The organism is Burkholderia sp. MSMB1835, assembly GCF_001526365.1.
Classification (GTDB): Bacteria; Pseudomonadota; Gammaproteobacteria; order Burkholderiales; family Burkholderiaceae; genus Burkholderia.
In genome coordinates this window covers 1-57,342 of sequence record NZ_LOYP01000049.1, presented here as the reverse complement: position 1 = coordinate 57,342, position 57,342 = coordinate 1, and the positions used below count along the sequence as shown (strand labels likewise).

The window sequence follows — 57,342 nt, the reverse complement described above, 5'->3', positions numbered from 1 at the left end:
GACGTTCACACCCGAACAGGTCGCGAAATTCGGCTCGAATGTGCCGCTCAAGCGGCCGGGGCAGCCGGACGAACTGATCGACTGCTATGTGCTGCTCGCGTCGGACGGCGCGAGCTACATGACCGGGCAGACGCTGCATCCGAACGGCGGCTCGATCGTCGGCGGCTGACGGCCGCACTCACGCAATGCCAAGGAGAAAGCAGATGAGACAACCCAACTGGACGATCGCCGCGCTCGCCGCCGGCGTGCTCGCCGTGTCGGGCCTCGCCCGCGCGCAGATGCCGAGCGAGCCGCCCGCGTCGAATTCGCATGTGCCGGGCGGCGTGATCAATCCGTCGTCGGGCGCGGGCGCCGCGGGCGATCCCGGCATCGCGAAAGCGCCGAAGGGCGCGGACGCGGAGTTCGTCGACAAGGCCGCGATGGCCGGCAAGGCGGAAGTGCAGGCCAGCCAGCTCGCGCTGAAGCAGGCGCAGTCGGCGGACGTGCGCGCGTTCGCGAAACGGATGGTCGCGGATCACGGCAAGGCGAACGCGAAGCTCGAGGCACTCGCCGCGCGCAAGGGCATGAAGCCGCAGGTCGATCAGATCTCGGATCCCGACGTGGAGGCGCTGCGCGGCAAGAGCGGGCGCGATTTCGACACCGCGTATCTGGCGGCGGCCGGCCCCGATGCACACAAGAAGGCGGTCGCGTTGTTCGAAGACGAAGCGCGCGACGGTCAGGACGCGCAACTGCGCGCGTTCGCCAAGTCCACGCTGCCGACGCTCAAGCATCACCTGAGCATGGCAGAGACGGTTGCACGCAAGGTGGGCGCGCAATAACGCGCGCCCGGTTCCACCCTCGGGCCGCACGGGCGGCCCGCTTTTTCGGAGAAGCAGTCATGGCCCAACGGCAATCGAAGCACGAAGGCATCCTCGAACTGCTCTGCCAGGCATACGAGACCGAGCTTGGCGGTGCGCAGATCTACGAGGCCGCGCTCCAGTGCGCGACCGACGAGGATCTGCACAAGGAATGGGAGAAGTACCACCGCGAGACGCTGCATCACCAGGAGGTGCTGCGCAAGGTATTCGAAACGCTCGGCCTCGATCCCGATGCGCAATCGCCGGGACGCGCCGCGGTGGCCGCCACCGGAAAGTCGCTGGTGCAGGTGATCGAGCAGGCGAAGAAGCAGGCCGACCCGGCCGTCGCGCAGGTGGTGGCAGCCGAGTGCGTGGTGCTGGCCGAAACCAAGGATCACCTGAACTGGGAGCTGATCGGCTACGCGGCCGACCAGTTGCCCGACAGTGACGCCGCGAAGGCGCTGAAGGCCGCGCACGACGAGGTGGAGGCCGACGAGGATCATCACCTGTATCACACGCGTGGCTGGGCGCGCGAGATGTGGATCGAGTCGATGGGTTTCAAGGCGGTGCTGCCGCCGCCGGAGGAAGTGAAGAAGGTGGAATCCGCCGCCGATGCGGCACGTGCCGAGCGCTCGCGCGGCAAGATGATGTAACGCCCGGGCGGGCGGCGTCGCGCGTGGCGCGGCGCCCGTCTGCCCGTCTTCCATGAAGGTTGCGTGAACAACCGGTTTCGCCGCCCGGCTCGATCCTTCACGTCAGCACGTCGACGAGCATCGTCACCACCGACGCCGCCATCAGCGCGACCGCCACCCAGCCGAACAGTTTCGATACCGGGCCGCTTCCGGGCTGGCCGGCCGCATCGCGCTTGCCCGACAGCAGCATCACGAGCACGAGCATCGGCACCGCCGCGACGCCGTTGAGCACGGCGCTCCAGTACAACGCCCGGATCGGGTCGATCGGGCTGAAGCAGATCGCGATGCCGACGATCACGCACAGCGCCAGCACCGTGTAGAACGCGGGCGCGCGCCGCACGGGCTCGTTCAGCCCTTCGCGGAACCGCCAGGCTTCCGCGCAACCGTAGGCGGCGCTGCCCGCGAACGCGGGAATCGCGAGCAGCCCGCAGCCGACGATGCCGAACGCGAACACCAGGAACGCGGCTTCGCCGGCGATCGGCCGCAGCGCCTCGGCGGCCTGCGCGGTGCTGCCGATGTCGTGCCGGCCGTGCGCGAAGAAGACGGCCGCGCCGATCACCATGATGCAGAACGACACCGCGTTGGTGACGATCATGCCGGTCCACGTATCGACCGTGACGCGCTGCTCGGTCTCGCGGCGCGTGTCGCGTTCGCCGTCCCGTTGCTCGGCCGTGGTTTGCTCGACTTCGAGCGCGGCCTGCCACACGAACAGGTACGGGCTGAGCGTCGTGCCGAGCACGGCGACCGCGGTGGTCGCATACGCATGCGTGAACGCGATCTGCGGCAGCACGATCGCATGCAGCACGCCGCCCCAGTCGACGTGCACGAAGCCGAGTTCGAGCACGTACGCGATCAGGCCGAGCGTCATCCATTTCAGCCAGCGCGCGTAGCGTTCGTATGACAGCATCACCTGCAATGCCAGCGATGCGATCCCGTAGAGCGGCGCATACCAGTAGCTGCGGCCGCCGACGACGAGCGCCGTCGCGTCGCCCATCGCCGCGAGGTCGGCGCCGACGTTCACGACGTTGACGATCACGACCATCACGATCAGCGTCTTCGCGACGCGATCGGAAAACTGTTCGCGGATGCCGGCCACCAGGCCTTCGCGATTGCGTCGCCCGACGAACGTCGCCGCGAGCTGCACGGCGACCATCATCGGCAGCGTGACGACGATCATCCACAGCATGTTGAAGCCGAACTGGCTGCCTGCCTGCGCGTAGACGGCGACGTTGCTCGGATCGGCGTCCGACGCGCCCGCGAGCAGGCCGGGGCCGAGCCGCCGATACCACGGTTTCGCGGCGGGCGGCGGCGTCTCGGCCGCCGCCCGCGCGTCTTCGCCCAGTCCGCTCATCCGGCGTCCCCGTGCGATGGGCTAGCGCCGCCGCCGCGTCGCTCGCGCGCGAGGCGCGACGCGGTGCGCAACGCGTCGACCAGCGTGCGGTACGCGTGTTCGCGGGAATCGGCGCCGCGCGTGCGCAGCACGTACGACGGATGATAGGTGGCGACGACGAGCCGGCCGTCGTCGGTGCGCACCGGCGCGCGCGTGCGCTCGAGCGTCGCGTCGTTGTCCTGCAGGACCGCGCGCAACGCCGTCGCGCCGAGCGCGACCACCACGCGCGGCTGGACGGCTGCCAGCTCGCGCTCGAGCCAGTAGCGGCACGCGGCCACTTCGCGCTGCGCGGGCGTCTTGTGCAGCCGCCGCTTGCCGCGCGGTTCCCATTTGAAGTGCTTGACCGCGTTCGTCAGGTAGACGTGCGAGCGTTCGATTCCGGCTTCGTCGAGCGCGCGGTCCAGCATGCGGCCGGCCGCGCCGACGAACGGCATGCCCGCGCGGTCCTCCTGGTCGCCCGGCTGCTCGCCCACCAGCATGATCGTCGCATCGAGCGGCCCGGCGCCCGGCACCGGCTGCGTCGCGTGTTCCCACAGCGCGCAGCGGCGGCATGCGTCGAGCGTGCGCGGGGCATCGTCGTCGGGCGGCGGAGTCGGCGCGTCGGGCGCGTTGCGGGTCATGCGGCGCCTCCGGTGCGGGCCGGCGCAGCGGCGCGCGCCGATCGGGCGGAACACTTCGGCAATCGCAGGGTCGCACGCGCAGAGGGACGCAAACGGGACGATTGATGCCGCATCGCACGCATGAAGGACTCCCGGGTCGACGATGCGAACCACGCAGCAACCGGCATGCCGCATGCAGTCGGTATGGGCGCGCGCCTTGCGTGACAGGTCCGTCCAACGACAGGAGAAGCAGATGCTACCCGACCCCGGCGACGACCCGGCCGCCGACGACGTGCTGCTGTGGCGCGCCCCCGACAGCGTGCCGCGCCGCCCGCGCCGCGTGCTGGTCGTCGACGACTATCGCGATGCGGCGGATGCGCTGCGCCTGCTGCTCGAGGCGCGCGGCTTCGAGTGCCGGGTCGCCGACGATCCGTTCGCCGTGTGCGACGTCGCACGCGACTGGCAGCCGTTCGCGGTCGTGCTCGATATCGCGATGCCGGGCCTCGACGGACTGGAACTGGCGACGCGGCTGCGCGGCGATCCGCAAACGGCCGACATGCTGCTGATCGCGTGCAGCGGACTGGCGTCGCGGCGGGATCGCGAACAGGCGAAGGAGGCCGGCTTCGATGCGCATTGCGCGAAGCCGCTGACGCCGCACCGGCTGCTGGGCTACCTCGAATCGGCGAGCGGCGGCGCGGTGGCGCCGGACGAGGGCGTTACACGACCCTTGTAAAAAGGCTGGCGGCGCGCCGCGGCGCGGGCAAAAAAACGCCCCGCGCGGGCGGGGCGTGTCGAACGGATGCGCCGGCGAACCGGCGCCGCGTCGCGGAGCGGTCAGTGGCGGCCGCGCGTGCGCGGATCGTCGAGGTCTTCGGTCGGGTCGGTCAGCCCGAGCTCGTCGCCGGCACTCCAGTACGGGGTGCTGCCGTAGAACTCGTGCAGCGGCTCGGCCCATTGCGGATCGGCCATCGCCGGCCAGTGGTCCTTGTCGAACCCCGGCGCGTTGCGGATCCGCTCGGACGATACCGATAGCAGGAAGCACTTGCGCTCGGTATCGAGCGTCAGCGCGCTCCACGGAATCGCATGGAGCTTGTCGCCGATGCCGAGGATGCCGCCGCTCGACAGCACCGCGTACGCGATGCGGCCGGAACGCACGTCGAGCATGATGTCCTTGATCTTGCCGACATCGTCGCCGTCGGTCGTATAGACCTTGTCGCCTTCGAGCGTATCGGCCGCCATCACGTCGGGGCCGGGGCCGGCCGCCGTCGCGGCGCCCTTGCCGATGATGCGGGTCTGACCTTGATCGGGAGTCTGCATGGTTTCCTCCAGGCTGCGTGGGGCGCGACCGTGCCCGGGGGCGGGCCCTGCGGGTCGCGCGGGTTGTCGGGGCGGGGCGAAAATCGCTCCGTCACGTCTGCTTCGGTTGCGACACGCCTTCCAGCGTGTTCGCCACGTCGTCGCGCTCCGGGCTGGCCGTGCGCGTCGCGATGTCGGCAAGCGACAGCATGCCGACCAGGCGCTTGTCGTGATCGACGACGGGCAGCCGGCGCAGTTGCGCATCGGCCATGTAATGCTGGATCTCGTCCAGCGAATCGTCGTCGAAGCACCATTCGATCGGGCCGGACGCGACCTCGTGGATGCGCGTCTCCGGCGGCTTGCCGGCCGAGATCGCACGCACCGCGAGATCGCGGTCCGTCACCATCCCGATCAGCCGGTTGTTGTCGCACACGGGCAGCGCGCCGATGTCGTAGCGCTCCATCAGTTGCGCGGCGTGACGGATCGAGTCGGTCGGCGAGATCCGCACGACGTCCTGCGACATGATTTCGTTGACGCGATGCATGAAATTCTCCTTGCGGTGGGTGAAGCACTGTGCCGATGCGGCCGCTGCGGTCCAGCAAACCGCATGCCGTGCGCGGGGCGTCGCGTCATTCGTCGTCGCGTTCCCGCTTGTCCTGCCACGGCCCGTCGTCGTGCGTGCCGGGCGGCGTGTCGGGCTCGATGCGCGTGACGCCGCCGGTTGCGGGCGGGTCGCTCGCCGGAAACGTGTCCTCGAGCTGCTTGTCGATATGACGCTCCGAGTGGCGCGTGTGCGTGCGGTCCTGGTCCTTCAGCGGCGGGTGCGGGTCGGGCTGCCGCTCGTGCGCCGGTGCGTCGTGGCCGTGCCGGGTCGAATCCTTCATGGCGGTGCTCCGTATCGGGGACGATGAGCCGCCTCCGGCGCAACCCGCGTTCCCGGTCCGCGCGCACGGCACGTGATTTGCCGCTCCCACGCCGACCACGACGACGACCATGACGACACGGCGCAACAGCAGGCCTGCTGCGCGCATATCGAGCGGGAGGTACGACGATGATTCCGAAACGACGACCAGGGGTGCGCTACGAGGTGAACGTATGCGGCGGCGGATTCGATTCCGTGAAGAGCCATTTCGATACGTGGAAGCACGAACCGCTGATCTACCGGCCCGAGCGCCGGATGTTCGAAGGCAAGGCCGACGTGCGGCCGCTCGGCGACGAGACGTTCGGAGCGACCGAGCCGGCGCGCTTCGCGCTGCAGTGCGCGTGCGAGCCGTCGGATCCGTACGCGCTCGCGGCGCGCGTGCGGGACGACGGCCGCGAGCTGTGGCTGGTCATGGCCGCGTACGACGCGTAGCGGCGTGCTTGCAAGTTTTGCAGCGAACGGTGTAGCGAAGGCATGGCGCGTCGCGTCGAGCCGCGCCGCGGCGCGTCGACGCCCGTGCAGGGGCGTCGGAGCGGACGGCACGCGGTTTGCGAAGCTTCGGTTTGCGAATCGTCGATACGCGGCCGTCGCGCCGGTATCGATCCGAACTCCGCCACGACAGGAAATGCCGATGACACCCGAACTCGCACGGTGGCTGCAACGGCCCGAGCCACCGATCCCCGACATCGAGCCGGACCCCGAGCCGCCCGATCCCGACGACGTGCCGCCGGACATGCCCGAACCGTACCGGGAACCCGAGGGCGACCCGCCCGGGCATGCGCCGCCGGAACGCGATCCGCCGTCCCCCGAACCGCCGGTGCGCGCGATGCCGTTCGCGCGCAGGGAGGGCCTGCGATGAGCATTCGCGTGAAACCCGGCCTGCTGCGCGACATCGCGGAGACGCTCGGCCGCCATTTCGAGGCGCGCGAGATGCCGTTCCACGTCGAGGAGCAGCCGGCCGGTGCGTTGCACGTCGGCTTTCACGTCGACGGCCATCCGGCGTCGCTGACCGTCACGTTCGACCCCGACGCCTTCGCCGCGCTCGAACGGGCCGACGTCGAGCGGCAACGCGGCGCGCTCACGCGCGTCGCGGCCGAATTCGACACGATGATGGCGCGCCGCACGCCGACCGCGTACGCGGGCGATTTCCATTTCAACCGGCTCTGAGCGGCGCCGCCGCGGCGTTGCGCCGAGCCGCCGACTCCCGGGAGGAATCGATGAACACGATCCAGACGATACGGGTGAGCGCCTGCGCGTTCGCCGCCGCGTGCGCGCTGGGCGCATGCACGCAACCGACCAGCGGCCCGTACGGCGCGCATGCGGCGCCGCCCGCACCGCCCGACGGCCGCGGCGGCCAGTCGACCACGACGATGCCGGACGCGAATACGCGCTACGACACGCGTCCGTCGCCGGGCAACACGATGCCGCAGGGCGCGACCGTCGGCGAACCGGCCGACGTGCCGCCGCCCGGCCCGAACGGCACGCAGGGCGACCCGCCGCTGCCGGGCACGCCGCCGCCGATGCAGTACTGACAGGACGCGTTGCGGCGACGCGTCACGACGCCGCGTCACGGCATGCCGCATCGCGATGCGGCCGGAGGAATGCGATGGCGAATCAGCACGAGCACCTGGAGGACTGGCTGCGCGATGCATACGCGATGGAGCGCCAGGCCGAGACGATGATCGACGCGCAGATGAAGCGGGTCGGCCACTATCCGCAATTGCAGGATCGGCTTCGGCTGCATCTCGACGAGACGCTCGGCCAGCAGGCGCTCGTCGAAGCGTGCCTGATGCGGCTCGGTACGTCGCCGTCGGCGACCAAGGATCTGTCCGCGCGCGTCGCCGCCTACGGGCAGATCGCGAGCGGCATGCTGGCCGACGACGAAGTCGTGAAGACGGCGTTGGCCGGCTATGCGTTCGAGCAACTCGAAATCGCCGCGTACACGGCGCTCGTCGCGGCGGCGCAGGCGGCCGGCGAGGAAGAGATCCGCGCGTGTTGCGAGCGGATCCTGCAGCAGGAGCGCGACATGGCCGCATGGTTGCTGCGTCATCTGCCCGAGTTGACGACCGCGTTTCTCGATCGTTCGGCGGTTGACCGCATCGATGCGAAGCGGTGACGACGCGCGTTTTTTCCCCGAGCGAAATGCGTGCCCCAAACTTCCCCCGGCTTGTAAAAAAGCTTTCTCGGCATGGGTCGAGATGGGGTTCGAACCCGCGAGAGCCGCGACGTACCGCGCTTCGCGCGATTGGCACGGAAGCTGCATGACGTCCGGTAGAAGACATACCGCGAACCGAACCGTCAGGAGGCTTTCGATGCCCGTCTCGCTTGCGCTGCAGATGCGACAGCATCTGGCACTTACGCCGAGGCTTCAGCAGTCGCTGCGGCTGCTGCAGTTGTCCTCGCTCGAATTTCAACAGGAATTGCGTCAGGCGCTCGACATGAATCCGTTTCTCGAAGACGGTCTGGGCGACGAGGAAACGGCTGCCGGGACGCCCGAGCAGCCGACCGAAGCGGCCGCGCCCGAAGCGGCGCCCGAGCACGACGAAATCCGTCCGCCGGATGGCGAGGTGCCGTTTACCGCCGCGCCCGCGCCGCGCGGCACGAGCCGCCAGGGCGAGGACGGCGACGGCCTGTCGCCCGGCGAATGGATGGCCGCCGAGCCGTCGCTGCATCAGCAACTGCACGATGCGCTCCGGCTCTATCCGCTCAACAAGCGCGATCGCGAAGCCGCGCGCCTCGTGATCGATGCGCTGGACGACGACGGCTACCTGCGTCAGGCGCTTCCCGAACTGCTGGTCGCCGCCGATCCGGCGTGGCTGCTGTCGGAGCAGGATCTCGCGGTCGCGCTGCGGCTCGTGCAGATGCTCGACCGGCCGGGGATCGCCGCCCGTTCGTTGTCCGAATGCCTGGTGTTGCAGCTCGATGCGATTCCGGCCGGCACGCCGGCGCTCGCGGAAGCGAAAGCGATCGCGCGCGAGCATCTGGAGCGGCTCGCCCGCCGCGAGACGGCCGAGATCCAGCGGCGCCTCGGCTGCAACGCGCAGACGCTGCACGCGGCCTGCGCGCTGGTGCGCGGGCTCGACCCGCGCCCCGGCAATCACTACGGCGGCACGCGCGGCGATTACGTGGTGCCCGACGTGATCGTGCGCCAGGTGCGCGACGAATGGATCGTCACGATCAATCCGGCCGTGCTGCCGCGGGCGCGCCTGCACGAGCGCTACGCGACGCTGTTCGCGCAGTCCAGCGGCGAGCGCGATTCGCCGCTCGGCCAGCAGCTGCAGGAGGCGCGCTGGTTGATCCGCAACGTGCAGAAGCGCTTCGACACGATTCAGCGCGTGGGCGAATGCATCGTCGCGCGACAGCGCGATTTCTTCCGCTACGGCGAGATCGCGATGAAGCCGCTCGTGTTGCGCGACATCGCGGAAGAACTCGACCTGCACGAATCGACCGTCTCCCGCGCCACCGGCAACAAGTACATGGCCACGCCGCACGGGACGTTCGAGTTCAAGCATTTCTTCCCGCGCAAGCTCGAGGCGGCGGGCAAGGGCGTGTGTTCGGCATCGGCCGCGAAGGTGCTGATCCGCGACATGATCGCGGCCGAGCGGCAGACCGATCCGCTGTCCGACGTCGCGCTCGCCGAGAACCTCGCGGGCCGCGGCATTCTTCTTGCGCGTCGCACGGTGACGAAGTATCGCCAGGCGATGAAGATTCCGCCGGCCGACCTGCGGCGTCGCGACGCCGCGTGACGGCCCGATTGTTCCAACCCGCGCGTGCCGCGCGTCGCGTCGGCTCGCGCGCCAACGAGAGGAGCGCAACCATGCCAGCCAAATCCCAGGCCCAGCAGCGTGCCGCGGGGGCCGCGCTGTCGGCCAAGCGCGGCGACGCGAAAATGAAGGATCTCAAGCCGCCGGCGAAATCGATGGCCAAGTCGATGAGCGAGAAAGAGCTCGAGAAAATGGCGTCCACGTCCACGCACGGCAAACCGAAACACAAGCACGATGCGTGACCGACGCCGACGTTTAGTGACGACTGCTGTCATCCAGGAGGGTTCCATGCTTCGATACGCCATCATTTTCTTCGTCATCGCGATCATCGCGGCCGTGTTCGGCTTCGGCGGCATCGCCGCCGGCGCGGCCGAGATCGCGAAGATCCTGTTCTACATCTTCGTCGTGATCTTCCTGGTCACGCTGCTCCTGGGCGTCGTGCGACGATGAGCATGACGCCCGACCGGTCGCAGCGCGTCAGGGAACTCGAGCACGCGTTCGCGATCGGCTTTCCGTCGCAGTCGACCGTCGTCGTGCATGCGGACGACGCATCGGGACGACTGACGATCCACGTGTCGTGGGTGCGCGTGCCGTCCGCCGAGGACGCGCGCGAATGGCGCTGCGCGGTCGACATGCGCTTCGATGCGGACGTGGTCGAACGCTATGCGTCGCTCGAAGCGGCCGACCGGCTGCGCGTGCGCACGCAGCTGTGCGACCGCGCGCGGCGCGCGGTGGACGAGCACAAGCCGCGCATCGAGGATGCCGCGATCGAATGCAACGTGGCGCTCGACGTGACGCGCGCCGAATTCGACGCGGCGCTACGCGCGCCCTGACGCCACGGCCGGCCCGCGGTCGTTCGCGGCCGTTCGAGACCGTTTCGCGGCATCGGGGCCGGCTTTCCCTGCCGTCCGCACGCGCGCGCCGCGGGGCGACGTCGTGCGGCGGTTCCCTAGCGAATCCCACGAGGACTCCTGACGATGACGAATCCCCCATCCGCCGGCCAGACCCAGTCGACGCAACCGCCCGACAGCGCGAAGTCGCGCCAGCTCGAAGAGAACCGTGCGCGGCCCGACGGCGAGGCGTTGCGCACCAACCAGGGCGTGCGGATCGCCGACAACCAGAACACGCTGCGAGGCGGCGCGCGCGGCCCGTCGCTGCTCGAAGACTTCATCATGCGCGAGAAGATCACGCACTTCGATCACGAGCGCATTCCGGAGCGGGTGGTGCATGCGCGCGGTTCGGCCGCCCACGGCGTGTTCCGCGTATACGAGCCGATGGCCGACTACACGAAGGCCGCGTTTCTGCAGGACCCGGCCGCCGAAACGCCGGTATTCGTGCGTTTCTCGACCGTGCAGGGGCCGCGCGGGTCGTCCGACACCGTGCGCGACGTGCGCGGCTTCGCGGTGAAGTTCTATACCGACGAAGGCAACTACGACCTCGTCGGCAACAACATGCCGGTGTTCTTCATCCAGGACGCGATCAAGTTCCCCGACTTCGTGCACGCGGTGAAGCCGGAAGCGCCGAACGAGATGCCGACCGGCGCGTCGGCGCACGACACGTTCTGGGATTTCGTGTCGCTGGTGCCGGAAACCACGCACATGGTGCTGTGGCTGATGTCGGACCGCGCGTTGCCGGCGAGCTATCGCGCGATGGACGGCTTCGGCGTGCACACGTTCCGTTTCGTGAACGCGGCCGGCGTCGAGCGTTTCGTGAAATTCCACTGGCGGCCCGTGAGCGGCGCGTATTCGCTGCTGTGGGACGAGGCGCAGCGCATCGCCGGCCACGACCCGGATTTCAATCGGCGCGACCTGTGGACGGCGATCGAGCGCGGCGACTATCCGGAGTTCGAGCTCGGCGTGCAGATGATCGATCCGGCCGACGCGGACACATTCGACTTCGACCTGCTGGACCCGACCAAGCTCGTACCGGAAGAAATCGTACCGGTGCGGCCGATCGGCCGGATGACGCTGAACCGCAACCCCGACAACTTCTTCGCGGAAACCGAGCAGGTCGCGTTTCACCCGGGCCACGTGGTGCCGGGCATCGACTTCACGAACGACCCGCTGTTGCAGGGGCGGCTGTTCTCGTACACCGATACGCAACTGAGCCGGCTCGGCGGCCCGAATTTCCACGAGATCCCGATCAACCGGCCGGTGTGTCCGTTCGGGAACAACCAGCGCGACGCGATGCACCGGCAGACGATCAACGTCGGGCAGGCGTCGTACGAGCCGAACTCGACGAGCGGCGGCTGGCCGCGCGAGACGCCGCCGGCGCCGTCCGGCGGCGGTTTCGAGACCGTGCCGGAGCCGCTCGAAGGTCACAAGGTGCGCGTGCGCAGCGAATCGTTCGCCGACCATTTCTCGCAAGCCGCGCTGTTCTACCAGAGCATGACCGAGATCGAGCAGCGGCATATCCGCGACGCGTACTGCTTCGAGCTCGGCAAGGTGACGCAGCCGAAGATTCGCGAACGGGTGGTCAACGACATCATCGCGCGCTTCGACGCGGGGCTCGCCGCGCAGGTCGCCGAACGGCTCGGGCTGCCCGCGCCGCAGGCGGCGGCCACGCCGGCCGTCGCGCAACGCTCGCCCGCGCTGAGCCTGATCGGCCGCGCGAAGCCCGGCATCCGCTCGCGCAAGATCGCGCTGATCGCGACGCCCGGCGTGAATCAGGTGCTCGTCGAGCAGGTGCGCGACGCGCTGCAGGCCGCGCACGCGGTGCCGACGATCGTCGCGCCGACGCTCGCGCCGATCGGCGGCATCGTACCGGAGGCGACGCTGGCCGGCATGCCGTCGGTGATGTTCGACGCGGTGTTCGTCTGCGGCGGCGACGGCGATGGGCGCGACCTCGCGCACAGCGCCGAAGCCCGCCACTTCGTGCGCGAGGCGTTCAAGCACCTGAAGCCGATCGCGGCCGTCGGGTCGGGGCGGCAACTGCTCAGCGCTGCCCACCTGCCGGATCCCGCCGAAGGCGTGTGCGTCGGGCAGGCGGTCGATCTCGACAAGGTGCTGAACGCGTTGTCGGATCACCTCGGCCAGCATCGCGTGTGGGCGCGCGAACAGCAGGCGGCGGAACTGCCGGCATAGGGCCGGCGGCGGCTTGCGCCGTACGGCGCGCCCGCTCCCGGGCGGGCGCGAATCCGGCAAGGAGGAACCACGCATGGCACCGCGGATGATATGGAAAGGCGCGATCAGCTTCGGGCTCGTGCACGTGCCCGTGCAGCTATTTCCGGCGACGCGCACCGTGAAACCGTCGTTCCGGATGCTCGACAAGCGCTCGATGGACCCGATCGGCTATCGGCAGATCAACAAGCGCACCGGCAAGGAGGTCACGCGCGAGGACATCGTGCGCGGCTACGAGTACGAGAAGGAGCGCTACGTCGTGCTCAGCGACGACGAAATCCGCGCGGCGAACCCGGAATCGACGCAGACCGTCGACATCCTGACCTTCGTCGACGAGGACGCCGTGTCGTTTCTCTATCTCGACACGCCGTACTACCTGGTGCCCGACCGCAAGGGCGAGAAGGTCTACGCGCTGCTGCGCGACGCGCTGAAGGACAGCGGCAAGATCGGCATCGCGCTCGTGGTGATGCGCGACCGCCAGCATCTGGGCGCGCTGATCCCGGTCGGGCCGATGCTCGCGCTCGATACGCTGCGCTGGCAGGAGGAACTGCGGCCGCTCGACGAATTGTCGGTGCCGGCCGACGACGCGAAGGGCGCGGGCGTCACCGCGCGCGAACTCGGCATGGCGAAGAAGCTGATCGACGACATGTCCGGCAAATGGACGCCCGACGAATATCACGACACGTTCCGCGACGACATCCTCGAACTGGTCGAGCGCAAGGTGCGCGCGGGCAAGATCGAGGAGATCGAGGACCGGCCCGCGCAGACCGGCCGCGCGGCGAGCAACGTGGTCGATCTCACCGAGCTGCTGAAGCGCAGCCTGAAGGGCGGCGCCGGCGCGCGCGCGGTGGATCTGCGCGACGAGCGCGACGAAGCGGAGCGCGACGCGTCGTCGTCGCGAAGCGGCGCGCGCCGCAAGCCGGCGGCGAAATCCGCGGCGAAATCCGCATCGAAAGGCGCGGCGACGAAAACCGCGGCGAAGCGAACCGCCGCGAAGCGCGGCGCGGCGAGCGACTCCGCGGCGAAGAAGCCCGCCGCGCGCCGCAAGCACGCGGCGTGATGCCGATGTCGCCGATTCCGATTCCGATTCCGACGAGGTGACGCGATGGCCGGCAAGCTCGATCCGTATCGCCGCAAGCGCCATTTCGGCGCGACGCCCGAGCCCGAAGGGGCGCACGGAAAGCGTCGCGCGAAAGCGCGGACGAAAGCGGACACGAAGCCTGCCGCGCGCGCACGCCATCCGCTGCGCTTCGTGATCCAGGAGCACCACGCGCGACGGCTACACTACGACTTCCGCCTCGAACTCGACGGCACGCTGAAGTCGTGGGCCGTGCCGAAGGGGCCGAGCTTCGATCCGCGGGTGAAGCGGCTCGCCGTGCACGTCGAGGACCATCCGCTCGAATACGCGTCGTTCGAAGGCGAGATTCCGGCCGGGCATTACGGTGCGGGGTCGGTCGTCGTCTGGGACGAAGGCACGTGGACGCCCGATGGCGGCATCGCGCACGCGCGCGAAGGCTATCGGGCCGGCAAGCTGACGTTCCGGCTGGACGGCCGCAAGCTGCACGGCGGTTGGGCGCTCGTGCGCAGCGGCCGGCAGGAAGGGCGCCAGGAGCAGTGGCTGCTGATCAAGGAGCGCGACGACGACGCACGCGGCGCGGATGAATTCGACGTCGTCGGCGAGCGGCCGGGAAGCGTGCACGACGGTGCGTCCAACGGCGCGGCGCGGCCCCGCGGATCGACCGGCGCGGACGGCGCCGCACGCGACGCGCGACCCGACAGCCGGCGCCCTGTCGAACCGTCGCAAGTCGAAGGCGCGGTGCGTGCGCCGCTGCCCGAGCGCGTCGCGCCGCAACTCGCGACGCTCGTCGACGCACCGCCGACCCAGGCCGGGTGGGGTTACGAACTGAAGTTCGACGGCTATCGGATCCTGGCGCGTGTCGCAGGGAAGGGCGCGCGCCGGCGCGTCACGTTGATGACGCGCGAAGGCCGGGACTGGACCGCGAAGCTGCGCGCGCAGCGCGACGCGCTCGCGGCGCTCGACGTCGACGACGCATGGCTCGACGGCGAGGCCGTCGTGCTCGGCGAAAACGGCCTGCCCGATTTCCAGGCGTTGCAGAACGCGTTCGGCACCGGACGGGCGGACGCGATCGTTTTCTTCGTGTTCGATCTGCCTTATCTCGACGGATACGACCTGCGCGACGCGCCGCTCGCGGCCCGTCGCGCGCTCCTCGAACCGCTGCTCGCGAACGCCGATCCGGCGCGCGTGCGTTTTTCGCCCGATCTCGGCGAGGACGTCGCGTCGCTGATCGCGAGCGCCTGCGACACCGGCCTCGAAGGGCTGATCGGCAAGCGCGCGGACTCGCGCTATCGCGCCGGCCGTTCGCCCGCGTGGATCAAGCTCAAATGTCGGCGCCGGCAGGAGTTCGTGATCGGCGGCTTCACGGAGCCGTCGGGCAGCCGGCACGGCTTCGGCGCGCTGCTGCTCGGCGTGCACGAACCGGCGCCGGCCGGCAAACGGCGGCGCGGGGCCGGGCCGCTGCGCTACGTCGGCCGCGTCGGCACCGGCTTCGACGCACGGATGCTCGATCGTCTCGCCGCGATCCTGCGCCGGCACGAACGCGACACGATGCCGTTCGATGCGCCGCCGCGCGAATGCACGCGCACGCGCGTGCACTGGGTCGAGCCGATCCTCGTCGCCGAATGCGAATTCGCCGAATGGACCGGCGACGGCATCGTGCGACAGGCCGCGTTCATCGCGCTACGCGAGGACAAGCCGGCGCAGCAGATCGTCCGCGAGAGGCCGAAACACATGGAAACGGAGGGGGCGATGGATCAGCGTTCGACCACGCAGGACAAGCCGCGGCGGCCGTCGCGCACCGATCGTCACGCGAGCGCGGGCCACGCGCGCGGCGCGCGGGCCGATGCCGACGCTGACACGCTCGGCCGCGTGCGCATCACGCATCCCGAGCGCGTGCTCGACCCGCAAAGCGGCACGCGCAAGATCGATCTCGCGCGGTACTGGCAATGGGTCGCGCCGTGGCTGCTGCCCGACCTGAAAGGCCGGCCCGTCTCGCTCGTGCGCGCACCGGGCGACATCGCCGGCGAGCTGTTCTTTCAGAAGCACGCGGAGCGCCGCGAGATCCCGTTCGTCACGCAGCACGAAGGGCTCGACCCGGGCCACGGGCCGCTGCTGTCGATCGACGGCGTCGATGCGCTGCTCGGCGCGGCGCAGATGGGCACGGTCGAGCTGCACACGTGGAACGCGCATGCGTCGAACATCGAGCGGCCCGACCGCATCGTGTTCGATCTCGATCCCGACCCGGCGTTGCCGTGGCGCACGATGATCGACGCCGCGCAACTCGTGCGCGGGCTGCTCGACGAACTCGGGCTCGTGTCGTTCTGCAAGACCAGCGGCGGCAAGGGGCTGCACGTCGTCGTGCCGCTCACGCGGCATGCGGGCTGGGACGACGTGAAGGACTTTTCGCGCGCGGTCGCGCAGCACGTCGCCGGCACGCTGCCCGACCGTTTCACCGCGACGATGGGGCCGCGGCACCGGCGCGGCAAGATCTTCATCGACTACCTGCGCAACGGGCGCGGCGCGAGCACGATCGCGGCATATTCGGTGCGCGCGCGCCCCGGCATGGGCGTGTCGGTGCCGCTCGACTGGGACGAGGTGCCCGACACGACGGGTGGCGCGCAATGGACGATCGACACGCTGCACGAACGTCTGGACACGTTGAAGCGCGATCCGTGGGACGGCTACGCGAAGGCGCGCCAGCGCATCACCGCAGCGATGCGCTCGCGGCTCGGCGCCGACGCATGACCGACCGTCAGCGCCGATGCTGGAGCCGGTAATACCAGTTCATCAGCGGCGTCGCGGAAATCCCGTGCGCGACCACCGACGCGGACACGACGGCCAGCACCGGCGCCGCGAGCGGGCGCACGACCTCGGACGGCCCATGCTCGAGCGCGAACAGCAGGTAGTAGAACGAACCGATCCCGCGAATGCCGAACCACGCCATTAGCCGCCGCTGCGCATGGGTCGCACGCGAGCCGGCAAGCGTGACCAGCACCGCGAGCGGGCGCACCGCGACGAACAGCACAGCCGCCAGCGCGGCGGCGCCCCACGTGATCAGCGGGCCGGGCAGCGTCGCGAGCACGCTGCCGATCATCGTCATCACGATCGCTTCGGCGATCCGTTCGAGCTCGATCGTGAAGCCGAGCACCGATTCGGCCATGAACGCATGCGCTTTCTCCGGATGCTTTTCGGTGGCGACGACGTCTTCCGAATCGATCTGGCCGATCACTTCGCGCGGCGGGCGGTCGCCGCTCGCGCGATGCTCGACGCGCCGCATCGCGACGCCGGCGGCGAACGTCGCGATGAAGCCGAACGTATGCGCGAGCTGCGCGGCGCCGAACGACAGCACGATCAGCGCCAGCGCGAAGAAGCCTTCGAGGCCGAGCGCCTGCGCGTGACGCGTGCGCAGCCAGCCGATCGTCTTCGTCGTGACCCAGCCGAGCCCGCCGCCGATCGCGGCCGCGCCCGCGATGCCCCACAGCGCGACGAGCGCGAACGTGCCCGATAGCGGCGGGATACCGTGCGTCGCGCCGGGTGCGCCGCACAGCGCGAGCCCCGCGAGCGCGAACGGCAGCGCGATGCCGTCGTTCATCCCGCCTTCGCCGGACAACGCGAAGCGCACCAGGTCGCGGTCGCCCGGATCGTGCACCTGCACGTCGTGCGCGAGCACCGGATCGGTCGGCGCGAGGATCGCCGCGAGCAGCAGCGCCGGGCCCCAGCCGAGGCCCAGCGCGAGCACCGCGCACGCCGCGAGCAGCGGCACGGTGACGATCATCGCGAGCAGCCCGAGCCGACACGGCACGAGCCACAGCTTGTCGGACAGCGGTACGCGCAACCGCAGCCCGATCGCGAACAGCGACACGAGCAGCGCGACTTCGACGATCTCGCGCAGCAGGCGGCCGTCGCGTTCGAGGTCGAGGTGCAGCAGGCCGGCGCCGGCCGGGCCGAGCCCGATGCCGAGCACCAGGTAAATCATGGCCGAGCTGCATGGAAGGTGGCGCAGCGTGGACGTCACCACGCCCATGCCCAGCAGCACCGCGCCGATGATCAGGTACCAGAGGGTTTCGTGCATGCGTGCGATCGCGGCAATTCGGATCGGATTGCGCGCCGATCGTCAGGGCTTGCGGCCGAACGCCTCGCGCAATTTTTTCTTTGCGCGTTCGAGCGTCGTGCGGCGCGTTTTGGGCAGGTTGCGACCCGCGCGGTTCACGTAGAAGTTCAGCATCGACATCGCCGACTGGAACGGCGATGCCTTGCGGCGGCGGCTGTGTTCGGCCGAGCGCTTCAGCGACGCGGCGATCGCGGCGGGATCGTCGGATTTGAAGATGTCGGGCTCGAGGTCGAGCGCATCGCTTTTTTGCATGACTTCGCCGGACCAGCGCTTGCGGTGGGCCGGATCGGCGCTTCGCGCGCGGCCCGGGCGGCGCGTGTGGCGCTTGCCGTGCGAGTGGGAAGCAGAAGCGGAAGGCATAAGGCAGGGGCTCCGTATGGGATTGCGGGACAGGCGGACGGCAGGAGGCGACGCAAACCGCGTGCCGCGTCGCGCAGGTCGTCCGCGCTCCGGCATGGCCCTTGCTGAAAGATCGGAGCAGGAATCTCCATCACGCGATCATCCATAGGGAGAAAACGCCATGAAGTCAGCATTCGAATCGAAGTTCGTCGCGCGGCACGTGCTGGCCTGCGCGGCCGTCGCGATCGTCGCGGCCGCGCCGGCCGCGTGGGCGCAGAACTCGCAGCGCTCGGACGAGGGCACCGGCGCGCCGAATCCGTCGATGGACACGTCGACGCCGGGCGCTAACGGCGCCAACGGCAATACGGCCGCGCCGCCGCCGCCCGCGGGCACGCAACGGCACGGCGCGAAGCACGGGATGCGCTCGCACGGCTCATCGGCCCGTCACACGAAGCCGGGCGGCGGCCCGAACGGCGCGGGCGAGGGCGGCAGCGGCGCCACGGGCGGCGGTGTCGGCGGCGGCTCGGGTGGGGCCGGCGGTGCGGGCGGCTCCGGCGGGACGGGTGCCGGCGGTATGGGTACCGGCGGCGGCGGTTCGGCGGGCTCGACGGGCTCGGGCGGCGGCGGGGCGGCCGGCGGCGGGTCCAGCGGTTATTGACGGTGTCGTGCCGGCGCGGCCGGCACGGCGCGATGGCGGCGCGGTTTCCCCGGACGGGCGCGCCGCCACCACGCAGGAGGACATCATGCAATCGAATTCCCGGATTTCCCTGGCGCACGACGAGCTCGACGACGATGCAGTCGACACGGACGATCTCGACACGACGGTCCACGTGGACGTCGAGACGGGCAGGGTCATGTTCCATGCGGCGTGGGCGAATGCCGTCGAGGCGCCGCCGGAGGCGGCCCGACATTCGGTCGTGCTCGCGCTCGAATGCTCGACGATGGAACGCTACGCGGATCTCGACGACGGCGCGCGCATGCGCGTGCACGCGATGCTGCACGATGCCGTGCAGCAGACGCTCGATCAATTGCCCGATACCGACGAGAACCTGACGCTGACGATCGAGTTGACCGCCGCCATGCTCGACGCCGCACGCCATCTGCAGTAATCGCGCCGGGTCGACGCACGGCGTCGCGTTACATCGGGTTGAAATCTTTGCAGCGGGGCGGTGTTGTCACAGGGCGAGCGGCCTCGGTAGAGCGTATCCCCATCCGATTGCGGGTCGTTCCCCGACTGATGTCGGGACGGGCGCGGGCGCGCAACGGCCGGCCGGCCGGAACGGCGATTGCTGCATCACGGCACGGCACGATGTGTGCCGCCCTACCCCTACCCGATTCACGGAGGCATTCATGAGCGGCAGGCTGGATCATTGCAAGGTAGCGATTCTCGCGGTCGACGGCTTCGAGGAAGCCGAGCTCGTCGAACCGCAGCGCGCGCTCGCGGCCGAAGGCGCGCAGGTGGACGTGATCTCGCAGAAGCGCGGCGAGATCCAGGGTTTCCGGCACGTCGACAAGGGCGAGCGCGTGAAGGTCGACCGCACGTTCGACGATGCGCGCGAAGGCGACTACGACGCGGTCGTGCTGCCGGGCGGCGTCGTGAACGGCGACGCGATCCGGATGCTGCCGGCCGCGCGCGAATTCGTGACGGCGGCCGTCGGCGCCGGCAAGCCGGTCGCGGCGATCTGCCACGGCGGTTGGCTGCTCGTGTCGGCCGGGCTCGTGGAGGGCAAGACGATGACGAGCTGGCCGAGCCTGCAGGACGATATCCGCCATGCGGGCGGCAAGTGGGTGGACGAGGAGGTCGTGCGCGACGGCAACCTGATCACGAGCCGCAAGCCGGCCGATCTGCCCGCGTTCAACGGCGCGCTCGTCGAGCGCCTCGCGGCGCGGGGGGCATGAGCCGATGCCGGCCGATTCCGCCCGCCCCGTGACGCTCGCCGACGAACCGCCCACGTTCGACGGTGCGGCGCTGCAGTTGCGCTTCGTCGTCGACGTCGCCGGCGTGCCGCAGACCTGCGCGATCACCGTCGAGGCGCTGGAAGATCATTTCGGCGCGCAGTCCGCGCTGGAAGCCGACCTGCGCGACGCGTTCGAGCGCGGTCGCGCGCGTATCGAAGCCGCGTGCGCGGACGTGCTGGCGAGCGGCGACCACGACGTGGTGCTGCATAGCGGGTATTTCCGTGCGCCGGCCAAGCGCGGGCGGGGCGGGTTGTTTCGCCAAGGGCAGTCGTGACGGGATCGCGTTTGCCGGCGCGTTGCTTCCGCCGCGTTCGCTCGCCCGCCCTTACATGCCGTTGAAAACTTTGCAGCGCTCCAACGCGCCGTGCGGTGCCACATCGCGCGGCGCGCGCACCGCACGGACGCCGGTCGCGCGACGCCGTCTGGCACGATCCCTGCATGCTCGTCACGTCGCCGGCGCGCGCTTCGCGCCGGCTGCCGATGCGACGCCGGTGTCGCGTCGTGCGTCGCCGCCAACGGGGAACGAGCATGCTGACCGCCCATGAATTTGCCGCGCTGTTCCTGGTGCACCGCGCGCCGGAACAGATCCAGATCGACCGCGACGACGTCGTCGCGCTCGTCGAACAAGCGCTGATCGTGCTGCAGCGCGACGACGCCTCGGGCGCGCGCCGGCCCGCGTTGACGGCCGACGGACTGTCGGTGCTGCGGTGCGTGCAGCGTCACGACGCCGCCGAATCCCGAGCGATCGACGTGGGCGACGCGTGACGCACCGCGCCGCGCGCGGCGCTCACCGCGCGATCGCGACGGACGCATTGACCTGCACGACCGGCGGCTGGCCTTCGAACGGCGGCGCGTGCAGGAAACGGTCGATCACGCCGGCCTCGAACAGCAGGCAGTAGGTCGAGCCGCCGAACTGGAAGTAGCCGATCTCGTCGCCCTTGTCGACGCGCTGGCCCGGCACGACCTCGATCACGCACGACGACACGTCGCCCATCCCGACGAACACGGCCGCCACGGTGCCGATGCCGGGATCGTCGCTCGCGATCGCGACCACCGCGCGCGCGGCGACCGCCGTCATGTAGCCCTGCGAGTCGTTGAGCCCTGCCGGGTCCGGGCCTTCCGCTTCGGCGACCGAGTAATACGTGCCGTCTACCCGATACGCGTGCGTGACGACGCCGCGCACCGGCGCATGCCAGCGATGGTAGTTGTACGCACTGAGATAGGCTTGGTAGACGTCGCCGCCGACGAAGCGCTCGGCGAGCGACAGCCAGGCGGGCGTGAACAGGTCGCGCAGCGAATACGGCTGGGACTTGATCCAGAACGTGTCGCGCAGCTTGACGTTGGTTTCGGTGTGATAGGGCGCGGCCTCGCACGCGCTGACGATCACGTGCGGATCGTCGGGCGCCGCAACGGGCCGCGCACCGTCGCGAAAGCGGCGCGTGAAGAAATCGTTCCACGAATCGAAGCCCCAGTGCGGCTGGTCTTCGCGATACTGGAACTGCGACAGCCCCAGACGTTCGCACGCGGCGTCGCAGAACCAGCCGTCGGGCGCCGACGTGTCGAGATGCGCACGCGAATGCGGGCCGCCGAGGAAATCGCACCAGACGTTCAGCACGCGCTTCAACTGCGCGTTGACGGCCGCGTCGCGAAACACCGCGTGGCCCGACGGCATGCACATCGGCCAGTCGAAGAACGCGTTCAACGGGCACACGATCAGGCTTTCCTCGCTGAACGGCGGCGTATAGGTCATCAGATGGTCGAGCACGGTCATCAGCTCGCCGATCGACGCATAGCCGAGCCGGTATCCCGCTTCCCGCGCTTCGTCGATCGCGCGGCTCAGGCTCATGCGCAGCACGGCGTCGTCGTCGAACAGCCGCGCGAGTGCCTGCACGGCCGGCGTGCGCAGCCGGTCGCCGGCATGCGCGCGTGCTTCGCTCGCGATTTTTTCGCGGAACGCGGCCATGTGCGATTCCTCGGTGGCCATCCATCCGCCGAGGCGGCGGCGTGTGGCGGGCGGCGTGTTGCGATTCGTCGGCATCGTCACCTCCGGAACGGTTGCGGTCGAATCGGGATAGCAAGACGCTTGCCCGGCGGGCGGCACCGAAATTGCGGCGTTCGAGCGACCGGTTCCTTCGATGATTCAGGGAGAAAAAATGGCTACGGATTCGAACGCACGACAGACTAACGACGCAGCGACGGACGAACGCCACCGCAACGGACAGCGGACCGTGACGCCGACGCGCACGCGAGCAGGCACGCAGGCGGCGGGGTCGCGCGACGGCGCGCGGCGAGCCGGGCGCGGCAACGACGGCGGGAACGGGCCGGTGACGCCGAGCCGTGGAGAAGACGAGGGGAGGAAGCCGCTGTGGGAGGACGACAGCGGCGAGATGCCGCCGGAAGAGTGGTCGTGAGGTGCCGACGCCCATCGTTGGCTGCACAAAATCGCTTACGAGCGCGTTTCGATTGAAATCGATTAAGCGTGCACAAAATCGATTTCGGTGGCGCAGGGCTGGCACCCATTAGGCGTCGGCTTCAATTTCCACTTCGCGCCGCAACGAGCACCGCAACGGGTAACTGGGCCAAGTAGCGATCGAGCGCCAGTGTACCGTCCGGCGTATCGATCGCTTGCTCCGCATTTAGCCAGTCGACCCACGGCCCTTCCACCCCGCGCGGCAGCACGACCGCCGTATCGCCCCATTCCCGAGGCGCCACACGCGGCAACCCCGGCGTTTCGCCCAGCAACCGGCACGCGAGCCGCGTCGCGATCACCACCACGGTCGCCGCGTCGTCGCAGCGCGCGAAGGCCACCGCATGCCGCCCGAGCGTGCCGCGCACGCGCAGCGGAACGTACGCGCCGTCCGCGAACGTCGTCGGCCACCGCGCACGCAGCGCCAGCATCCGCTCGATCAGCGCGCGCTTCACGCGCGCATCGGCCCACGTCGGCAGATACGACGCGACCGGGCCGTCGACCGGCTGCGCCGCCAGCGTCGCGAACGGCACGTCGCGCCGGTTGTCCGGATCGACGAGCGAGTGATCCCATGACTCGGTGCCTTGATACAGGTCGGGCACGCCGGGCGACGCGATCCGCAGCGCGGTTTGCGTCAGGCTGTTGACGATGCCGGCCGGCGCGATCCGCGCGACGAACGCGTGCAGCCGATGCGGAAAATCGCCGGCGCCGCGTGGCGTCAGGATCGCGCGAACGAACGCTTCGCAGCCGTGCTCGTAATCCGGCTCGGGCGCGAGCCAGTCGGTGTATTGCTTCGCTTCGCGCAGCGCCTTCGTCTGCCATTGCACGACGCGCGTCGCGAGCGCGGCGAGCCCGGCCGCATCGTCGGGCGCGAGCGCCGGCGGCCAGCAGCCGACCAGCGTCTGGTACAGCATCGCCTCGGCGGTCGGCCCGGGCGTCCACGCGAGGTCGCGGTGTGCGCCGCCGCGATGCGGCAGGTTCAGCGCCGACCAGTCGAGCGACACCGCGCGCCATGCATCGGGCGCTTCGCTCAGCACCGCGAGCCGCGCACGCGCGTCCTCGCCGCGCTTGTGGTCGTGCGTGGCCGTCGCGACGAGCCCGTGCGGCACGGTGCGCGCGCGGCGCCGGTTGCGCGCATGGAAGGCGCCGCGCGACAGGCTGAAGTCGCCGGCGTCGGCGCCGACCTCGTTGCGCGACAGCAGCCGGCCATAGCGATAGTTGGCCGTATCCTCCACGCCCTTCGCGGCCAGCGGCGCGGTGAGCTGCGCGAACGCGACACGCGCCGCGGCCAGCGCGTCGGGGTTCGCACGCGGCACGCGCACGACCGGCAGGCCGAGCCACGCGGCGACGCGCTCGAGCGCGAACCGGTCGGCCGGATCGACCGCCGCGTACGCACCGTCGTACGCATGCGCGAGCACGCGCCGGTCGGCCTCGGCGAGTTCGTCACCCGGCGCCGGATACATCCGGTACACGGGCAGCCGCACCGCGAGTTCGCCGAGCACGCGCTGGATCGCGATTCGACTGATGTCGCGCGTCGCCGGCGAGGCACGTGCGATCCCGTGCAGCAGCCGCGCGACCCGCGCATGCTCGACGGCGAGCTGGCGCATCAGCACGCGCCGCTTGCCGTCGAGGGCTTCCTGCGCGAACGTGCGCGCGGAACCCGATACGGCCGCCCAGTGCGCGGCGAGCGGTTCGGCGCCCGCCGGGTCGTGCAGCAGCGCGCCGACGTCGTTCATGAAGTCGTAGCCGGTGGTGCCGTCGACGGCCCAGTCGGTGCGCAGCGCCTCGCCGGGCGCGAGGATCTTCTCGACGACGACGTAGGGCCGCGCGTCGCGCTGCGCGGCGAGCCGCGCGTGCAGCCGGCGGCAATACGCGCGGGGATCGGCGAGGCCGTCGACGTGATCGACGCGCACGCCGTCGACGAGCCCGGCCGCATGGAGGCGCAGCGGCAGCGCATGCACGGCGTCGAACACCGCGTCGTCGTCGACCCGCACGGCCGCGAGCGTCGCGATGTCGAAGAAGCGCCGCCAGTTCAGCTCGTCGGCGGCCGTGCGCCACCACGCGAGCCGGTAGTGCTGACGTTCGAGCAGCCGGTGCAGGCACGCGCGCGAGCGCGCGCGGCGCGGGTCGGCGCCGCGCAAGATCGCGTCGAACGCGTGCGGGCCGTGCGCGCGCGCATGGTCGCGCAGCGCCGCATGGGCGGCGGCGAGCCGTGCGCTGCCGCGTGCCGGCGCGGCGTCGAAGCGCTCGGCGAGCGCGTTCAGGTCCGCGCGGTTCGCGATGCGCAGGATCTCCGCGTAGGTGGCGACGGCGACCGGCAACTGCCGCCCCGGGCATGCGATGGTGAAGCGGCCCGCGGCCGGATCGACACGCAGCGTGATGTCGCCGGCCGCGAGCGCGTCGCCGTACGGCGCGCCGAGGCACGGCAGCAGCACCTTGCCGTCGAGCGCCGGGTCGGGCGGATGCCAGTCGATGTCGAAGGTGCGCGCGTACGGGCTCGCCGGTCCCCATGCGAGCACGTCGTTCCACCAGCCGTTCGACGAGCCGCCGACGCCCATGTGGTTCGGCACGATGTCGACGATGATGCCGAGGCCGCGCGCGCGCAGCGCGTCGACGAGCCGCATGAAGCCGGCTTCGCCGCCGAGTTCCGTGCCGAGCGCGCCGTAGTCGACGGTGTCGTAGCCGTGCAGCGAGCCGGGTTCGGCCGTCGACACCGGCGACAGGTACAGGTGGCTGACGCCGAGCCGCGCGAAGTAGTCGACGTGCGCGGCCGCGTCGTCGAACGTGAAGCCCGCATGCAGTTGCAGTCGCAGCGTCGCGCGCGGGATCATGGGCCGTGCCTCGGCGCGCGGCGCGCGTGCACGACCGCGGCGATGCGCGTGCGCACGTCGGCGTCGAACAGCGTGTCGATCGTGCGCGGCAGCCGCTGCCGCCAGTTCGGATGGCCGCACGGCGGCCCCGGCAGGTTCGGCTGCGCGTCGAGCGCGAGCAGATCCTCGAGCGGCAGCAGCGCGAGCGGCGACGGGCCGCTGGCGACGTATCCGAGGATGGCGGTCACCGGCGGCATGTCGGCCGGCGGCATCGCGGCGCCGGCCGGCACGCACCCGGCCTCCTGCAGCGCGCGCCACAGCGCCGTGCGCTCGCCGGCGCGTTCCGCGTGCGCGGCGAGCAGCTCGGCAGGCGGCGCCGGCGGCGGCGTCGGGTTGCCGGGTTCGGGGCGCGGCACGGTGTCGTGTCCGAGCGCCATGCTCTGCACGATCTCGTCCGAATCGTGCGCGCTCGCGTCGTCCGGCGCCGGGGCGGCGACGTCGCGCGGCGGCGTGGCGTCGCGTCGTTTCGCGGCGTCGGCCTCGGCTGCGATGCGCCGCCATCCGAGGTCGACGCCGCGCCACCAGCCGGCCACGGTCGGCAAATCGTGCGTCGAGGTCGTCGCGATCGCCTCGCGATCCCACGCGGACGGCGGCCGGAACGCGCCATTCGCGTCGCGCTCGAACCACAGCACGCGCATGCCGGCGACACCTTGCGCGCCGAGCCGTTCGCGCAATCCGGCCGGCACGGTGCCGAGATCCTCGCCGATCGCGATCGCGCGATGGCGGGCCGCCTCGAGCGCGACGAGCCGCACCAGATCGTCGAGCGGATAGCGCAGGTACGCGCCGCTGCGCGGCGAGCCGCCGTCCGGCACGATCCACATCCGCGCGAAGCCGAGCACGTGATCGATGCGGATGCCGCCCGCGTGCGCGAACGCGGCGCGCAGCAGTTCGATGAACGGCACGAAGCCGTCCGCGCGCAGCGCCTCGGGCGACCACGTCGTCACGCCCCACGCCTGGCCGGCCGCGTTGAACAGGTCGGGCGGCGCGCCGAGCGACACGCCGCGCAGCAGCGTCGTGCCGTGCGCCCACGCGTCGCTCCCGGCGCGATCCGAGCCGACCGCGAGATCGGCGATCAGCCCGGTCGCCATGCCCGCGCCGCGCGCCGCGTGCTGCGCGTCGCCGAGCGCGCGCGACGCGCACCATTGCAGGAACGTGTGGAACGCGATCGTGTCGGCATGCGCGTGCGCGAACGCGTCGACTTCCGCCGATCCCGGCATGCGCCACGGCGCGGGCCACTGCCGCCAGTCCGCGCCGATGCCGTGCTCGATGCAGAACGCCTGCAGCGCATCGAAGCGCGCATGCGCGTCGAGCGCCGCGCCGCCCGCCGCGCGAAAACGCTGGTACGTGTCGCGCGACGGGTCGTCGCTGGCGCGCCACGCGTCGAAGCACGCACGCAGGCGGCGCAGCTTTGTCGGCAGCACGCGGGGCCAGTCGATCAGCGCGGTGTCGGCCATGGCCGCGGATGCGCGAGACGCGGCCTCGGCGCCCGGCACCGCGTCGCAGTCGAGATACGCGACGTTGTGCCAGCGTCGCGACGACGGCGAATACGGGCTGTCGTGCGCGGGGAGCGCCGGATAGCCGGCGTGCGTCGGGCTGATCGCCACCGCCTGCGCGCCGTGGCGCGCCGCCTGCGCGGCCAGCCGCGCGAGCGCCGTGTAGTCGCCCGCGCCGTCGTCGCCGGCGCGGCGCAGGCTGTAGAGCTGCGCCGCGATACCCCAGCGTCTCGCGTCGGGCCGGCGTGCGAACGCGTCGAACGGCTGCGCACGCGGCGGGGCGATCGCCAGCCCGATGCGCTGCTCGCCGACGTCGAGCGCGTGATAGCCGGGCATCGCGAGCGGCGGCAGCGTGCCGTGCTCGCCTGCGTCGCCCACGCGCCCGTCCACGTGCCCGCCGGTTTCGAGCGAGATCCGGAAGCGCGCGCCCGGCGACGCGACGGTCGCGGGCAGCGTCAGCGGCAGGCCGGCGTCGCCGGTCACGACGCGCGGCGGCGACGCGTTCGCGTCGGCGAGCGCCGCCGCGCTGTCGACCCGCTGGATCGCGGTGCCGCACGGCCAGCCCAGCGCGTCGACGAGCGCGACGAGCGCGTCGTCGTCCACGCGCCGCGCGACGCCGCCCGCGTCGGTCCAGTCGGGCTCCAGCCCGGCCGCACGGGCGAGCGCCGCGATCGGGACGTCGGTCGTCATGATGGGCTCCGTCCGTTCGCGCGATGCTGCCGCGCATCCTGGTTGACCGCGCCGTCGCGCCACGCGATGCACGCGCGCGGCGGCAAGTGCCGGCCCGGCAGCCGGTCGCGTGCGCGCGGCGGCGTCTCGAACACGATCTTGCCGACCGGCAGCGCGGGCAGCGCCGCGTCGTGCGAGCCGAGGTTCAGCGCGATCGTCAGCGTGCTGCCGTCGCCGAGGCGCCAGCGCGCGACGAGCGCCTGCGGATCGCCGTCGCCCGCGAGCAGGTCGACGCCGAGCGACTGCGCACCGGGCAGGTGCGGCGTCACGAGCGCCGCGCGCACGGCCAGCGCACTGCGGTAGAACCGCCGCCACGCGGCCGCGTCGGGCCACGACTCGTCGGGCGGATGGTGCGACGACGACCGCACGAACGTGGCGATGTCGTTCGGGTCGGGAATCGCGTCGCGATGCGCGGCGTCCGCGAACGCGGGAAACGCCGCGAATTCGCGGCGCCGGCCGTCGCGCACCGCGTCGGCGAGCGCGCCGCGATAGTCGGTGAAGAACTGGAACGGCTGCGTGCTGCCGTCTTCCTCGCCCATGAACAGCAGCGGAATCGACGGCGCGAGCAGCATCAGCGCGGTCGCCGCGCGTACCGCGTCGTCGTTCGCGAGTGCACGCAGCCGTTCGCCGAACGCGCGGTTGCCGATCTGGTCGTGGTTCTGCAGGAACGCGACGAACGCGGTCGGCGGCAAATGCGCGCTCGGCTCGCCGCGCGCGGCGCCGTCGTGCAGCGGCGACGGCTCGCCCTGGTACGCGAAGCCTTCGCCGAGCGTGCGCGCGAAATGGCGCAGCGGCGCGTCGGCGTAAGCACGGTAGTAGCCGTCGCGCTCGCCGGTCAGCAGCACGTGCGCGCTGTTGTGGAAGTCGTCGCTCCATTGCGCGTCGAAGCCGCCGGGGCCGAGCAGGCTCGCGGTATTGCGCTCGTTCTCCAGCACGAGATGCACGTGGCGCGCATCGCCCGCGTACGCGCGCACGCGGCGCGCGAGTTCGCGCAGCCACGCGTCGTCGTCGATCGCGTGCGCGGCGTCGATGCGCAACCCGTCGAAACGGTATTCGTCGAGCCAGTACAGCGCGTTGTCGATGAAGAACGCGCTCGTCTGCGGGCGGGAGAAGTCGATCGCCGGCCCCCACGCGGTCTGCCGGTCCGCGCGGAAGAACTCGGGTGCGTAGCGCGGCAGCAGGTTGCCTTCGGGGCCGAAGTGGTTGTACACGACGTCGAGGAACACCTGCAGCCCGAGCCCGTGCGCGGTGTCGACCAGCGATTTCAGCTCTTCGGGCCGCCCGTACGACGCATCGGGCGCGAACGGCAGCACGCCGTCGTAGCCCCAGTTGCGCGCGCCGGGAAACGCATTGACGGGCATCAGCTCGATCGCGCTCACGCCGAGTTCGGCGATCGACGGCAGCCGCCGCTCGACGGCCGCGTAGCCGCCGCATGCGCCGACGTGCAGTTCGTACAGCACCGTCTCGTGCCACGGGCGGCCGCGCCACCCGTCGTGACGCCAGCGGTACGCGGCCGGATCGACGACCTGGCTCGGGCCCAGCACGTCGTAAGGCTGGAAGCGCGATGCGGGATCGGCCACCGCGAGCGCGTCGTCGAGCAGGTAGCGATACAGCGTGCCGGGGCCGCACGGCGCGATCGTCTCGAACCAGCCGTCGCCGGCCGGCGTCATCGGAATCGCGCGGCCGCCTTCGTCCTGCAGTTCGACGGCGGCCGTGCGGCTCGCGGGCGCCCACAGCCGGAAGCGCGTGCGCTCGGCATCGACGCAGGTCGCGCCGAACGACGATTCGAATGCATGCGTGCGGGTGGGGCGCGCGGAACGGGTGGTCATGGCGGTCCTCAGGAAGGGTGATCGGGCGGCGGCACGGCCGCGACCGCGATCACGGCCGCGTGCGCGGCGACGTCGAGCCCGGCTTCCGGCCACGAACGCGGGCCGGCGTCGGGTGTGGCGGTATCGAGCAGGATGCGGTACTCGAGCACGGGCGCGGGCGGCATGAACGTGATGGTCGCGGCCGACGCGTTCAGCATCACGAGCAACGCCTCGGTGCGGCCGGTGCGGCCGGTGCCGACGCGCCGCATCGTCAGCGCGCGGCCTTCGCCGTCTTCCCAGGCGGGCACGGTGAGCGCGTCGCCGCGTTCGTCGAACCACTCGATCTCGCGCATGCCCGGCGCGCCGTCGCGGTCGCCCGACGGATAGCGCGGCGCCGACATCACCGGATACATGCGCCGCAGCGCGGCGAGCCGCGACACGAAGCGCGTCATCTGCACGCCTTCTTCGCTCTGCGCCAGGTCCCAGTCGAGCCACGACAGTTCGTTGTCCTGGCAATACGCGTTGTTGTTGCCGTGCTGCGTGCGACAGAACTCGTCGCCGGCGACCAGCATCGGCGTGCCGAGCGCGGTAAACAGCGTCGCGAGCATCGAGCGGGCGACGCGTGCGCGCACGTCGCGGATCGCCGCGTCGTCGGTCGGCCCTTCGGCGCCCCAGTTCGCGCTGCAGTTGTCGTCGCGGCCGTCGCGGTTGTCCTCGCCGTTCGCGTCGTTGTGCTTGCCCGCATACGACACGAGGTCGGCCAGCGTGAAGCCGTCGTGCGCGGTGATGAAATTGACCGACGCCCACGTGCGGCGCCGCCCGTGGTTGAACAGGTCGGCCGAACCCGACAGGCGCGCGGCCAGTTCCGGGCGCTGCCCGGCGTCGCCGCGCCAGAAACGCCGCACGGTGTCGCGAAACCGGTCGTTCCATTCGGCGAAACCGGGCGGATGGCGGCCGAGCTGATAGCCGCCGGGGCCGAGATCCCACGGTTCGGTGATCAGCTTGCGCTGCGCGAGCACCGGGTCCTGCCGCAACGCGTCGAAAAACCCCGCGCCCGGCTCGAAGCCGTGATCCTCGCGGCCGAGCGTCACGCCGAGATCGAAGCGGAAGCCGTCGATGTTGAATGCGGTCGCCCAGTAGCGCAGCGAGTCCATCACCATTTGCACGACGCGCGGATGCGACAGGTTCAGCGTGTTGCCGCAGCCGGTTTCGTCGACGTGATAACGCGGATCGTCGGGCCGCAGCCGGTAGTAGCTCGCGTTGTCGAGGCCGCGCCACGACAGCGTCGGGCCGAGCTGATTGCCTTCGCACGTGTGGTTGTAGACGACGTCGAGCACCACTTCGATGCCGGCCGCATGCAGCTGGCGGATCGCGATGCGCATTTCGTCGAGCCGCCGGGTCGTGAGATACGCGGGTTCCGGCGCGAAGAACGCGGCCGTGTCGTAGCCCCAGTAGTTGCGCATTCCGCGATGCACGAGCGCGCGCTGCTGCAGGAACGCATGGACCGGCAGCAGCTCGACCGTCGTCACGCCGATCGACAGCAGATGATCGACGAACGCCGGATGCGCGAGCGACGCGAACGTGCCGCGCTCCGGCGGGCGCAGCCCCGCGCGGCGCATCGACGCGCCGCGCACGTGGGTCTCGTAGATCACGGTGCTGCGCCACGGCACGTTCGGGCGGCGGTCGGTGCTCCAGTCGAACGCTTCGTCGACGACCACGGCCTTCGGCATCGCGGGCGCCGAGTCGCGGCGGTCGATCGACAGGTCCGCGCGGTTCGAATGCACGCGATAGCCGAACAATGCGTCCGACCAGCGGAACTGGCCGACCAGCTTGCGCGCGTACGGATCGAGCAGCAGCTTGGTCGGATTGAAGCGGTGGCCGTGCTGCGGCTGATACGGGCCGTCCGCGCGAAAGCCGTACACGGTGCCCGGATGCGCGTTGGGCAGGTAGCCGTGCCACACCTCGTCGGTGCATTCGGGCAGGTCGAGGCGCGCGAGCTCCTTGCGACCGGTCGGATCGAACACGCACAGCTGGATGCGCTGCGCGTGCGCGGAAAATACCGCGAAGTTGGTCCCGAGGCCGTCCCACGTGGCGCCGAGCGGGTAGCAGCGGCCGGGTTCGAGACGGGCGGGCAGGGCGGTCGGCATGGGGCGGATCTCCGTGTCGAGGGCGCGGGACATCAGGCGGGTGTCAGCCACAGCGTGGCGAGCGGCGGCAGCCGTAAGCTCGCCGACCACGCCTCGCCGTGGGCGGGCACGGCTTCGGCCCACACGGCGCCGTCGTTGCCGGCGTTGGTGCCGCCGTACGACGCGGCATCGGTGTTCATCAGTTCGCGCCAGTGACCCGGCGCGGGCAGCCCGAGGCGGTAACCGGCGCGCGGCACGGGCGTGAAGTTGCAGACGGCGACGACCAGGTGCCCGGCGTCGTCGCGGCGCGCGAACGCGAACACGCTGTTGTCGCGGTCGTCGCCGATCAGCCAGGAGAACCCGGCCGCATGGCAGTCGAGCGCATGCAGCGCCGGTTCGGCCGCATACGTGCGATTGAGGTCCCGCACGAGCCGCTGCACGCCGCGATGCGCGGGCGCGTCGAGCAAGTCCCAGTGCGGCGACGCATCGTGCGCGAACTCGGCCCATTGCGCGAATTCGCTGCCCATGAACAGCAGCTTCTTGCCGGGATGCGCCCACATGAAACCGAAATACGCGCGCAGCGTCGCGAGCCGCTGCCACGCGTCGCCGGGCATCTTCGCGACGAGCGAGCCCTTGCCGTGCACGACCTCGTCGTGCGACAGCGGCAGCACGAAGCGCTCGGAGAACGCGTACACGAGCCCGAACGTCATGCGGTCGTGGTGATAGCGGCGGTGGATCGGGTCTTCGTGCAGATACGCGAGCGTGTCGTGCATCCAGCCCATGTTCCACTTGAAGTCGAAGCCGAGCCCGCCGTCGCCGGTCGCCGCGGTGACGCCCGGCCACGCGGTCGACTCCTCCGCGACGGTGACGACGCCGGCCGGCGCGGCCGCACCGTGCAGCGTGTCGTTCAACCGGCGCAGGAACGCGACCGATTCGAGGTTTTCGCGGCCGCCGTATACGTTCGGCACCCATTCGCCTTCCTTGCGCGAATAGTCGCGGTACAGCATCGACGCGACCGCGTCGACGCGGATGCCGTCGACGTGATAGCGGCGCACCCACGCGAGCGCCGACGCGACGAGGAACGCGCCGACCTCCGTGCGCCCGAGGTTGTACACGCAGGTGTTCCAGTCGGGATGCATCCCCTCGCGCGGATCGGCGTGCTCGTACAGCGCGCTGCCGTCGAATTGCGCGAGCCCGTGCGCGTCGTTCGGAAAATGCGCGGGCACCCAGTCGACGAGCACGCCGATGCCGGCCGCATGCGCGCGATCGACGAACCGCGCGAAGCCGTCGACCGGCCCGAAGCGCGCGGACGGCGCGAACTGCGCGAGCGGCTGGTAGCCCCACGAGCCGCCGAACGGGTATTCGGCGATCGGCATGAACTCGACGTGCGTGAAGCCCATGCCCTTGACGTACGGAATCAGCCGCTCGGCCAGTTCGTCCCAGGTCGCGCTGCGTTCCATTTCCTCGGGGATGCGCAGCCACGACTCCGGATGGACCTCGTAGATCGACCACGGCACGCGATAGCGGTCGCGGTGCGGCCGCGCATGCATCCAGCCGTCGTCGTGCCACGCGAACGCGTCGAGCGCCGCGACGTCGGCGACCACCGACGCCGTGCGCGGCGGCGCTTCGGTCGCGCGCGCGCACGGATCGGCCTTGTGGGGCAGCACGCGCCCGTCGGCCGCGCGCAGCTCGTACTTGTAGCGCTCGCCCGCGCCGATGCCCGGCACGAACAGCTCCCATACGCCCGACGGCCGTCGCAGCCGCATCGGATGGCGGCGCCCGTCCCAACCGTTGAAATCGCCGACCACCGAGACGCGCTGCGCGTTCGGCGCCCAGACCGCGAAGCGCACGCCGTCGGTATCGTCGATACGCACGGGCGTCGCGCCGAGGCATTCGAGCACGGCGGCCGGGTCGCCGCCCGAGAAGCGCGCGAGCGCCGCGTCGTCGAGCAGCGTGCCGAATGCGTACGCGTCGTCGGTCACCTGGTGCGCACCGGGCCAGTCGATCGCGAGCAGGTAATGGGGCCAGCCGCCGTCGTGCGCGATCGTCCCCGCGAAGCAGCCGGCGCGATCGATGCACGCGAGCGCGCCGAGCTCGGCGCCGTCCGGCGACAGCGCGCGCACCCGTTCGGCGCCGGGCAGCAGCGCCCGCACGACGATCCGGTCGGCCTGTTCGTGCGGGCCGAGGCACGCGAACGGGTCGGGATGCCGGCCGGCGAGCAGTGCGTCGATGTCGGCGCGTTCGAACAGCGTGTCGGTCATGGGTGTCCTCCGTCGTCGGGCGGCACGCCGTCGCCGAGCAGGCGCTCGACCAGCGCCGCGAGCCCGCCGACCGGCACGCTCAGCCAGTCGGGCCGGTTCGAGGCTTCGTAGCACAGCTCGTACGACGCCTTGTCGATCAGGAACAGCGCGAGCAGGCGGTCCGCGTAGCGCGGGTCGACGAAGCGCGCGGGCGCGAGGTCCGCGGCCGCGCGATAGCACTCGACGAAGCGGTCGGCGGCGGCCTGCCCGAAGCGGTCGAACAGCGCGCGCTTGCGGCCGGCCGCCTGCGGCGGCGCTTTCTCGATCGCGAACTGCGCGGTCGCGCTCACGTACGACAGCGAGCGCAGCAGGCCGGCCACGTCGCGCAGCGGATGCGATTTCGCGCGACGCCGCTCGAGCGGGCGCGCCGGTTCGCCTTCGAAGTCGATCAGCAGCGCGTCGCCCTGCACGTCGAGCACCTGGCCCAGATGAAAATCGCCGTGAATCCGCGTGCATTGCGCATCGAGCGTGCGCGGCACGAGTTCGCCGAGCGCCAGCACGGCCGCGTCGCGCGACGCGAGCAGCGCGTCGGCCGATGCGCGGGTGGCCGCATCGAGCGCGTCGAGCCGCGTGCGCAGCACGTCGAGCGCACGCTCGAACGACGCGATCGCGTCCACGCACCAGCCGTCGACGTGCTCGGGCGTCGCGCGTTCCGGCGCGAACGCGGGATCGTCGGACGGCTGCGCGAGCGCGACGTGCAACTGGCCGAGCCGCGTGCCGATGATGCCCGCGAACGCCGCGTAGCCGAGCAGCGCATCGGGCGCTTCGTCCGTCTCGGCGGCCTCGCCGTCGTCCGCGGCCGGCAGCGCGAGCTCGTCGATCGCGCGCCGCAGGAAATCGAACGAGCGCGTCCATGCGTCGCCCTGGTTGTCGACGTAGCGCTGCAGGATCGCGACCGTGTGCGGCGAACCGTCCGGATCGACGTGCACGACTTCGCCGGCCAGCGTCGCGGTGTTCGCATAGCCGATGCGCGTCAGGTGCCGGCTCATTTCCGCTTCCGGATGAACGCCGTGCGCGACCTTGCGCACGAGCTTCAGCACGATCGCGTCGCCGATCACGAGCGAGCTGTTGCTCTGCTCGGCCGCGAGCCAGCGCACCTCCGCGTCGTCGCCCGGGTCCAGCCCGGCGAGCGCGTCTTCCGGAAGAAAGTCGAGCCGGCCGCCGTCGGACGTCGGCACCGTTGCGCCGTCGCGCAGCTTGCGCAGCATCCCGCGCGCGAACGCCGGCAGCGCGAACGCGTCGGTCAGGTAGCCGACCGTGTGGCCGCGCCGCACGCGCGCCAGGGCCAGCTGCGTGAACAGCGGATGAGACGTCTCGCCGCCCCACGCGGTCGCGAGCGGCACCACGTAGCGTTCGACGCCGCCGTCGCTCGCGGACACCCACGCCTCCGCATACTGGAACGGCTCGTCCGCCACCGGCGTGACGACGTTCAGCCACGCGTCGCCGATCGCGCGATCCTTCGACGCGAACCAGCGCCGCCGCGCGAGCCACGACGCGAGCGCGTCGTGCGCGAGCGCATGCAGTTGCGAGACGTCCGGCCGCGTATCGCCGCGCCGCATCACGAGCGTCACGTATTCGGGCAGCGGCTCCGCATGCGGCTGCCGCCACGACGGCTCGCGGCCGTGCTCGGCGAGCACGAACCACAGGAACCCGTACGGCGGGAAGGTGAGGAGATACGGGAGCTGGCCGATCGGCGGAAACGGCGAATCGGACGTCATCTCGATCGGCACGCGGCCCGCGAATTCGGACAGATCGAGTTCGACCGCCTGCGACGCGCGCGACAGGTTCGCGACGCACAGCACCGGCTCGTGGCCGTCCAGCTCGCGCAGGTACGCGAGCACCTTGCGGTTCTCCGGACGCAGGAAGCGGATCGTGCCGCGCCCGAACGCCTGCGACGCGCGGCGCGTCGCGAGGATGCGGCGCGTCCAGTTCAGCAGCGAATGCGGATCGCGCGTCTGCGCCTCGACGTTGATCGCGTCGTAGCCGTACAGCGAGCCCATCACCGGCGGCAGCACGAGCAGTTCCGGGTCGGCGCGCGAGAAGCCGCCGTTGCGATCCGACGACCACTGCATTGGCGTGCGCACGCCGTCGCGATCGCCGAGGTGGATGTTGTCGCCCATCCCGAGCTCGTCGCCGTAGTAGATGACCGGCGTGCCGGGCATCGACAGCAGCAGCGAATTGATCAGCTCGATGCGGCGCCGGTCGCGCTCCATCAGCGGGGCGAGCCGGCGCCGGATGCCGAGATTCAGCCGTGCGCGCCGGTCGCTCGCATAGGCCTGCCACAGCAGGTCGCGTTCCGAGTCGGTGACCATCTCGAGCGTCAGCTCGTCGTGGTTGCGCAGGAACACGGCCCACTGGTTGCTCGGCGCGAGCGCCGGCGTCTGCCGCATGATGTCGAGGATCGGGAAGCGATCCTCGCTCGCGATCGACATGTAGATGCGCGGCATCAGCGGGAAGTGGAACGCCATGTGGCATTCGTCCTCGTTGCCGAAGTATTCCTGCACGTCCTCCGGCCACTGGTTCGCCTCGGCGAGCAGCATCCGGTTCGGATACTCGGCATCGATCGTCGCGCGGATCCGCTTCAGGATCGCATGCGTTTCCGGCAGGTTCTCGTTGTTCGTGCCTTCGCGCTCGACCAGGTACGGCACCGCGTCGAGCCGCAGCCCGTCGATGCCGAGGTCGAGCCAGAAGCGCATTACCTGGATCACTTCGCGCACGACGGCCGGGTTGTCGAAGTTCAGGTCCGGCTGGTGCGAATAGAAGCGGTGCCAGTAGTACTGGCCGGCCACCGGGTCGTGGGTCCAGTTCGACGTTTCGGTATCCAGAAAGATGATCCGCGTGCCCGCGTATTTGGTGTCGGTGTCGGACCACACGTAATAGTCGCGATGCGTGGAGCCCGGCTTCGCGCGGCGCGCGCGCTGGAACCACGGGTGCTGGTCCGACGTGTGGTTGATCACGAGCTCGGCGATCACGCGGATGCCGCGCGCATGCGCTTCGCGGATGAAGCGCCGCACGTCGGCCAGCGTGCCGTAGTCGGGATGCACGTCGCGGTAGTCGGCGATGTCGTAGCCGTCGTCGCGGCGCGGCGACGGATAGAACGGCAGCAGCCAGATCGTGTCGACCCCGAGTTCGGCGATGTAGTCGAGCTTCGCGATCAGGCCGGGGAAATCGCCGATGCCGTCGTTGTTCGAGTCGTAGAACGACTTCACGTGCACCTGGTAGATGATCGCGTCCTTGTACCACAGCGGATCGTCCGCACAGAGCGCGGGTTCGCGACGGCGCGCGCGGCGCCGGCGCGGCGTGCCGGCCGGCGCGAGCGACGGGAACTGCGCGCGCCGTACGTCGTCGAGGGAATCTTCGCGTTTCATCATCCGTGGGCTCCCGAGGAGGGTCGGGCGTCGTCCGGTGCGGGCGCCGCCGCCCGCGCGGCGCCCGGAGACGGCGCGAGCCGCCAGATTGCGTACGGCCGCACGTGCGGATCGAGCGAGACGTACTGGCGATGGCCGCGCCAGGTTTCCGCGTGCGCGGCGTCCTGTTCGAGCGCATCGAGCGGTTCGCCGTCGGCCAGCCCGAGGCCGCGCCACAGCGCCGCATCGAGCGTGAAGTTCGCGGCCTGCGGATGCCACGGGTCGAGGCTGATCGCGACGGCCACCACGCTGTCGAACGCGGGCGTCGCCTTCGTGAAGACGAGCACCGAATCGTTGTCGGCCTCGACGAACGCGAGCCCGAGATGCGTCTGCAGCGCCGGATGATCGCGCCGCGCGCGGTTCAGCCGCGCGATTTCCGTGCCGATGTGCGCGGCCTTGCTCCAGTCGCGCGCGCGCAGCTCGTATTTCTCGGCATCCGCGTATTCCTCGCTGTCCGGCAGCGGCGCCGATTCGCCGAGCTCGAAGCCCGAGTACAGGCCCCACGAGCCGGCCAGCGTCGCCGCGAGCGCCGCGCGGATCACGAACTGCGAGCGCGGCGCGTTCTGCAGGTGGCGCGGGTTGATGTCGGGCGTGTTGACGAAGAAGTTGGGCCGGAAGAATTCGCGCGCGGGGCCGGCCGTCAGCTCGGTCAGGTAGTCGATGAAGTCGCGCTTCGACTCGCGCCACGTGAAGTACGTGTACGACTGCGAGAAGCCGACCTTGGCGAGCCGGTACATCATCCCCGGCCGCGTAAACGCCTCGGACAGGAACACGACGTCCGGATGCCGGCCGCGCACGTCGGCGATCATCCACGCCCAGAACGGCAGCGGCTTCGTGTGCGGGTTGTCGACGCGGAAGATCCGCACGCCCGCGTCGACCCAGAACAGCACCGCGTCGCGCAGCGCGAGCCACAGGTCGGGCAGCGCGTCCGGCGCGTAGAAATCGGGGTTCACGATGTCCTGGTAGCGCTTCGGCGGATTCTCCGCGAAGCGCAGCGAGCCGTCGGGCCGCCATGCGAACCAGCCGGGATGCGCGGCGAGCCACGGATGATCGGGCGAGCACTGGATCGCGAAATCGAGCGCGATCTCGAGCCCGTGCCCGCGCGCGGCGTCGACCAGCGCACGGAACGATTCGAGCGTGCCGAGTTGCGGATGCACGGCCGTGTGCCCGCCGTCGGGGGAGCCGATCGCGTACGGGCTGCCGACGTCGTCGGGGCCGGCTGTGAGGCTGTTGTTGCGGCCCTTGCGGGCGGACGTGCCGATCGGGTGGATCGGCGGGAAATACAGCACGTCGAAACCCATGTCGCGGATGCGCGGCAAATGGGCGATCACGTCGTCGAACGTGCCGTGCCGGTGCGGATCGTCGCTCGCCGAGCGCGGAAACATCTCGTACCAGCTCGAGAAGCGCGCCTTGCGGCGTTCGACGTCGACCGGGTAGGTCGTCGCGTCGTGCGTGACGAACGGGCGGTAGCGCAGCGCCGCGAACGCGTCGGCGAGCGCGGGCGCGCCGACCAGCGCGAGGCGGTCGTCGGGCGACGCGTCCTTGAGCTCGGCGGCGAGCCGTTCCATCTGCGCGACCGCGCGCGGATCGGCCGGCTCGGCGAGCTTCAGCGCGGTCGCGAGCAGCAGTTGCGCTTCGCGCACCTCCAGCGTCACGTCCTGGCCGGCCGCGCGCTTCTTCGCGATGTCGGTGACCAGCGACGCCCAGTCGTCGCGCCACGCGAGCACGCGAAATTCATGGCGACCGAGCCGGTCGAGCATGACGCGCGCATGCCAACGATCGTTCGGCTCGGCGTCGAACGGGATTTCGCGCCAGGCGTCGTCGTCGGCGGCGCGCCACTGGAGCACGGCGGCCAGATGCGCGTGCCCGTCCGTGAAGATCGACGCACGAACGACGAGCGGCTCGCCGATCACGCGCTTGATCGCGAAGCGGCCGTCGTCGACCGACGGCTCGACGCGCTCGATCGCGATCCGGTCGGCCGCGAGCGCCGCCGACAGCACGGTGCGCTCGCGCGCGGCGTCGGGGCGCGCGGCGACGGGCGGCGCCTGCCACGCGTGCAGCAGCGCATACGCGCCGGGTGCGAGCGTGAACGGCTCGAGCGCGGCCGGCGGATGCGTTTGCGCGCCGTCGTGCGTGGCGACGCGCGTGAAACCGCCCGGCACGCCGGGCAGGATCGTCGCCGGGTCGACCGTGGCCGGCGCGTCGAGATCGGGATTCAACGCGATCAGCAACGCCGTGTCGTCGTGTTCGAGCAACGGCCCGGTGCCGCGCAGCAGCGCGGTCGCATGCGCGCCCGGCGCGCTCAGTTGCACGATTTCGCCGCGGGCCGCCACGACGGGCGTGGCGCGGCGCCACGCATTCGCATCGGCGATCGTGCCCGACAGGTCGAAACGGGCGTGTTCGAACGCGGCGCGGTAGCGTTCGGTATCCGCGTCGCGGGCCATCAGCGGCACCGTCACGCCGCGCTCGAAACCCATCGGCACGAGCCAGCCGGTGCCGACGGCGGCGGCCGTCCACAGCGCGCGGCGATACGCGCGGGCGACGGTGTCGTCGGGTGTGTCGGGCCAGTCGTCGGCGAGACGCGGGCCGTCCGGCGCATCGGGAAACGCGATCGGCGCGCCGATGCGCCGCAGCAGCCGGTGTTCGTCCGCGAACCACGGCGCGCGCAGGTCCCACCAGCGCACCGATGAGAACACCGCGTCGAAGCCGGCGGTTTCGAGCTGCGCGAGCGCGTCGCGCGCATGGCCGGGCACGCCGGCGAGCACGGCGACGTCCGGGCGCGCACGGCGCAGCGCCGCGCGCCAGCCGGGCCACCAGTCGGCCGGCAGATGATGGGGCGCGTCGATCAGGAAGCCGGCCGCGCCCGCGTCGGCGAACGTCGCGAGATGCGCGCACCACCATGCCGAGAGCGCGTCGCGCGCCGCTGCGTCGCCGGCGTTCGCCTGCGCGATATCGAGCGCGTGCGCGGTGCCGCGCGGGTCGATCAGCGCGTCGTCGTGCGTGTGCTCGACGTACCAGTCGGGATGGTCGGCGCGCAGCGGGTTCTCGCGCGCGATGCGGTCCGGCACGACTTCGAGCAGCAGGCGCAGCCCGTGGCCCTTCGCCAGTTGCGCGAGCCGCGAGAAGGTTTCGAGTGCGCTCGCGCGCGTCGCGAACGATTGTGCCGGCCGCCGGAAATCGGCCACGTGGCGCGGAAAACCGGCGACGCTCGCGGCCCAGAACGCACCGACGAGCACATGATCGAAGCCCATGCCGGCGATATGCGCGAAGGTGGGCGGCCACGCGTCGAGCGGCCCCACGAGGCGGGCGTCGCAGAAGTAGAGGTGCGGAGCGAACGGCGGTGTGGAGTCCATGGCGTGGCGCGGGCGAGTGGCGGCGAGCGGTAAAGCCGGTGCGTCGCAACGCGCGTGCCTGCTGCGCGACCGCCGGCCGGGCAGGCGTTGGCGGGAATGCGGATTGAAGGGGACTGTCGTTTTTACATGACCGCCGACTCGCGCCTGCACTCACATGCGCGGAATCGACCGAATATCCGAACTGTCGCCGGCCGCCGGATCGCCGGCCGCCGGGTCGTCGTCCGAAGTTGGAATCGGCACCCCCGGGTCATACCGCACCACCGCGCCATGTTCGATCCGGTGCGGGAACGGCGGCGGTTCGTCCACCTCGTCGCCGAAGCGCGCGCGCACGAACGCGCGCAGCAGCGCTTCGCGGGCCGTGCGGCCGCGGGCGCCGCAGGTCGATGGGCCGTCGACGAAGGTCGCATCGCATTCGACGGTGTCGCCGTGGCCGGCGATCCGCAGGTCGATCACGCGATCGAGCACCGCGCCCGCATCGGCCCACGATGCCGAAGGCGCGAACGGCGCGTCGAGGTGCCGGAGCGCGTCGCAGGCGGCCGTCACGACGACGGTGGGCGAGACGGCCGTAAAGCGCAGCGTGTCTTCGTCATCCGCGCACAACGCGCGTGCGCACCAGTAATCGAGATGCTTTCCGTCGAGTGCGTCGGTTCGCATGAGCGGGCTCCGTCGGATCGAAAAAAATCCTCACCGTGCAAGCCCCGTGCCCGTCGCGGGCGTCGCGCGCATCCGCGCCACCAGCGGGTAGTGGTCGGACGCGTGCCGCGCCCGCGCGCTGCGATGCACGACCACGTCCACCAGCAGCTCGCCCGGATGGATCCAGATCCGGTCCAGCGAGAACACCGGCCACACGGTCGGGAACGTGCGCGGCGCAGGCGCGCGCCGGAACCGCGTGACGAGCGCCTGCAGCGCGCGGCCGCGCACGAACCATTCGTTGATGTCGCCGAGCAGGATCACCGGCATCGCGCCCGTGTCGAACGCCGCGAGCAGCCGCTGCACCTGCGCGCTGCGCTCGCTCGCCGACAGCCCGAGATGGGTCGCGACCACGCGGATCGGGCCGGCGCTGCAATCGATGTCGGCGTCGAGCGCGCCGCGCGGTTCGCGCGGGTGGAACGACAGGTCGAGCGTGCGCGCCGCGCGGATCGGACAACGCGACAGCACCGCGTTGCCGTAGCGGCGCTCCGGCGTGTCGATCGTCGGGCCGGCCACCGCGTGCATGCCGGTCGCGTCGCGCAGGTGCGCGAGCACGTCCGGTGCACGCGTGCCGCCGAGCGGCACTTCCTGCAGCGCGATCACGTCCGCGTCGAGTTCGTCGATCACCGCCGCGATCCGGTCGGCCGCGCGCGCGTGCCACACGCCGTAGCCGCCGCGGATGTTGTAGGTCGCGATCCGCAGGTCGCGCCCGCCCGGCGCGGCGACGGGCGCCGCGTCGGCGGTGACGACGTGCGGCGGCGGGGCCGCGTGTGTGCTCAGCGCCATCGTCGCAGCATCCTCACGAGCAGGATCGACACGCCCACCAGCGCGAGGCCGATCGCCGCCAGCCACGCGAACGCGCCGGGCCGCGGATGGCTGAGCGCGGCGGTCAACTGGTGCGCGAACGTGACGGTCAGCACGATGCCGGGCAGCATCCCGAGCGCGGTGCCGATCAGGAAGTCGCGCAGCCCGATGTGCGACGCGCCGGCGACGAGGTTCACGACGGTGAACGGCGCGATCGGCAGCAGCCGCAGCACGGCCATCGCGACCACGCCGCGCCGGCCGATGTGCTCGCTCAGCCGGTTCGCACGCGGGCCGGCGAGCCGGCGCACCGCGTCGCGCCCGAGCCAGCGGCCGAGCGCGTAGGTCGCCGCGGCGGCCGCCATCGAGCCGACCCCCGCATACGCGAAGCCCGGCCACGCGCCGAACACGAGCCCCGTCGCGGCGATTAGCAGCGTGATCGGCACCGCGCAGGCCGCCGCGACCACGTAGGCCGCGAGCAGCAGCACCGGCGCGGCCGGCAGCCGCGCGATGCCGGCCACCGCGCGCGACAGCGACGCGACGTTCAGGTACGCGCCCAGCGGCGTGAAGCGCCACGCGAGCGCCAGCGCGGCGATGGCGAGCACGATCGCCCCCAGCACGAAAAAGCGCGCGGTGAGCGAGCGATGCTGCTCGTGCGGCACGAATTCGCGGACGAACCGGTCCGGCTCGATCGGTTGCTCGGGGTCGAGCCGCGCGCTGACCGGCACGAGCGCCTCGAATTGCGGCGACACGGCCGGGTCGAGCGTGCGCAGCGTGCGGCCCGGCTTCGCGCGCAGCCGGTCGAGCACGACGTTCGGCCGTTCCCCGCACGCGAACGCGTCGGCCACCGCATCGGGCGTCGTGCCGAGATGCTCGGCCAGCAGCCGCTCGCGCATGCGCGCGATCGCGCCGCGAATGCGGGCGTCGCCGGCCGCGACGAGCGCGATGCAGCATTCGGTATCGAGCAGCATCGAGCGGTTGTTCAGGTTCGCGCTGCCGATCACGATGCATTCGTCGTCGACGATCGCGACCTTGCTGTGCACGTTCACGCACGCGTCGCCGAGGCCGTCGACGTGCGGATACAGCAGCCGGTAGCGGTCGAAGCGGTCGGCCGACGCGAGCGTCGCATGCAGCCGCGCGCGCAGCACGCCCATTGTCGCTTCCTGCAGCCAGCCGCTCTGCACGCGCGGCGCGACGACCGTCACGTCCGGCCCGTGCGCGTCGGCGAGGCGCGCGGACAACGTTTCGCGCACGACCGCCGCGGTGAAGTACTGGTTTTCGACATACAGGTGCCGCTGGGCGGCGCGGATCGCGTCCTCGACGAGCGCGCGCACCTGCCGCACCGGCTCGCGGCCGCCGTGGCGCGGCGCCGTATACGCGATGCCGAGCCGCACGTCGCGCACGTCGACGCGCGCATCGGGCGGCCACGGATCGTCGTCCGTCCGGTCGAGATGGCGCTGCGCGCGGATCGCGATCGGGCGTCCGCATGCCTGCAGCCAGCGGGCCCGCGCCTGTTCGCCGATCGCGGCGGCGGCATCGCCGTCGAACATCGCGTGCACGTCGTGGAACGGCCCGTACGGCATGCCGTGCTCGTCGCGGCGGCGCGGGTCGTCGGCCGCATGCGCGGGCGTGTCCCAGCGGGCGCGCGTCAGGTCGAGGCCGCCGACGAACGCGAGCCGGTCGTCGATCACGACCAGCTTCTGGTGATGCGACGCGCCGCGCGGGTGCGCATCGTCGAGCCGGAACCGGATGCCGCGATGCGCGCGCCAGCCGGCCCGATACACGGGCGGCCAGTCGCGCTCCAGCGCGTAGATCATCGCGAAGTCCCACGCTAGCACGTAGATGCGCAGGTTGTGGCGGGCGGATGCGAGCGCGTGCAGAAAGGCCGCGAGCGTGTCGGGCAACGTGTCGTCGGCGCCGCCCGGCGCGAGCCGCATCCGGCTGTCCACGTCCCAGCCGACGATGAACACCGTATGGCGTGCGCGCAGCAGCGCCGCGCGCAGCGTCGAGAAGTACGCGTCGCCGTCGACCAGCATCGCGAAGCGGTCCGCGCCGCGGATCGCGTCGCAGTTGCGCCCGCGCTCGAGCAGGCCGTGCTGCGGCGGGCCGTCCGCCGGCGCGGCGTCGAGCCGACCATCGTCAGTGCGGGCGATGCGATCCGGCACGATCATCGGGCGCCGACGTCCCGGTCGCCGTCGAGCCACTGCAACAGCGCATCGCAGCGTGCACGCAGCGCCTGCAGTTCCGGCGAATCCGCGTCGAGCCGCACGCGCTCGCCGCTGTGCGGATCGCCGTGCGCGACCGCGATCTCGTAGATTTCCTGCGCGATCGTCGCCGACGCGTGCGCGATCCTGATCCGGTCCAGCCAGTCGCATTCGGCGTGGCGGCACGCGAGCCACGCGCGCAACGCGCCGACCAGTTGGCCGGTCGTGAGCCAGGCCCCGCTGCGCATGCGCGCGGCCAATTGGCTCGTCACGAGATAGGAGAGCAGGTCGGTCTGGGTCACGCGAAACTCCTTGACGAGGTGTCGGGTCGACAGGTCCGTACGCACGCGATGTTTTGCAGCGTCTCGCAGATCGCCGCGAATTCCGGCCCGCTCGTGCGCGAGAACGAGACGGAGATGTCGTCGGTGTCCGGATCGTCGTCCGACTGCTGGACGATGAACCGTTTCACGCGCACGCGGCCGGGGCCGAGCGCTTCGTGCAGCGTGCCGAGCGTCAGCCCGCCGCGCTCGGCCACGAGCAGCAGCGTGCGCTGCTGGCGCTGCGCGATGAAGCGGCGCTCGAGCGGCTTCACGCCCGCGAGAATCGCGAGCACGATCGCCGTTGCGCCGATCGACGCAACCACCATGCCGCCGCCCGCGGCGAGCCCGACGCCGGCCACCGCCCACAGGCTCGCGGCCGTCGTCAGCCCGCGCACCATTTCGCCGCGCAGCAGGATCGAGCCCGCGCCGAGAAAGCCGATGCCGGACACCACCTGCGCGGCGACCCGCGACGGATCGAGCACGACGCCGTTTTGCCCGCGCACGTCCTCGAAGCCGAACGTCGACACCAGCATCACCAGCGCGGCGCCCACGCACACGAGCATGTGCGTGCGCAGCCCGGCGGCCCAGTTCAGGCGCTCGCGTTCGAGCCCGATCACGCTGCCGAGCAGCGCGGCCAGCAGCAGGCGTCCGAGTAATTCGAGGTGGCCGATCATGATGTGCATTCCTTCCGGCCCTGCGCGAGGCGGGCCCGTTGCGCTTCGACGCGGAAAAGGGACGCAAGCGGCGTGCCGGCCGGGCACGGCGCGTGCGCACGAGGCCGACGGCGTGCGTGGCGCGCCGCCGGCGCGCATTTTTTGCATCGCCATCGCAGATAAGACAGGAGGCCACCGTGGCACATCAACAGGACGCACAGGTTCGGGACCCGTATCGCGGTCACGAAATCCTCGTATGGGCGCGGCCCAACGAGCGAGGCGCGTGGCGCGACGAGGTACAGGTGTACGCCGCCGGCGCGCGCATCGAACTGGCCGTATCGGAGGCCGCCGGCCCCGAATGGCTGACCGAGGTCGAGGCGCTGCGCGCGGGCGTCGAGCGCGGCCGCTATCTGGTCGACAAGCGCGTGGACGACGATTGACCGGCATGGCGCTTGCGGCGCCGTGCGCCGCAACGCCACCCGCAGCACCCGTGAACCCATGCCGGCCCCGGGCCGGGAGGAACCGATGAGCGATCCGCGCACCCTGCATATCTACCGCTACGATCCCGATCGCGACGCGCAGCCGTACCTGCAGCGCTACGAGATCGACGTGGACCCGGCCGACCGCATGCTGCTCGACGTGCTCGGCCGCGTGAAGCGCGACGACGAGACGCTCGCGTACCGGCGCTCGTGCCGCGAGGGAATCTGCGGCTCGGACGCGATGAACATCAACGGCAAGAACGGCCTCGCATGCCTGACCAACATGCAGACGCTGCCGCGCGAGATCGTGCTGCGACCGTTGCCGGGGTTGCCGGTGGTGCGCGACCTGATCGTCGACATGACCGACTTCTTCAACCAGTACCACTCGATCCGGCCATACCTGATCAACGACACGACGCCGCCCGCGCGCGAGCGGTTGCAATCGCCGGAAGAGCGCGACCAGCTCGACGGGTTGTACGAATGCATCCTGTGCGCGTGCTGTTCGACGTCGTGCCCGAGCTACTGGTGGAACCCGGACAAGTTCGTCGGGCCGGCCGGGCTGCTGCAGGCGTACCGCTTCATCGCCGATTCGCGCGATCTGGCGACGGCCGAGCGGCTCGACGATCTCGAGGATCCGTACCGGTTGTTTCGCTGCCGGACGATCATGAACTGCACGGACGTGTGCCCGAAGGGGCTGAATCCGACGAAGGCGATTTCGGAGATCCGGACGATGCTGGTCAGGCGGACGGTGTGACGCGCGACGCCTGAATGCTTGCCGTGGAACTTATGACAATACCGCGATCAGTCGTTGCAGCAGAGGTCGTCGCGCCGTCCAGCCGTCCATCCTGGAAGGCGACATGGCGATGAAGCGCGACGCGCACGACTTCGATGGGTCGTCGTGGAAAGGTCTATCGCTTCGGCGTGGTTGCCGGCTGAAACTATGAATGGCGCATGACGTGGGTCGTGGTCGCTGCGTCATTCGCAATGTGTCTCAGGATCACCGTGCTGGAGGCCCCGACGTACGTTCGATGCTCGACCATGTGCCTCCGATCGTTCTCGGCCTCCAGCGCACAAACCTCGAATCCCGGTTCGCGTGCCAGGGGTGACCTTCAATCCCGTGCATCTGTCCGCTTGGCCGCCTCCGCGCCTCACCGCGGTCATCTTTTTGGTCCCATATAAATAGCCTTGACCGTCAACGTCTGGATGAATGCGATTGTCCAGACGCGCGCCGCGATCGTGAATGAGGATACCGAAGCAATAACGCGAAATGTGTACGCGATCAAGCGCGCATTTGCGATGGTGCAGGAGCATGCGATAGTCGCAATCCGTGCCGAAATCGAGACGAAGGGCCGTGCGGGGCATGTTGACGCGATGAGCGGGTTGCTGGCGAGGTTGTCGGACGCGCGACCCGGCTGCTCGACTCATGCATCGATGGGATCGGACAGCAAGACGACGCTATCCACGCCGACGGGAGCGGTCCGGCAGCATGAGCGTGTCAACCGAAATTGATTGAATCGGTTAAATAATTGCATCTTTCGGCTTGATTGTGGAAATGATCCCAGTATCTGGCCGCGCGTCGCAAAGATTGAATAAACGCCAAGGAACTCACTAATCTGCGAACGCGTGCCGCGCACACGGGTACGCGCCACTCAAATAATCTGGAGACGCAGATGAATTTGAAAAATAAGTTAGGAATATTGACGGTCGGCATGCTGCTGGCGGCCGGCGTGATATCCGGGTGCGGCGGTGACGATACGAGCCCCGCCTCCGTCAGTAGCAGTGTCGCGATGGCGGGTGTCGGAGCCGGCGGTACCGACACGACCGCGACGTCCGACGATGGCGCGACGACGGACGCGGCACCGGCCGCGCGAAAGCAGATCGCCGTGAATCCTCCGCCGATGGGCTGGTCGTCATGGAACAGCCTCGCGGAAGATGTCAGTTTCGATACGATCAAGGCGCAAGCGGACGGGCTGGCCAAGCTGAACGAGCGCATTGCGTCGGGCAACAAATACCAGTATGTGAATATCGACGAAGGCTGGTGGACCTCCCGAAAGCGCGACGCGAACGGCAACTTCATCATCAACGTCGACATGAACGGCAATCCCACCAACCAGTGGCCGGGCGGCATGAAGGCGATGGCCGACTACATTCACGGCAAGGGGCTGAAGGCGGGCATCTATATCGACTCCGGGCCGCAGGGCTGTGGTAGCACGAATGGCGTGCACTTCGTCGGCAGCGATTACGCGCACTACGATCACGATTTCCTGCAGTTCGCGCAGTGGGGCTACGACTTCGTCAAGGTCGACTGGTGCGGCGGCAGCGCGGCCGGATACGACCCGCAGCAAGCGTATACGGCCATCTCGCAGGCCATTCAGAAAGCCTACGCCGCGACCGGAAAGCTGCTGGTGCTCAACATGTGCGACTGGGGCACGTTGGGCAAGAGCGGTTATCCCGATGCTGGGTTGGGGCCGTGGGCCTGGGGCGCGGGGATCGCCACGTCGTGGCGTACGACGGGGGACATCTACGGCCCCGGAAGCGGCGTTCCGAAGTTCGGCTCGGTGCTGGGCAACTTCAACGGAAACTATCATCCGGAAGGGCAGCACACCGGCTACTACAACGATCCCGACATGATGGTTGCCGGCATGGGCATGACGGCGGCGAACGATCTCGCCCACGTGAATCTATGGGCGATCGCCGGCGCGCCGATGATCCTCGGCAACGATCTGTCGAAGCCGCTTTCGAGCGACAGCGTGACCTTGCTCACCAATCCCGAACTGATCGCGATCGACCAGGATGCGCTGGGACTGCAGGGATTGAAGGTCGCGGACGCCAACGGGCAGCAGATCTGGGCGAAGCTGCTGGCCGGCAGCGGAAGGCGTGCGGTCCTGCTGCTCAACAACGGCGCCACGGCGAGCCCGATGACGGTGACGTGGAAGCAACTGGGGCTGGCTGCGGGCACCCGGGCCACGGTGCGCGATGTCTGGGCGCACAAGAATCTCGGCACGGCCGCCGACGCCTATACGGTCGCGAGCGTTCCGGCCGGAGGCACCGTGATGCTGGTGCTGCGCGGCAAGGACGCGCCGTCGTCCACGTTCCTGCCGAGCACGCTGTCGGGGGGCGCCGCGTATGCGCATTGCATCGCTTGCGCGAGCGGCAGGAAGGTCACGGGGCTGGGCACGGTGACGTTCAGCAACGTCGCGTCGTCGACGGTCGGCGGCTTCGTCCAGATCGCTTACCTGAATGCCGGGCCGGAAACCGCCAAAGCGCAGCTCGGCGTGAACGGCGGCAATCCGACGACGGTGGCATTTCCGCCGGCCGGCAAATCCGTCGGCACCGTGACGGTATATGTCGGGCTGAAGTCGGGGCTGAACACGTTGACGCTGTCGAGCCTCGACGGTGCCACGCCGGCGCCCGAGATCGCGTCGGTCGCCGTGGTGGCCGGGCCGGTGAAACTGCCGCCCCCGCCTCCGCTGGCGTACGAAGCCGAGGCGGCCGGCAACACGCTCGGTGGTGCGGCGCGCGTTGCGTCCTGCAACGGCTGCTCGGGCGGCCAGGACGTCGGCTACATCGGCAACGGCGATGGAACCAGCAACGGCACGCTGACGATCAACGGCATCAACGTGGCGGCGAGCGGGACGTACAGTGTGTCGGTCAGCTACGCGAACGGCGATGGGGCGCCGCGTAACGCACAGATCAGCTTCGACGGCGCGACGCCGGTCACGGTGTCGTTCCCGTCGACGGGCGGCTGGGGGAACGTATCGACGCTGACGGTGACCGGCACGTTCCAGCAGGGCAGTGCGAACACCTTGCGATTCTCGAACCCCACGGGCTGGGCGCCCGACATCGACGGCATCGCCGCTCCGGTGAAGCAGTAACGACGAGGCGCGCGGCCTGCCGGTTCGGGCGGGCCGCGCCTTCACGTCGAGCTTGTCGCCCACGCAAGCTGCCGGAAACTTGTATGCGATTGCACCGACCCTCGTGTGGGTCGGTTGCCGACGTCGACGGGCCGCCCGACGCTCAGGGCCGCGCCGCCACCTCGTCGAGGTGCCACAGCAGGTCCGCCGGATCGTCGTACACGCGCAGTGCACCGGCGCGTTCCAGTTCGTCGCTGCCGTACCCGCCCGAGAGCAGGCCGACGCCGAGCGCGCGGCAGCGGGCGGCGGCGAGCATGTCCCAGATGCTGTCGCCGACCACGACCGTATGCTCGATCGGCACGTTCAGCTTCGCGGCGGCGGTCAGGAACAGGTCCGGGTCCGGCTTCGCATACTTCACCTGATCGCGCGTGACGACCACGTTCTTCGCCGGATCGACGCCGAGCGCCTCCAGATTGATCGCCGCGGTTTCCATCCGCCCGCTGGTCGCGATCGCCCAGCGGATGCCGGCATTCGACAGCGCGGCCAGCAACTCGCGCGCGCCCGGCAGCGGCCGGACCTGCGCGCGCAGCCGCTGGTATGCGGCCGCATGCAGCCGGGCGAGCCGCTCGACGCGCGCCGCGTCGATGTCGCCGGCCGTCTCGCGCAGCAACTGATTCAGGAACAGGCCGCCGCTCATCCCGATCTTGCGGTGGATGCGCCATACCGACAGCTCGATGCCTTCGGCGTCGAGCGCTTCTTTCCATGCAAGCACGTGCTGATAGACGCTGTCGACGAGCGTGCCGTCGAGATCGAACAGAAATGACGTTTCAATACGCATGCGAATCTCCTGGCCCGGTAGCGTTCGGGCAAATCGTCGGCAAAACCCGGTTCGTCACATTATCGGCGCGCGGCCGTGTCACCGCCATGTCCCGCGCGGCACGCGCCGCGTCCGCGGCAGCGTGTCGAACGGCGCTGGTACAATCGCGCCGATGCGCCGGGCGGGCCGCCCGCGCGCCCAACCTTCGCCGAATTCCCGTATGGCAACCCCCGACGCCGTCAGTTCCGAACAATCGTGGTGGGGCGTTCTGGCCCTGGCACTCGCCGCCTTCATCTTCAATACCACCGAATTCGTGCCCGTCGCGCTGTTGAGCGCGATCGGCGACAGCCTGCAGATGCAGCCGACCGCGGTCGGCCTGATGCTGACGATCTACGCGTGGGCCGTTGCGGTCGTATCGCTGCCGCTGACGTTCGTCACGCGTCACGTCGAGCGCCGCAAGCTGTTGAGCGTCGCGCTGCTGGTGTTCGTCGGCAGCCACGTCGTGACCGGCGTCGCGTGGAATTTCACGGTGCTGATGATCGGCCGGCTCGGCATCGCGTGCGCGCATGCGGTGTTCTGGTCGATTTCGGTCCCGCTCGCCGTGCGGCTCGCGCCGAGCGACCGCAAAAGCCGTGCGCTCAGCCTGCTCGCGATGGGCTCGGCGATCGCGATGGTGGCCGGGATTCCGCTCGGCCGCGTAATCGGCGAGGCGTTCGGCTGGCGCGTCACGTTCCTGATCATCGCGGGCGCGGCGGGCGTCGCGCTGCTGCTGCTGCGCGCGACGTTGCCGTTGCTGCCGAGCCAGGGCGCAGGCTCGCTGAGCAGCATCGGGGTGTTCCTGCGCAAGCCGGCGCTGGTCGCGCTGTACGCGATCACCGTGCTCGTCGTGTCCGCGCACTTCACGTCGTACACGTACATCGAACCGTTCGTGCAGAGCGTCAACCATGCGAGCAGCAGCCGGATCACGTACGTGCTGATCCTGTTCGGCGTCGCCGGCCTGCCGGCCGCGGTCTGCTTCAATCGCCTCTATCCGTACCGGCCCGACGATTTCCTGCTGGCGTCGATCGTCGCGCTGTCGGGCTGCCTGCTGATCCTGTTCCCGTGCGCGCTGAACATCGTCACGCTGTCCGTGCACACGCTGGCGTGGGGCGGCGCGATCGTCTGTTTCGGGCTGGCGATGCAGGCGTGGGTGCTGAAGCTGGCGCCGGAGGCGACCGACCTGGCCGTATCGATCTATTCCGGGTTGTACAACGTCGGCATCGGCGCCGGCGCGCTGCTCGGCAACCATATCGCGGGCGACTTCGGGCTGCCGTGGATCGGCACCTTCGGCGGCGTGGTCGCGATCTTCGCGGCCGGGATCGCGTGGCTCGCGTTGCGGCTGCACGAGCGGCGGGCAGCGGCTTAGGGCTTCGTCCCGAACCGCCGATGCGACCCGTCGGGCCGGATTCCCGCCGTATCGATCTGCCGAAGTTTCGCGTACAGCGTCGTGCGTGAAATGCCGAGTTGCCGCGCGGCCGCCGACACATTGCCGTCGTGCTCGTCGAGCGCCCGGCGGATCGCATCGAGCGACTGCTCGTGCAGGCTCGCCTGCGGACCGGCGGCCGGCGCCGCGTTGCATACGTCGGCGGCGTCTTCGAGCCCATCGGCCTGACGCGCGAGCGTCGCGCGATCGAGCGGCGCACGCACGGTGCGCACCCATACGTGGCTACCGTCGTCGCGCGCGATCCGCTGCGGCGTGCGCGACGGCGTCAGCAAGCGCCGCTGCTGCGCGGGCGTCGCGCCGGGAAACAGTTGCCGGAGATCGTACGGCCCGAGCGGCCCTTCCGGCGCGAGATCGAGCATGCGGCGCGCCAGCCGGCTCACCGCGCGCACGCGGCCCGCTACGTCGAGCGCGACGACGCCGGCGAGCGGCGTGCCGAGCCAGCGCGCGTCATGCTGAACCTGCAGCAGATGGCAGTCGCGCAGCATCGCATAGAGTCGCTGCTCGGCGGACAGCGACGCGTGCCGGAACGACTCGCGCAACTGCGCGACATTGCGCCGGCCGACGCCCGTGATGTCCAGCGCGCCGATCACTTCGCCGTCGAAGCCGAGCAGCGGCACCGCGAGACAGAATACCCGCGAAAACGCGTCGAGATAGTGCTGCGCGCCCGCGACGACGGTTTCGGCGCCGTCGTGGATCACGCAGCTCGGGGCGGTCGTGCCGATGTTCGGTTCGACGATCCGGCGTCCAGTGACGATCGGCGTGAGCAGCGCGTCGTCGCATTGCGGGCTGCGCCGCACATGGACGATCGTGCCGTGCGGATTGACGCACATGATCGTCCATTCGTTGCCGCCGAATGCGGCCCACAGCGGCTCGATCTCCTGCGCGACGCAGCGGGTCAGCCGCCGGTCCGCGCGCGATTCGTCGAGTTCGCGCTGCATCTCATAGCGGGCGGTTTGCCACGGCCGCAGCCCGGCGTCGCGCGAACGCAGCCACGAGCGCGCGACGCTGGCCGGCAAGGCCGTTTCCGGCAGCGGCTCGCCCGCGGCGAAGCGGGCGCGGAGCCGGTCGAGGTCGACCGGCCGAGACAGGGATTCGGGGGCTGGCTTCACGCTGCGCTCCAGTTGGGTCGATGTCCGGGCCGGGTATTGCCGGCCCGGCGTGTCGCGCGAATGCGTAATATAGCCCGGTGCCCGAAGCCGGGTATTTTCGTTCCCGGCAACGGCGCCCGCCGCATGACGCCGATTGGCGTCGGCGGGCGGCCGGCGGTGCCCCGCGCCTAGTGCGGCAAACGCAGGATCGGCTTGAGCGTGCTCCCGTCGCTGCTGTCCGCCGCCGCCTGGTTGATCTGGTCGAGCGGATAGAACTTCACCAGCCGGTCGAACTGAAACCGCCCCTGCAGGTACAGTTGCACGAGCTGCGGGATGAACGTCTGCGGCACGCTGTCGCCTTCGACGATGCCGCGAATCGTGTGGCCGCCGAGCAGCAGGCTGTTCACGTCGAATTCGGCCTTCGTGCCGAGCTTCGGCGCACCGACCACGCCCATCGTGCCGCGCGAGCCGAGCGCTTCGATCCCTTGCGACAGCACGGCCGGCAGCCCGGTCGATTCGAGCGCGAAGTCGGCGCCGCCGCCGGTGATCTCGCGGATCGCGTCGACGACGTCGACTTCCCGGCTGTTGATCGCGTGCGTTGCGCCGAGTTCGAGCGCCAGCGCGAGCCGCGACGGCACGATGTCGACGGCGATGATCGTCGTCGCGCCCGCGATGCGCGCGGCCATCACGGCGCTCATGCCGACCGCGCCCGCGCCGAAGCTCGCGAAGCTGCTGCCCGGGCGCACCGCGAGCGAATGGATCACCGCGCCCGCGCCGGTCTGGATCCCGCAGCCGAGCGGGCCGAGCAGTTCGAGCGGCGCTTCCTTCGGCACCTTGATCGCGTTGTTCTCGCGCGCGAGCGCGTAGCTCGCGAACGACGACTGCGCGAAGAAATGATCGTGCAGCGGTTGCCCGGCTTCGTCCCGGATCGCGGTCTGCCCGTCGGCGTCGGCGCCGCCGAAGTTCAGCGCGAAGAACTGCCGGCAATACGCGCCGTGACCGCCGACGCACGATGCGCAGTGGCCGCACGCGCCGTAGGTCAGCACGACGTGATCGCCCGCGGCGAGCGTCTTCACGTTCGGGCCGACCGCCTCGACCACGCCCGCGCCTTCGTGACCGAGCACGGCCGGCAGCGGCACCGGATAGTACTGGTCGCGCACGATCAGGTCGGTATGGCACAAGCCGGTCGCGACGACGCGCACCAGCACCTCGTCGCCGCGCGGCGCGCGGATCCGGGCCGCTTCGATCGAAAAGGGCGCGCCGGCGGCGCGCGCGACGGCCGCGGTGACGGCGCGTGTATCGTGTTCGGTGTACATGGTCGGTCTCCTCGTCAAATCGGATAGAGCGGCGCTTCGCCCTTGATCGTCAGCCACTGCCACTGCGTGAATTCTTCCCAGTTTGCCGCACCGCCGATGCTCGAGCCGTTGCCCGACGCGCCGACGCCGCCGAACGGGTTGATCGCCTCGTCGTTGACCGTCTGGTCGTTGATGTGCAGCAGCCCCGTGTTCAAGCGCTCGCCGATCCGCAGCGCGCGGCCGACGTCGGCCGACAGGATCGCCATCGACAGCCCGTATTCGGTCCGGTTCGCGAGCGCGATCGCGTCTTCGTCGGTATCGAACGGCACGACGACCGCCACCGGCCCGAAAATCTCTTCGTCGAATGCCGGATTGCCCGGCGCGACGCCGCTCAGCACCGTCGGCTCGAAGAACAGGCCGCGATGGCCGCCGCCCGTCTCGACGCGTGCGCCCGCGCGGCGCGCCGCGTCGACCAGGTTCGCGGCATGGTCGCGTTGCGCGGCGTTGATCAGCGGGCCGAGGCCGACGTCGCCGGCGGCCGGGTCGCCGACGCGCAGGCTGCGCGCCTTCTCGACGAGCTTCGCGACGAAGCGATCGTGAATCGCGCGCTGCACGAGCACGCGGCCGGTCGCCATGCAGATCTGGCCTTGATGCAGGTACGCGCCCCATGCGGTGTTGGCGATCGCGCGGTCGAGATCGGCATCGTCGAGCACGATCAGCGAGTTCTTGCCGCCGAGTTCGAGCGACACCTTCTTCAGGTGACGGCCCGCCGCTTCGCCGACCTTGCGCCCGGCCGCGGTGGAGCCGGTGAACTGGATCATCGCGACGTGCGGATCGGCGACCAGCGCCGCGCCGGCCGCGCCGTCGCCGGGCAGCACGTGCAGCACGCCTTCGGGCAAGCCGGCGAGCTCGAACACGCGCGCGATCGAGACGCCGCCGCATACGGCGGTGCGCGGATCGGGCTTGAGCACGACCGCGTTGCCGAGCGCGAGCGCGGGTGCGACCGCACGCATCGCGAGGTACAGCGGGAAGTTGAACGGCGAGATCACGCCGACCACGCCGCGCGGGCGGCGGCGCGCGAGCGACAGCCGGCCGGCTGCGGACGGGAGCACTTCGCCGGCCGCGCGCGATGGCAGGCCGGCTGCTTCGTGGAGCGCCTTGATCGTGACCGACGTTTCGAACGCCGCCTTCGCGCGCGTCGAGCCGCTTTCGCGCACGAGCCAGTCGACGATTGCGTCGAAGTGCGTTTCGGCGACGGCTGCGGCGCGGCGCAGGACTGCTGCGCGCTCGTCGTAGGGCAGCGAGAACCATGCGGGTTGGGTGCGGTGGGCGGTGGCCGATGCTTCGGCGATGGCCGCGCCGTCGGCGAGACCGATGCGGCCGAGCGTGTTGCCGGTCGCCGGTTCGATCACGTCGGCCGCGAGCGGGCTCGCGTGCCAGCGTCCGGTGAAGGTCTTGCCGCGCCAGACGTCGGTGTCGAATAGGGCGGGGGTGGTGCTATCCATGTGCGCTCCTGGGGAAATTCGGATCGGCCGGGGCGGGGTTGGTGCTTGAGGGCTGGCCGGCATGCGCGGGAGGGTAGGCGGGGGCGGAGAGACGGGGCTATCCGGGTTTCTTCCCACGCGCGGAGGGCGCGTGGATTGGGAGGTGTTTGCGATTCTGTGTGCGGAAATTGAACAGTTGCTGTGGGAGGTTTTGCCGCATGCCCTCGGATGACACGCCGATATCGTTGTGCGGTACGGCCTATGTCGCGTCCGAAGGCTCGGCGCGCTGATGCGCCGAGATAGACGTATGCGCTTCGTGCTTCTTCGGAGTGGCAGTTACCGACCCTCAAGAGACGCTCAAAGTTGCTGGGAACCGCCGTTCAAAACATACAGCTTTATACCTACTGCAGGGCTGCCTTCTACTTTTCGAGCCGGCGAAGCATGATCTGGCCGAGCTCTGAAGGTTGTCGCAACAACGATTCGCGCAATGGTCCCTCGTAATTTAGATCTGTCGACTCAAGCCCGTGCACGATGCTCCAGAAGACTCCAGCACCATCATCCTCGGGAAATCGTTCAAAAATGCGAAACAGGACCGGCAGACAAGCGATCGATACGTCTCCCTACCAAAGCTCCGATAAGAGCGTGTCTAACTTGCGCCAGTCGCCTGCGGGGCTAGGCTTGAACTGGTCGATTTCCAAGAGAATTTCGTTTAGCGGACGACTCATCGTTAGTCTTGTGCGGAGCTAGGGAGGGAGACGGGCGGAGTTATAAACGTCCGCTCGTGGCCGGTAGCAGACTCACGTGGAGGCCCGCTTCCGACCCGGAGCGGTCCTTGACTTCACTCCGAGCGGACATTCCCACGGTGGCTTCAAATGTAAAGAGCTCGCCCCCCACCGGACGACGTTCGCACACGTTCTGCAAAGCCTTCAAAGAAAAAAGGAACGTTGTCGCCGGTGTCCCCGGATAAGCGGCCACGCACCTTGTCCCAAGTTCCGAGAGCGGTGTGATTTTGTGAATTACCGACAACAAGCACGGGCTGATTTCGCTCTTCGAGCCAGGAATACGTGCCGCCGAACTGCTGGCGACCGACCTCCAGAACGTAACAACCGAATCGCGTCACGATCCCCTCAACCGTCTCAGATGGCAGGTCATTTCGGTACATCGAAGCCTCTGCAAGCATCTCTTCAACAACCTGTAGGCTTGCTTCCGAAAAATCTAGCTTCCCCTCAGCACGGTCGTTGAAATCGGCCAGCGCTTGTGCTGCGAGGCGTTGCACTTCTTGCTGGAGTTCACTCATATTTAATCAAAGTTGGGCGTTCGAAGGGTGCGCTTGGGATTGTCGATAAGATATCCATTCATCTCCTCGACGTGCCCGCAAATCGTCCATACGCAGTGCTTGATTGTCAACGATGTAGGCTGCCCAGTCGAGTGTCCCTTCCTGGCCGATTCTGTTGAAAAACTCGGCATTCGTGGTCGTTGGCACCTATCCTTGATCTGATCAATCGACGAGGTGCCA

At 70.1% G+C, this 57,342-nt stretch carries 52 protein-coding genes (1 of these 52 only partly in view); 27 read left to right on the top strand and 25 right to left on the bottom strand.

Annotated features, from left to right (window positions below):
• The 3 genes in view from WS96_RS22185 to WS96_RS22175 are tightly spaced (at most 59 nt apart) and all read left to right on the top strand, a layout consistent with a single transcriptional unit that may run on beyond the window.
• Positions 1-169: the final stretch of an SDR family oxidoreductase gene (locus WS96_RS22185; protein ID WP_059835408.1), read on the top strand. 689 nt of this gene lie to the left of the window's left edge; only the last 169 of its 858 coding nucleotides appear in the window; its start codon lies beyond the left edge, outside the window; the stop codon is at positions 167-169.
• A 34-nt stretch (positions 170-203) separates the two neighbouring features.
• A complete protein-coding gene (locus WS96_RS22180; RefSeq protein WP_059835406.1) occupies positions 204-818 on the top strand; it encodes a DUF4142 domain-containing protein in 615 nt (204 codons plus the stop codon).
• 59 nt (positions 819-877) lie between these two features.
• Complete coding sequence (locus WS96_RS22175; protein WP_034209258.1) at positions 878-1,489, top strand: hypothetical protein; 612 nt, start codon at positions 878-880, stop codon at positions 1,487-1,489.
• Between the two features lie 97 nt (positions 1,490-1,586).
• On the opposite strand, the gene WS96_RS22170 is transcribed toward WS96_RS22175, so the two are convergent.
• Complete coding sequence (locus WS96_RS22170) at positions 1,587-2,879, bottom strand: NRAMP family divalent metal transporter (RefSeq protein WP_059835404.1); 1,293 nt, start codon at positions 2,877-2,879, stop codon at positions 1,587-1,589.
• Positions 2,876-3,538 carry a UdgX family uracil-DNA binding protein gene (locus WS96_RS22165; protein ID WP_059835598.1) on the bottom strand — a complete coding sequence of 221 codons (663 nt, stop codon included), beginning with the start codon at positions 3,536-3,538 and terminating at the stop codon, positions 2,876-2,878. Before WS96_RS22165 ends, WS96_RS22170 begins: the two co-directional genes overlap by 4 nt.
• Positions 3,539-3,770: 232 nt before the next feature.
• Here WS96_RS22165 and WS96_RS22160 point away from each other — a divergent pair, with 232 nt between their 5' ends.
• A complete protein-coding gene (locus WS96_RS22160; protein ID WP_059835402.1) occupies positions 3,771-4,250 on the top strand; it encodes a response regulator in 480 nt (159 codons plus the stop codon).
• Positions 4,251-4,351: 101 nt separating this feature from the next.
• On the opposite strand, the gene WS96_RS22155 is transcribed toward WS96_RS22160, so the two are convergent.
• The 3 genes from WS96_RS22155 to WS96_RS22145 all read right to left on the bottom strand — a co-directional run bounded on the left by WS96_RS22155 (position 4,352) and on the right by WS96_RS22145 (position 5,697).
• Entirely contained in the window at positions 4,352-4,834 is a 483-nt protein-coding gene (locus WS96_RS22155; RefSeq protein WP_006498342.1) for a PRC-barrel domain-containing protein, read from the bottom strand.
• Between the two features lie 91 nt (positions 4,835-4,925).
• Positions 4,926-5,357 carry a CBS domain-containing protein gene (locus WS96_RS22150; protein ID WP_034209255.1) on the bottom strand — a complete coding sequence of 144 codons (432 nt, stop codon included), beginning with the start codon at positions 5,355-5,357 and terminating at the stop codon, positions 4,926-4,928.
• An 85-nt stretch (positions 5,358-5,442) separates the two neighbouring features.
• Entirely contained in the window at positions 5,443-5,697 is a 255-nt protein-coding gene (locus WS96_RS22145; protein ID WP_059502854.1) for a hypothetical protein, read from the bottom strand.
• Positions 5,698-5,864: 167 nt separating this feature from the next.
• On the opposite strand from WS96_RS22145, the gene WS96_RS22140 reads away from it, so the two are divergent.
• The 12 genes from WS96_RS22140 to ligD all read left to right on the top strand — a co-directional run bounded on the left by WS96_RS22140 (position 5,865) and on the right by ligD (position 16,441).
• The gene (locus WS96_RS22140) at positions 5,865-6,167 is read left to right on the top strand and encodes a hypothetical protein (RefSeq protein WP_059835400.1); all 303 of its coding nucleotides are present in this window, start codon (positions 5,865-5,867) and stop codon (positions 6,165-6,167) included.
• 199 nt (positions 6,168-6,366) lie between these two features.
• Positions 6,367-6,594, top strand: coding sequence for a hypothetical protein (locus WS96_RS22135; protein ID WP_034209492.1), 228 nt, complete (start codon positions 6,367-6,369; stop codon positions 6,592-6,594).
• Positions 6,591-6,902, top strand: a complete 312-nt coding sequence (locus WS96_RS22130) for a hypothetical protein (RefSeq protein WP_059835397.1) — start codon at positions 6,591-6,593, stop codon at positions 6,900-6,902. The genes WS96_RS22135 and WS96_RS22130 overlap by 4 nt, the downstream gene beginning before the upstream one ends.
• A gap of 50 nt (positions 6,903-6,952) precedes the next feature.
• Positions 6,953-7,267, top strand: a complete 315-nt coding sequence (locus WS96_RS22125; protein ID WP_059835395.1) for a hypothetical protein — start codon at positions 6,953-6,955, stop codon at positions 7,265-7,267.
• 74 nt (positions 7,268-7,341) lie between these two features.
• On the top strand, positions 7,342-7,851 hold the full coding sequence (locus WS96_RS22120) for a DUF892 family protein (RefSeq protein ID WP_034209251.1): 510 nt from the start codon (positions 7,342-7,344) through the stop codon (positions 7,849-7,851).
• A 196-nt stretch (positions 7,852-8,047) separates the two neighbouring features.
• On the top strand, positions 8,048-9,481 hold the full coding sequence (gene rpoN, locus WS96_RS22115; protein WP_059835393.1) for an RNA polymerase factor sigma-54: 1,434 nt from the start codon (positions 8,048-8,050) through the stop codon (positions 9,479-9,481).
• A 71-nt stretch (positions 9,482-9,552) separates the two neighbouring features.
• Positions 9,553-9,741 (top strand): DUF3008 family protein, encoded by a 189-nt coding sequence (locus WS96_RS22110; protein ID WP_059835391.1) that lies wholly within the window; start codon positions 9,553-9,555, stop codon positions 9,739-9,741.
• 46 nt (positions 9,742-9,787) lie between these two features.
• Complete coding sequence (locus WS96_RS32795) at positions 9,788-9,949, top strand: DUF1328 family protein (RefSeq protein ID WP_006498332.1); 162 nt, start codon at positions 9,788-9,790, stop codon at positions 9,947-9,949.
• On the top strand, positions 9,946-10,332 hold the full coding sequence (locus WS96_RS22105; protein WP_059835388.1) for a DUF3022 domain-containing protein: 387 nt from the start codon (positions 9,946-9,948) through the stop codon (positions 10,330-10,332). Before WS96_RS32795 ends, WS96_RS22105 begins: the two co-directional genes overlap by 4 nt.
• Positions 10,333-10,476: 144 nt before the next feature.
• Complete coding sequence (gene katE / locus WS96_RS22100) at positions 10,477-12,582, top strand: catalase HPII (RefSeq protein ID WP_059835386.1); 2,106 nt, start codon at positions 10,477-10,479, stop codon at positions 12,580-12,582.
• Between the two features lie 73 nt (positions 12,583-12,655).
• Positions 12,656-13,678 (top strand): non-homologous end joining protein Ku, encoded by a 1,023-nt coding sequence (gene ku, locus WS96_RS22095; protein ID WP_059835384.1) that lies wholly within the window; start codon positions 12,656-12,658, stop codon positions 13,676-13,678.
• 45 nt (positions 13,679-13,723) lie between these two features.
• On the top strand, positions 13,724-16,441 hold the full coding sequence (ligD, locus tag WS96_RS22090) for a DNA ligase D (RefSeq protein WP_059835382.1): 2,718 nt from the start codon (positions 13,724-13,726) through the stop codon (positions 16,439-16,441).
• Between the two features lie 7 nt (positions 16,442-16,448).
• On the opposite strand, the gene WS96_RS22085 is transcribed toward ligD, so the two are convergent.
• Both WS96_RS22085 and WS96_RS22080 read right to left on the bottom strand, forming a co-directional pair.
• Positions 16,449-17,768 carry a cation:proton antiporter domain-containing protein gene (locus WS96_RS22085; RefSeq protein ID WP_059835380.1) on the bottom strand — a complete coding sequence of 440 codons (1,320 nt, stop codon included), beginning with the start codon at positions 17,766-17,768 and terminating at the stop codon, positions 16,449-16,451.
• A gap of 42 nt (positions 17,769-17,810) precedes the next feature.
• Positions 17,811-18,167, bottom strand: coding sequence for a DUF3175 domain-containing protein (locus tag WS96_RS22080; RefSeq protein ID WP_034209243.1), 357 nt, complete (start codon positions 18,165-18,167; stop codon positions 17,811-17,813).
• A 160-nt stretch (positions 18,168-18,327) separates the two neighbouring features.
• Between WS96_RS22080 and WS96_RS22075 the strand changes: the two genes are divergently transcribed.
• The 5 genes from WS96_RS22075 (at position 18,328) to WS96_RS22055 (ending at position 20,870) form a co-directional block, all read left to right on the top strand.
• Positions 18,328-18,804 (top strand): hypothetical protein, encoded by a 477-nt coding sequence (locus WS96_RS22075; RefSeq protein WP_059835378.1) that lies wholly within the window; start codon positions 18,328-18,330, stop codon positions 18,802-18,804.
• 85 nt (positions 18,805-18,889) lie between these two features.
• The gene (locus WS96_RS22070; protein WP_059835596.1) at positions 18,890-19,255 is read left to right on the top strand and encodes a DUF3022 domain-containing protein; all 366 of its coding nucleotides are present in this window, start codon (positions 18,890-18,892) and stop codon (positions 19,253-19,255) included.
• A gap of 241 nt (positions 19,256-19,496) precedes the next feature.
• On the top strand, positions 19,497-20,045 hold the full coding sequence (locus WS96_RS22065; RefSeq protein ID WP_059835377.1) for a type 1 glutamine amidotransferase domain-containing protein: 549 nt from the start codon (positions 19,497-19,499) through the stop codon (positions 20,043-20,045).
• 4 nt (positions 20,046-20,049) lie between these two features.
• Positions 20,050-20,379 carry a DUF1488 domain-containing protein gene (locus WS96_RS22060; protein ID WP_059835375.1) on the top strand — a complete coding sequence of 110 codons (330 nt, stop codon included), beginning with the start codon at positions 20,050-20,052 and terminating at the stop codon, positions 20,377-20,379.
• Positions 20,380-20,633: 254 nt separating this feature from the next.
• Positions 20,634-20,870, top strand: coding sequence for a hypothetical protein (locus WS96_RS22055; RefSeq protein ID WP_059835594.1), 237 nt, complete (start codon positions 20,634-20,636; stop codon positions 20,868-20,870).
• Between the two features lie 22 nt (positions 20,871-20,892).
• On the opposite strand, the gene WS96_RS22050 is transcribed toward WS96_RS22055, so the two are convergent.
• A complete protein-coding gene (locus WS96_RS22050) occupies positions 20,893-22,143 on the bottom strand; it encodes a phosphatidylserine decarboxylase family protein (RefSeq protein WP_059835592.1) in 1,251 nt (416 codons plus the stop codon).
• A 115-nt stretch (positions 22,144-22,258) separates the two neighbouring features.
• Here WS96_RS22050 and WS96_RS33820 point away from each other — a divergent pair, with 115 nt between their 5' ends.
• The gene (locus WS96_RS33820) at positions 22,259-22,516 is read left to right on the top strand and encodes a hypothetical protein (RefSeq protein WP_059835590.1); all 258 of its coding nucleotides are present in this window, start codon (positions 22,259-22,261) and stop codon (positions 22,514-22,516) included.
• A gap of 121 nt (positions 22,517-22,637) precedes the next feature.
• Here WS96_RS33820 and treY read toward each other — a convergent pair whose 3' ends face one another.
• From treY to WS96_RS21985, 12 genes are all read right to left on the bottom strand, one after another.
• Entirely contained in the window at positions 22,638-25,403 is a 2,766-nt protein-coding gene (gene treY, locus WS96_RS22040; RefSeq protein WP_059835373.1) for a malto-oligosyltrehalose synthase, read from the bottom strand.
• On the bottom strand, positions 25,400-27,625 hold the full coding sequence (gene malQ / locus WS96_RS22035; RefSeq protein ID WP_059835371.1) for a 4-alpha-glucanotransferase: 2,226 nt from the start codon (positions 27,623-27,625) through the stop codon (positions 25,400-25,402). The genes treY and malQ overlap by 4 nt, the downstream gene beginning before the upstream one ends.
• Complete coding sequence (gene treZ, locus WS96_RS22030; protein ID WP_059835370.1) at positions 27,622-29,493, bottom strand: malto-oligosyltrehalose trehalohydrolase; 1,872 nt, start codon at positions 29,491-29,493, stop codon at positions 27,622-27,624. Before treZ ends, malQ begins: the two co-directional genes overlap by 4 nt.
• Positions 29,494-29,501: 8 nt before the next feature.
• Positions 29,502-31,619, bottom strand: a complete 2,118-nt coding sequence (gene glgX, locus WS96_RS22025) for a glycogen debranching protein GlgX (RefSeq protein WP_059835368.1) — start codon at positions 31,617-31,619, stop codon at positions 29,502-29,504.
• Between the two features lie 32 nt (positions 31,620-31,651).
• A complete protein-coding gene (glgB, locus tag WS96_RS22020; RefSeq protein WP_059835366.1) occupies positions 31,652-33,859 on the bottom strand; it encodes a 1,4-alpha-glucan branching protein GlgB in 2,208 nt (735 codons plus the stop codon).
• A complete protein-coding gene (gene treS, locus WS96_RS22015; protein WP_059835588.1) occupies positions 33,856-37,266 on the bottom strand; it encodes a maltose alpha-D-glucosyltransferase in 3,411 nt (1,136 codons plus the stop codon). The genes glgB and treS overlap by 4 nt, the downstream gene beginning before the upstream one ends.
• Complete coding sequence (locus WS96_RS22010; protein ID WP_059835364.1) at positions 37,266-40,658, bottom strand: maltotransferase domain-containing protein; 3,393 nt, start codon at positions 40,656-40,658, stop codon at positions 37,266-37,268. The genes treS and WS96_RS22010 overlap by 1 nt, the downstream gene beginning before the upstream one ends.
• 150 nt (positions 40,659-40,808) lie before the next feature.
• A complete protein-coding gene (locus WS96_RS22005; RefSeq protein WP_059835362.1) occupies positions 40,809-41,312 on the bottom strand; it encodes a phage protein NinX family protein in 504 nt (167 codons plus the stop codon).
• 30 nt (positions 41,313-41,342) lie between these two features.
• Entirely contained in the window at positions 41,343-42,134 is a 792-nt protein-coding gene (locus WS96_RS22000) for an endonuclease/exonuclease/phosphatase family protein (RefSeq protein ID WP_059835360.1), read from the bottom strand.
• Complete coding sequence (locus WS96_RS21995; protein WP_059835358.1) at positions 42,125-44,320, bottom strand: VTT domain-containing protein; 2,196 nt, start codon at positions 44,318-44,320, stop codon at positions 42,125-42,127. The genes WS96_RS22000 and WS96_RS21995 overlap by 10 nt, the downstream gene beginning before the upstream one ends.
• On the bottom strand, positions 44,317-44,655 hold the full coding sequence (locus WS96_RS21990) for a hypothetical protein (protein ID WP_059779958.1): 339 nt from the start codon (positions 44,653-44,655) through the stop codon (positions 44,317-44,319). Before WS96_RS21990 ends, WS96_RS21995 begins: the two co-directional genes overlap by 4 nt.
• Positions 44,652-45,347 carry an MgtC/SapB family protein gene (locus WS96_RS21985; protein ID WP_059780008.1) on the bottom strand — a complete coding sequence of 232 codons (696 nt, stop codon included), beginning with the start codon at positions 45,345-45,347 and terminating at the stop codon, positions 44,652-44,654. The genes WS96_RS21990 and WS96_RS21985 overlap by 4 nt, the downstream gene beginning before the upstream one ends.
• 176 nt (positions 45,348-45,523) lie before the next feature.
• Between WS96_RS21985 and WS96_RS21980 the strand changes: the two genes are divergently transcribed.
• The 4 genes from WS96_RS21980 to WS96_RS21965 all read left to right on the top strand — a co-directional run bounded on the left by WS96_RS21980 (position 45,524) and on the right by WS96_RS21965 (position 49,680).
• Positions 45,524-45,766 (top strand): DUF6566 family protein, encoded by a 243-nt coding sequence (locus WS96_RS21980; protein WP_059835356.1) that lies wholly within the window; start codon positions 45,524-45,526, stop codon positions 45,764-45,766.
• 85 nt (positions 45,767-45,851) lie between these two features.
• A complete protein-coding gene (locus WS96_RS21975) occupies positions 45,852-46,559 on the top strand; it encodes a succinate dehydrogenase/fumarate reductase iron-sulfur subunit (RefSeq protein ID WP_059500499.1) in 708 nt (235 codons plus the stop codon).
• 431 nt (positions 46,560-46,990) lie between these two features.
• A complete protein-coding gene (locus WS96_RS21970) occupies positions 46,991-47,314 on the top strand; it encodes an Hpt domain-containing protein (protein ID WP_059835354.1) in 324 nt (107 codons plus the stop codon).
• A 161-nt stretch (positions 47,315-47,475) separates the two neighbouring features.
• Entirely contained in the window at positions 47,476-49,680 is a 2,205-nt protein-coding gene (locus WS96_RS21965) for an alpha-galactosidase (protein ID WP_257128035.1), read from the top strand.
• A 142-nt stretch (positions 49,681-49,822) separates the two neighbouring features.
• Here the strand turns inward: WS96_RS21965 and WS96_RS21960 are convergent, their stop codons facing one another.
• On the bottom strand, positions 49,823-50,497 hold the full coding sequence (locus tag WS96_RS21960; RefSeq protein WP_034209221.1) for an HAD family hydrolase: 675 nt from the start codon (positions 50,495-50,497) through the stop codon (positions 49,823-49,825).
• Between the two features lie 199 nt (positions 50,498-50,696).
• On the opposite strand from WS96_RS21960, the gene WS96_RS21955 reads away from it, so the two are divergent.
• A complete protein-coding gene (locus WS96_RS21955) occupies positions 50,697-51,881 on the top strand; it encodes a sugar transporter (RefSeq protein WP_059835352.1) in 1,185 nt (394 codons plus the stop codon).
• Here the strand turns inward: WS96_RS21955 and WS96_RS21950 are convergent.
• From WS96_RS21950 to WS96_RS33815, 4 genes are all read right to left on the bottom strand, one after another.
• Entirely contained in the window at positions 51,878-53,068 is a 1,191-nt protein-coding gene (locus WS96_RS21950) for a helix-turn-helix domain-containing protein (RefSeq protein WP_257128034.1), read from the bottom strand. The genes WS96_RS21955 and WS96_RS21950 overlap by 4 nt on opposite strands.
• A gap of 167 nt (positions 53,069-53,235) precedes the next feature.
• Positions 53,236-54,363 (bottom strand): NAD(P)-dependent alcohol dehydrogenase, encoded by a 1,128-nt coding sequence (locus WS96_RS21945; RefSeq protein ID WP_059835350.1) that lies wholly within the window; start codon positions 54,361-54,363, stop codon positions 53,236-53,238.
• Between the two features lie 14 nt (positions 54,364-54,377).
• A complete protein-coding gene (locus tag WS96_RS21940) occupies positions 54,378-55,847 on the bottom strand; it encodes a benzaldehyde dehydrogenase (RefSeq protein ID WP_059835348.1) in 1,470 nt (489 codons plus the stop codon).
• Between the two features lie 847 nt (positions 55,848-56,694).
• A complete protein-coding gene (locus tag WS96_RS33815; protein ID WP_156443678.1) occupies positions 56,695-57,123 on the bottom strand; it encodes a hypothetical protein in 429 nt (142 codons plus the stop codon).
• Positions 57,124-57,342 lie beyond the last annotated feature (219 nt).

Coding starts and splice junctions, on each gene's coding strand:
- WS96_RS22180 (WP_059835406.1), top strand. CDS start 204: ATGAGACAACCCAACTGGACGATCGCCGCGCTCGCCGCCGGCGTGCTC.
- WS96_RS22175 (WP_034209258.1), top strand. CDS start 878: ATGGCCCAACGGCAATCGAAGCACGAAGGCATCCTCGAACTGCTCTGC.
- WS96_RS22170 (WP_059835404.1), bottom strand. CDS start 2,879: ATGAGCGGACTGGGCGAAGACGCGCGGGCGGCGGCCGAGACGCCGCCG.
- WS96_RS22165 (WP_059835598.1), bottom strand. CDS start 3,538: ATGACCCGCAACGCGCCCGACGCGCCGACTCCGCCGCCCGACGACGAT.
- WS96_RS22160 (WP_059835402.1), top strand. CDS start 3,771: ATGCTACCCGACCCCGGCGACGACCCGGCCGCCGACGACGTGCTGCTG.
- WS96_RS22155 (WP_006498342.1), bottom strand. CDS start 4,834: ATGCAGACTCCCGATCAAGGTCAGACCCGCATCATCGGCAAGGGCGCC.
- WS96_RS22150 (WP_034209255.1), bottom strand. CDS start 5,357: ATGCATCGCGTCAACGAAATCATGTCGCAGGACGTCGTGCGGATCTCG.
- WS96_RS22145 (WP_059502854.1), bottom strand. CDS start 5,697: ATGAAGGATTCGACCCGGCACGGCCACGACGCACCGGCGCACGAGCGG.
- WS96_RS22140 (WP_059835400.1), top strand. CDS start 5,865: ATGATTCCGAAACGACGACCAGGGGTGCGCTACGAGGTGAACGTATGC.
- WS96_RS22135 (WP_034209492.1), top strand. CDS start 6,367: ATGACACCCGAACTCGCACGGTGGCTGCAACGGCCCGAGCCACCGATC.
- WS96_RS22130 (WP_059835397.1), top strand. CDS start 6,591: ATGAGCATTCGCGTGAAACCCGGCCTGCTGCGCGACATCGCGGAGACG.
- WS96_RS22125 (WP_059835395.1), top strand. CDS start 6,953: ATGAACACGATCCAGACGATACGGGTGAGCGCCTGCGCGTTCGCCGCC.
- WS96_RS22120 (WP_034209251.1), top strand. CDS start 7,342: ATGGCGAATCAGCACGAGCACCTGGAGGACTGGCTGCGCGATGCATAC.
- rpoN (WP_059835393.1), top strand. CDS start 8,048: ATGCCCGTCTCGCTTGCGCTGCAGATGCGACAGCATCTGGCACTTACG.
- WS96_RS22110 (WP_059835391.1), top strand. CDS start 9,553: ATGCCAGCCAAATCCCAGGCCCAGCAGCGTGCCGCGGGGGCCGCGCTG.
- WS96_RS32795 (WP_006498332.1), top strand. CDS start 9,788: ATGCTTCGATACGCCATCATTTTCTTCGTCATCGCGATCATCGCGGCC.
- WS96_RS22105 (WP_059835388.1), top strand. CDS start 9,946: ATGAGCATGACGCCCGACCGGTCGCAGCGCGTCAGGGAACTCGAGCAC.
- katE (WP_059835386.1), top strand. CDS start 10,477: ATGACGAATCCCCCATCCGCCGGCCAGACCCAGTCGACGCAACCGCCC.
- ku (WP_059835384.1), top strand. CDS start 12,656: ATGGCACCGCGGATGATATGGAAAGGCGCGATCAGCTTCGGGCTCGTG.
- ligD (WP_059835382.1), top strand. CDS start 13,724: ATGGCCGGCAAGCTCGATCCGTATCGCCGCAAGCGCCATTTCGGCGCG.
- WS96_RS22085 (WP_059835380.1), bottom strand. CDS start 17,768: ATGCACGAAACCCTCTGGTACCTGATCATCGGCGCGGTGCTGCTGGGC.
- WS96_RS22080 (WP_034209243.1), bottom strand. CDS start 18,167: ATGCCTTCCGCTTCTGCTTCCCACTCGCACGGCAAGCGCCACACGCGC.
- WS96_RS22075 (WP_059835378.1), top strand. CDS start 18,328: ATGAAGTCAGCATTCGAATCGAAGTTCGTCGCGCGGCACGTGCTGGCC.
- WS96_RS22070 (WP_059835596.1), top strand. CDS start 18,890: ATGCAATCGAATTCCCGGATTTCCCTGGCGCACGACGAGCTCGACGAC.
- WS96_RS22065 (WP_059835377.1), top strand. CDS start 19,497: ATGAGCGGCAGGCTGGATCATTGCAAGGTAGCGATTCTCGCGGTCGAC.
- WS96_RS22060 (WP_059835375.1), top strand. CDS start 20,050: ATGCCGGCCGATTCCGCCCGCCCCGTGACGCTCGCCGACGAACCGCCC.
- WS96_RS22055 (WP_059835594.1), top strand. CDS start 20,634: ATGCTGACCGCCCATGAATTTGCCGCGCTGTTCCTGGTGCACCGCGCG.
- WS96_RS22050 (WP_059835592.1), bottom strand. CDS start 22,143: ATGCCGACGAATCGCAACACGCCGCCCGCCACACGCCGCCGCCTCGGC.
- WS96_RS33820 (WP_059835590.1), top strand. CDS start 22,259: ATGGCTACGGATTCGAACGCACGACAGACTAACGACGCAGCGACGGAC.
- treY (WP_059835373.1), bottom strand. CDS start 25,403: ATGATCCCGCGCGCGACGCTGCGACTGCAACTGCATGCGGGCTTCACG.
- malQ (WP_059835371.1), bottom strand. CDS start 27,625: ATGACGACCGACGTCCCGATCGCGGCGCTCGCCCGTGCGGCCGGGCTG.
- treZ (WP_059835370.1), bottom strand. CDS start 29,493: ATGACCACCCGTTCCGCGCGCCCCACCCGCACGCATGCATTCGAATCG.
- glgX (WP_059835368.1), bottom strand. CDS start 31,619: ATGCCGACCGCCCTGCCCGCCCGTCTCGAACCCGGCCGCTGCTACCCG.
- glgB (WP_059835366.1), bottom strand. CDS start 33,859: ATGACCGACACGCTGTTCGAACGCGCCGACATCGACGCACTGCTCGCC.
- treS (WP_059835588.1), bottom strand. CDS start 37,266: ATGAAACGCGAAGATTCCCTCGACGACGTACGGCGCGCGCAGTTCCCG.
- WS96_RS22010 (WP_059835364.1), bottom strand. CDS start 40,658: ATGGACTCCACACCGCCGTTCGCTCCGCACCTCTACTTCTGCGACGCC.
- WS96_RS22005 (WP_059835362.1), bottom strand. CDS start 41,312: ATGCGAACCGACGCACTCGACGGAAAGCATCTCGATTACTGGTGCGCA.
- WS96_RS22000 (WP_059835360.1), bottom strand. CDS start 42,134: ATGGCGCTGAGCACACACGCGGCCCCGCCGCCGCACGTCGTCACCGCC.
- WS96_RS21995 (WP_059835358.1), bottom strand. CDS start 44,320: ATGATCGTGCCGGATCGCATCGCCCGCACTGACGATGGTCGGCTCGAC.
- WS96_RS21985 (WP_059780008.1), bottom strand. CDS start 45,347: ATGATCGGCCACCTCGAATTACTCGGACGCCTGCTGCTGGCCGCGCTG.
- WS96_RS21975 (WP_059500499.1), top strand. CDS start 45,852: ATGAGCGATCCGCGCACCCTGCATATCTACCGCTACGATCCCGATCGC.
- WS96_RS21965 (WP_257128035.1), top strand. CDS start 47,476: ATGAATTTGAAAAATAAGTTAGGAATATTGACGGTCGGCATGCTGCTG.
- WS96_RS21960 (WP_034209221.1), bottom strand. CDS start 50,497: ATGCGTATTGAAACGTCATTTCTGTTCGATCTCGACGGCACGCTCGTC.
- WS96_RS21955 (WP_059835352.1), top strand. CDS start 50,697: ATGGCAACCCCCGACGCCGTCAGTTCCGAACAATCGTGGTGGGGCGTT.
- WS96_RS21945 (WP_059835350.1), bottom strand. CDS start 54,363: ATGTACACCGAACACGATACACGCGCCGTCACCGCGGCCGTCGCGCGC.
- WS96_RS21940 (WP_059835348.1), bottom strand. CDS start 55,847: ATGGATAGCACCACCCCCGCCCTATTCGACACCGACGTCTGGCGCGGC.
- WS96_RS33815 (WP_156443678.1), bottom strand. CDS start 57,123: ATGAGTGAACTCCAGCAAGAAGTGCAACGCCTCGCAGCACAAGCGCTG.